Below are 48,409 nucleotides of genomic sequence, written 5' to 3'. Positions count from 1 at the left end.
CAGAAATGGATTCTTTTTTCATTTTTTTCGTGCAAATCCAGGAAGCCGAAAGGGCTTGATAAACAAGATGTTAATCTAAGTTATTGATTTTCTATGAATAATTCAGGTTTAAAATACTAAAGTAGTTAATGCGACAACTATGTTGACAAACACCGTTCTATGCATTGTAATCTATTATTTTCATTTAAACTAGTTTAGCATATATCCCTATAAAAAAATATAATGGGATTAATAATATCTGTCTTAAATAATTGATATTGCTAGATTTATACAAGTGTGCTACTAAAAATACCAATATTCCCCACAGTAGGGCACATAATGAAGAATATAAAGGGAATCGTTCTGCTCCACCTGAAGAACTAATCCCACAATTTGATTTAGCAAAAGATGCAACAGCCGCCTTTGCTATACCAAACATTGGAGTTACAGGTTATGAAGCGGACGATTGTTTAGGTACAATTGCCCATCAAGTAAAAGACGAAGCTGAAGTAATCATCTTAACAGGAGACCGTGATATTCTACAAGTATTAGATGACAATATAACAGTTGCTTTAATGAAAAAAGGGTACGGCAACTACGAAGTACAAACAAAAGAAAGATTTATAGAAGAACGAGGATACCATCCAAGACAATTTGCTGATGTTAAAGGGTTAACAGGGGATACAAGTGATCATTATCCAGGTGTCAAAGGAATTGGGCCGAAAACAGCAGAAAAACTAATTTTACAATTTCAAACAGTGGACAACATCTTGGCTTCGTTAGACGAACTAAAACCTGGCCAGCGTAAAAGGGGTAACAACAGCGTAGCTGTCATTACCCGCAATAAACAGTAAATATATGTAAAATTGAGAAATGGCTTAAAGTTTTAACTTTAAGCCATTTCTGTTTTTCTATAGGGCTTGTTACTTAACTAACGAATATAAGAAATTCTTTCCCTTTCTAATGCATCCTTAAGCCATCTTGGATGCATGTTTAGGAGATTTTCTGGTAAATGATTAAAGTCGAAATAATCCGCATCTAATGTCTCTTCGCTTTTTCTATTTAGAGTTCCACCTATAACTTCACATTCAAAACATGTTGTAATAAAGTGACTTACATTACCGTTTGGATATGAAAAAACCTGAGAAACAGGATCAGAATAAACTCCGATTAACCTATTAACTTTGACTCTCAAACCGGTTTCTTCCCTAATTTCTCTGATGATTGCTTCCTCTACAGTTTCTCCTGGCTCAACATGGCCCGATGGAATTCCCCATAATCCGTTATCTGCACGTTTCACTAGAAGAACTCGCTGTTTTTTATCAAAAATAATGCCTGCAACTCCTGCTTCGATATTATCTGGCCAAGAAAAGGAAGGGGAAATCCACTTTTTTATGTTTATATTACTGTCAAATAAACTCTTTAAATTTGGTATCGTAGCATCTGGATTGCGGAAATCTCTTGCTGACGGGAACTTTTTAACATTTTGCTCTGATACCAAAATGGCCGGTATTCCTGCCTGATGTGCGCCCAAAATATCAGTATATGGATTATCACCCACCATTACTGCTCTGGAGGATGGAATAAAATCTTCAAGTGCCTTTTTAAACATATAAGGGTAAGGTTTTCCGACAATGATAGGTCTTTTCTCTGTTGAAACCCGTATCGCTTCCACCATTGCCCCAACAGCAGGTAAAGGACCTTCAGGGGTTGGAAACGTTCTGTCTGCATTTGTGGCAACAAATTTTGATCCTTTATGAATAAATTTTGCTGCTTTCTGGATATCATGAAAAGACGCATTATCGTCCCACCCAACAACAACGGCTTCTACATTGGTTTGATCTTTTATATTGATACCAACTTGTTGACATTCCCATTTTAAATTTTCATCACTTAAAACAAATGCAGTTCTGACTTTTTCATGGTGTAAATATTGTGCGGTCAACCAACCAGACGTAATTACTTCTTCGCTGCTTGCTTCTATACCTAGCTTACTTAACCGTTTTGCTGTTTTTTCCCGTGTTGTACATGGATCATTAGTTAAAAATCTAATCTCTTTCTTTTCTTTTCGAAGACGCCTAAGTGATTCTACTGCCTCAGGAAGTGGTTCTGATCCTATATAAATTACTCCATCTAAGTCAAATAAAAATACATCAAATTCATCAGCTATCATAATATTCTCTCCTTGGAACAGTTCTGAAACCTTCCATTACTTATTTGACTACTTATTTGACGGATCGATAAAGAACGAAGGGAGGGTAATCCCATTCCTGTGTCCATTGGCTAAATTTATGTTCTTGTTCAATCCTTTTTAATTCCTCATAAGGAATATCCCGTAAAGTTGGTTCTAGTTGTTCGATATCTCGGAAACCTATCTCTTTCAGAACTTCCTGATACATTGATTTTGGCCAGTGAAAGTCATGTAATATAAGATCCTCTTGGTTCTCTATATGTAACCATTCTTGTCGTGCTTCTCCACTTATATATTTTTTTCCTGGTATACCATTTCGAAACGTAGAAAACTCGATACCTGTTGAATCAGGATTTGTATCTAAAATAACAAATGGTGAATCAGGTTTTAGTACTCGATAAATCTCTTTCATAATTCGCCGAATCCTATCTTTATTTTCCGTATTAATAAATACATAACAGGTCATGGCTCCGTCAACTGAATTATTCTCAAGAAAAGACAACTGGTCATTTTCAATCAAATGATAATCTACGTTTGGATGGTTTCTTTTTTCCTGAGCAATGTCGAGCATTTCTTTTGATTCATCTACAGCAATGATGTTTAGGTTCGTACTTTTGGACAATCTATAAGCTACTTTTCCCGGTCCGCATCCATAGTCAAGTATATTTTTTACATTTGGATTTGAAAGGAAAGTTTCAAAGACAAAGCGAAATCCTAAAGTTTGTTCAAGTATATCATTGTAAGCTTCAAATTTATTAGCAATGGTTCCTTCTTTAAAAGAAGTTTTCATAATCTACTTCTCCTCCTCGGCTAGATTTATTTTACAATTGTTGTGAATTTTGAAGGCCATTTATTAATAACAAAATGCTGATAAACTGGGAGTAAGTTTTCATATAAGGAAGTATCAATTGGTCTTTTATAAGCAATGTATTGATACAAACTAAAAAGTAAAAGAACTTGCTTCCAGTATTCAGGTAAATCCAATTTTTTAATGTCTAAACTAGACATTTTAATCTGATCTTTTCTTAATAAAGCCTCATATTCTAGCACAGTTTCAATCGAAGGCCAATTATTTATAGAAGGCATTTTAGGGAATTTAAATTTAGGCTTCATGTTTCGTGGGTCAGATTTAGCTTCCTGAAGCACCTTTTCAGTCCATTCATCATCCGGCTGATAAATGTGGATGGAGCCAACATTATGAAAATACTCTCCTAATTCCAGGTTAAGATCTCTGGCCATTAATTCTTGAATAAATGTAAAGGAAAAAAGATCACTTATGATTCCACGAAAAGCATCATTTGCACGCATATAAGATGCCATATATAGTTTATTTTCTCTTACAAAAAATTGCAGACCTAATGTGCAAGAAATATCAATATTGTTTGGTACCATTAATTCCGTTGCATCAAAGATCTGTATAAATGCTCTTTTGGAATCAGGATCTTCATGTGTTAATAAATCTTTTATTTGTTTCCATTGATTTATTTTGGCATTGCCAAATTCAAAGATTTTTGGTCCATATGCTGTCCCCGTTAATGTTTTTCCATTCATTGAATATTCAGGCATTTTCTTGTTATAGTAACTAATAAAATCAAGGCTATTATCACCTGATAAATACCATAAAACTTCTGCAAAATTAAAAACAATATTCGTTTTTCGGCTTGGTAAATAACAGACACGTTCTACAGGGTTTTTAATACTCAAGTTATAATTAAGCTTCTCACGACTATGGTTACCACGTGGTGCATTGAAAAATTGTGGGTTGTGATAAGTATCATAAAGTGTTTCTATATAAGCTTCGTGGAAATTACTGTATTGCATATGTACCTCCTTCTAAACGAATTGTAAGTACTGTTTTTCGATTTCTCTTAAATAATCATCTTCTTTTTGATAACGGATAGATATTACATTAGCGACAGCATCAAGGCCTTTTATTAAAAAGGCGTAGTCTTTTCCTTCTTCTAGCAGCAGAATAATTGGTTTATTTAAAGCAGAAGCCCATCCAATTTCTATATGGGTTCCCGGGGAAGCTGGTGAACCCGGAAAGGCAACGAAAAGATCGCATGTACTAATTTCTTTGAAATCTATTGCAGTACATTCTTCGGGTGTCATAAAGTCCTTTCCCCACCCTTCACGTTTGTGCGCATTATGGACTGAAAAACCTCTTTCTTCAAAAAAAGATATAAGATTTAACAACTTTTGTTTTTCATGATTGGCCATCATTCCTGTTTTTGGATCAACTAGACTTTTAAATGGTCCTGCAAGAAACACTTTTTTGTTTTGACTCATTTCTTATCACCCCTAATAAAAAATTAAAACCACTTCAATTAGGAAGTGGTTTATTAACGAGAGCATTTAATAAAAATTATTCATTAATGCTTACGCATTTTCCCCACTTTCCTACGCCGGTACAAACCAGATCAGGTTCAAAGAGTTAAAGACTTTTAGTCTTTTCTCAGCTTTTAACACAAAAGCACCCCTAGTGAATTTTTATTTTGTTGTAAAAGTGTTCCATATAAACGTAACACAAATTCGTTGAATAGTCTATAAGTTCCGATTACTATTTTGGGTTAGGAACTTATAGAAAATTTAATAGATTATTGTTTGATATAGTTGATTTATAATATACTTTATTTTAAATAAAGTTCCGGCACTCACCATTATAGGAACTTTTTTGAGGGGAGAATATGTTTTGAAAAGGAACTGGGAGTTAGAAGAATTAATAGAACACTTTACATTGACGCCCGATGAAATGAAGCTTATTCAAACAAAGAGAGGTGATTCAAAACTTGGCTTTGCCGTTTTGTTTAAATTTTTTCAATACGAAGCAAGATTTCCGTATTATAAAAATGAATTACCAAGATCTTTTATAGAGTTTTTAGCAAAGCAATTATTTTTGAACCCAAGTGCTTTTAGTAATTATGATTGGACAGGCAGAACGATTACTTATCATCGTTCAGAAATACGTAATTATTTTGGCTTTCGGGAAATTACACAACAAGACATTGAAGAAATGATTAATTGGCTTTGTCAATTTGTTCTATACCATAATCATGAAATGAATTATGTAGAGGAGCAAGTATATCAAAGATTTCGCGATCTTAGAATCGAACCACCGACTCCTGATCGGATAGAACGCCTTATTCATTCCGCCATTAACACCTATGAAAAACGTTTTTTTGATGCTATATATAAAAGTTTACCAAAACAAACACTAACAAAGCTTGATTCATTGATTGAAAGAATTGAAGATATTGAAGATACTATAGAGGAGACATCAGTATCTAAAAAAAGCATCTCTTTTCATGAATTAAAATCAGATCCAGGACGAGTTGGGTTAGATACCGTATTTAAGGAACTAGAAAAATTGAATACCATCCGTCAACTCAACTTACCTCAAGATTTATTTAAAGATGTTCCTCCAAAAATTATTAAAAAATATCGGCTACGAGCTGCCACAGAGGATATTCGCTCATTAAGACGACACCCCGAACCAATTCGCTACACCTTATTATCCTCATTCTTTTGGCTTCGGAGCTTAGAAATCACGGATAACCTCATTGAACTGCTGATCCAAATCATTCATCGAATTAATGTACGTGCCGAGCGAAAGGTTGAAAAAGAAATACTAAATGATTTACGGAAAGTCAATAACAAATATGGCATTTTATTCAATCTTGCTCAAGCAGCAGTTGATAATCCAGAAGGAATAATTCGCGAAGTTCTTTATCCTATAGTTAATGAGCAAACCTTAAAAGACTTAGTAAAGGAATTCAAACATACTGGACCGGCCTATCGTGAGAAAATTCATACGGTTATTCGGGCTTCCTATGGTAATCATTATCGCAGGATGGTTCCTGAAATTTTAAATATTCTTGATTTTCGTTCTAATAACGAGGTTCACCGTCCAGTGATTGAGGCGCTTGGATTGATTAAAAAGTACGCTGAAACTGGCTTTCATTACTTTCCAATAACAGAAAATGTTCCAATCAACGGAGTTATTCGTTCTGTTAATAAAAAAATTGTAGTTGAAAAAGACGACAAAGGCCAGGAACGAATAAACCGAATAAATTATGAAATCAGTGCTTTACAAGCATTACGGGACAAGCTTCGATGCAAGGAAATTTGGGTAGTGGGTTCTGATCGATATCGAAATCCAGATGAGGATTTGCCACAAGATTTTGAAGAGCGAAGAGAAGAAAATTACAAAGCTTTAAACCAGCCACTTGATGCAGAAGCATTTATTTTGAGTATTAAACAGAAGATGATCAAATCCTTAGAAAAACTAAATGAGAGAATTCCTAAAAATTCTCAAGTCCGAATTACAACAAAAGGAAATGGTTGGATATCAATATCACCATATGAACCACTACCAGAACCAATAAACCTATCACGCTTAAAAGCTGAAATTATGAAGCGTTGGCCAATGACAAACTTACTGGATATTTTGAAAGAAGCTGATCTTAGAATCAATTTTACAGATCATTTTAAAACAGTTGGTAATAGAGAAATTCTCGATAGGGCAACCATTCAAAAAAGATTGATCCTTACATTATATGGTCTAGGAACAAATGCTGGTCTTAAACGGGTTTCAGCAGGAGAACACGGAGAAAAATATAACGATCTATTATATATTCGAAAAAAGTTTATACAAAAGGATAATTTACGTAATGCAATTGCAGAGGTCGTAAATGCTATTTTTCGTTGTAAAATCAAAGAAATATGGGGAGAAGGAACAACTGCCTGTGCATCAGATTCTAAGAAGTTTGGAGCGTGGGATCAAAATTTGATGACCGAATGGCATATACGATACCGTGGCCGTGGTGTTATGATTTATTGGCATGTTGCAAAAAATTCAACCTGTATTTACTCCCAGTTGAAGTCCTGTTCATCATCCGAGGTTGCATCGATGATTGAAGGATTACTTCGTCATTGTACTGATATGAATCTTCAAAAAAACTATGTCGATACCCATGGTCAAAGTGAAGTTGCTTTTGCATTTTGCCACCTTCTTGGATTTCAATTAATGCCAAGATTAAAGTCTATCCATAGTCAAAAATTGTACCGACCGGATGTAGGTATGACAGATACCTATCCCAATTTACAACCGGTAATGACTAGGCCAATTAACTGGGAATTAATCCGGCAGCAATATGATCAAATGGTCAAATATGCTACTGCATTACGCTTGGGAACGGCAGAAACTGAGGCGATTTTAAAGCGTTTTACTCGAAATAATTTAAAGCACCCGACATATCAGGCACTTGCAGAACTAGGCAAAGCCATTAAAACCATTTTTCTATGTGAATACCTCGATTCCGAAGAAATTAGAAGGGAAATTCACGAAGGGCTAAATGTTGTTGAAAATTGGAACTCTGCAAACAGTTTTATCTTTTATGGAAAAGGTGGAGAAATAGCAACAAATCGGTTAGAGGATCAAGAAATAGCCGTTTTATCTTTACATTTACTTCAAAACTGTTTAGTGTATATTAATACTTTAATGATACAAAATATTTTATCTGAAAATGCATGGTTTGATAGGATGACACCTGAAGATCTTCGGGCTTTAACTCCATTAATTTACACCCATGTAAATCCTTATGGAATCTTTAAATTGGATATGTCTGAACGATTGAAAATAGAGGTGGATTCTGCATGAATTTAAAAAGAACATCAGCAAAAAAGAAGGCTAAGGAACTTGCTAAATATCTACGAAGTGAGCGTCCAGACTATGATTATTTAAAAAAAGGTATTTCAACATCTACGTGAGGAATTAGAAGTAGAGATACCAAAAAAATCAGAAAAGCTTCCCTATATACCAACTGAAGAAGAACTTAGACGTTATTATGAAGTTGTTTGGAAAGCAAAAAATTTCCAAGACATGATGATTATTAGAACCCTTCTTTATACCGGAGTTAGGGTTAGTGAACTAATAAATATAAAGCTTACAGATATAGACTTTGACCGATGCCAGATTAGAATTAATCAAGGAAAAGGGAAAAAGGATAGAATTGTCCCTTTTCCTGATTCTTTTAAAGAATTATTGCCAATGCACTGCATTAATATGAAAAATAAACATGCTATTTATTTATTTGAGTCTTCATGGAATAAGAAGTACACAGATAGAGGAATCAGAAAAATTTTATCAAAGTACTCAGAGGCAGCTGGATTGACTCAAAATATTTCTCCTCATATGCTAAGACATTTCCTTTTAACCTGGTTAAAAAAACAAGGTATAGATGATGCATTAATTCAACCCTATTCAGGACATAAGAGTAGAAAGTCCTTAGAGGTATACTCGAGATTAGCTATTGAAGAAGCCCAAAATCATTATAATGACGCCATTAAGAATTTCCCAATTTAATACAGTTTATTGCGGGTAATGACAGCTACGCTGTTGCTACCCCTAAAAAGATCGAAGCTGACCGTGAATTGCTAATCTTATCTAGAAAATTAGCTGAAATTAAATTGCACGTGCCTTTAACTTTTAATTTAAATGATGCGAAAATTAGTTTCTTCGAAGATCATTTACATGAAAGACTTAATACAATTAATATTAAAGGTATGACTAGAATTCTTGATATGATTAAAGAATGGGACAATGATTCCATTTCCCATGAATTAGCATAATAGTGTAATAGGACATACATTGTCGTTCAATTAATATCGATATTTTAATAAGAAAAGAGGCTGAAAATTAATCAGCCTCTTTTTCTAGGTGCGCCCGGCATGTACATGAACTATAGGGTGTAAGTCCCGAACCCCGAAGACAGAAGTAGAGGTTAGCCAAGAGCAAGGGTGTCCGTGGTGACGCGGAATCTGAAGGAAGCTGGAGGCAAAACACCGGTCCGAGGAACACGAACCTCATATAAGGCTAGGTATGATTGAGTGAGTTTGCATAACAAAACAAAGCTCTTTCTGTCGAAGGTCATATCGAGTAAATGAGGCGGATAGATGGTGTGAAAGTGCATGTACTTACCCGGGGAGGTCTGGCGGATATGTGAAGTACTCTTCATAACCTACTTAGTGATAAGTAGCTGAACCGTCAGAAGTCAGCAGAGGTCATAGTATTAGTTGGTCTAGAACAACTAAGAAGGACCGAACAATTAAGAGAGAATAGCCCTTGGCATTCAGTGGGTCATGATGAACACAGAAAACGTAGTACCTCACTTGAGGGAGGAAGCGGTGAATCCCGTGGGAGACCTCTTGGAGGGTGGAGTGACCACTGGCATAAAGAGAACAGCTATTCACGGAAGTTATAAAGACTTGCGTCAATGATCTTAATTGAACCGCCGTATACGGAACCGTACGTACGGTGGTGTGAGAGGACGGGAGTTAATCGCTCCCTCCTACTCGATTTTCCTTCTATTATTCAGAAAGTTTTACAAAACCTTCGCCAAATACATCTCTCACATCTTGAACCGTAATAAATGCTTCTTTATCAATCTCTTTAATAATCTTTCGCAATTGGGTAATCTCTTGTTTACTAATTATTATGTATAAAATATCTTTCTCTTTTTTCGTATAATAACCGTAGCCTGTTAATACAGTTACGCCACGATCCATTTCATGATTAACTTTTTCGGCTATTTCATCATATTTATTTGAAATAATGGTGACTGCACGTTTAGAGCTAATCCCTTCAATAATATAATTCATCACCTTAGTTGCTACATACAGCATTAAAATTGTTAATATTAATCCTTCTGTACCAATAATAAACCACGATGCGAAAACTACAATTGCATCGAAAAATAATAAGCTGTAACTTACATTCCAATTTAAATATTTATGCGTTAATTTAGCTAAGATCGCAGAACCCGCACTCGTACCTCCAGCACGAAAGATAATGCCAATACCAATTCCTGTTAATACTCCACCGGCTAAACTGTTTAATATTAACTCATTAGAATCGATAGTGAAGTCTTTTGTAAGTTCTAAAAAGATGGAAATAAAAATGGTTGCTACAATCGTATAAATTGTAGTTGTTTTATCCAAAAACTTATAACCAACAACAATTAAAATACCATTAAGAATAAAGCTCGTGATAGCTGGCGACCATTCAAACAAATAATATAGAATAACTGTTGTTCCCGTTACTCCGCCTTCACCAAAATTACTAGGTAAAACGAATAGATTGATAGATAATGCGAAAAGAAAAGAGCCGACAATGATATAGAGTATTTCTACAAATGTTTTTTTCATGTTTGATGTACCTTTCTTTTATTAAAAATTTCTTCCCACTACTAACAATAACTATCATAAAGGATTTTTAAAAAAACTCAAATGTTTTCGTGATATAAAAAAGACGTGTACGAAACATGTCAAATAATTGCAAATAAGGTGTAATTAATCCAGATGGGATAAAGATTATTTCCGGTTTAACTTTTTTGCTGCATTTTCTAATTTGCTTTTTGGATTTTCAGTCACTTCATCAGGTCCATAACCTTGTGGATTAACAGAGGGCGCATTTTTTCCACGATTACGACTTTTAGGCAATTCTTCCACCTCCAATAATATTATTTACAAACAAGTAAAAAATATTTGTAATGATTAGTTTGGAAGAATTACCAATCGACGAGAACCAAGTAACAATAACAATTAATTTTTATGGATGGCAGCACGGGCGAGACGATCTGCCTGTTGATTATTTTTTTCTGGAATCCATTTAATAAAGAACAAATCAAAGCTTTGTATAAGTGTCAATGCTTTTTGTAAGAATGGTTTAAATTCACTTCGTTTAACAAATTCTTTTTCGATAGAATCACAAACAATTTTAGAATCCGTACGGAAGGAGACGACAGTATAATTCTTTTCTATACAAATTTCTAGAGCATGAATTAACGCATGAATTTCAGCTAAATGATTATTCATAACACCTAATGGTATAGAATAACCTTCTACTACATTATTCCCTTTTATAAAAATTCCAGCTCCACTTAATCCCGGATTTCCGGCACTTGCCCCATCTATATATACTTCGTACATAGGTAACCTCCGATACGATTGTTAAAATAATAGTAAACTGTAATAATTGTTATTAACAATGTTAATTATAACGCGTAAACGAATAAACAGTAATTACTTTTTTAAAAAAATCTTATTGATTCCTAAAATACATTTTAATAAAGATGGGATGAACTATGGAATTTAAAATAATAATGCAATATGAAACAAAAACTAAAATATTAACATCTTTTGAGTCCGAATGGATTGATGGAAAAGACATTATACATCTTATTGATGATTTAGAAAAAACAGGCCGTGTAAAATCGATGGAAATTCAAGATGAAACAGGACTATCGTGGACAAAGAAAGAATTAAATAAATTGCTAACGAAGATTGAAGCAGAGCCTGACAATTTAACACTTTACTTTGATGGAAGTTATAACAAAAGTACTGGTGAAGCGGGAGTTGGAGCAGCTTTATATTATCGCTTAGGAGATGAAAAAATCCGTCATCGTTGGAATGAAAAAATTGATTACTTGCAGTCCAATAACGAAGCAGAATATATCGCTTTACATTTTGCATTAGAACGTTTATTTGATTTACATATCAAGGGAAAAAAGATTGTAATAAAAGGGGATAGCCAAGGCTTACTTATGCAATTAAAAGGGGAATGGCCGTGCTTCGAAGAAAATTTAAATGACTGGTTAGATAAAATTGAGCTGAATATTAAAAATTTAAAACTCACTCCAGATTATCAACCGATTCCAAGAGGAGAAAATAAAGAAGCTGATCAATTAGCACGTCAAGCACTACAAGGTGTAAAAGTTGAAAGTAAACATATTTTAAAAAAGGATAGTATATAAAAGAGATATTAACTTTATTAAAGGAGCATTTCAATGAAGATCGATAAACAATTACTCGATGATTTGGATTCATGATTAATCAATTATTGTGATGGTTGTTTCGTTGCTCGACACTTTAGAAAGGAAAAGGGGAAACGTTACGCACATAATTTTTGTATAAATGAATGCACGGTCGGATTGGAAATACAAAAAATTGGTCAACGGTTAAGTGGAGAAAATTCAAACTCATGTGATTCGGAAATTTAAAAAGGCTGGTAAAAACCAGCCTTGATTGATTACGTAATTCAATATATAGTCAATTTTATCAGATTACAATTTTACTACATTAGCTGCTTGTGGTCCACGGTTTCCTTCAACAATTTCAAATGAAACTTCTTGACCTTCTTCTAAAGTTTTGTAACCTTCACCTTGGATTGCAGTGTAATGAACGAATACGTCATTACCACCTTCAACTTCGATAAATCCATAACCTTTTTCATTGTTAAACCACTTTACTTTACCGTTTTGCATTTTCTTTCCTCCTAAACTTTCAAGACACAAATGTGTCCATAAATCTCATCAAAAAACCGGAAACCATACAAGCAACCAGTTTAATGATTAAACTTACTATACAATAAAGCGTTATCATAGTCAAGGAGAATTTATAATTGTTTGATAAATTCACAAAAGAGTAACAAGTTAATGGAATAGTAGCTTTTTAGATAAAAATATTGATATGATAAGTGTAACAGATAGCAGTAAACTTGTATGGTCGTTTAAACTATTGTAAAATTAAGTTTACGTAACTTGATTTGGGGGAAAGAAAATGCCAACACCTAGTATGGAAGATTATATTGAACAAATTTATTTATTAATCGAAAATAAAGGTTATGCACGGGTTTCTGATATTGCCGAAGCGTTATCTGTTCATCCTTCATCAGTTACTAAGATGGTGCAAAAATTAGATAAAAGTGAATATTTAATTTATGAAAAATATCGGGGACTTGTTTTAACTTCAAAAGGTAAAAAAATCGGGAAACGTCTTGTCTATCGGCATGAGTTGCTAGAACAATTTTTAGAGATGATTGGCGTTGAACATGAAAATATTTATAATGATGTTGAAGGAATTGAACATCATTTAAGTTGGAATGCGATCGACCGAATCGGTGATCTTGTGCAATATTTTGAAGAAAACCCGGAACGGTTAGAAGAATTAAAAGCGATAACCGAAAGAAATGATGAAGAGTGACTTTATGTCACTTTTTTTAATAAATAGGAGGAAAGTTTTCGAAACTTGAATCATCTGAATTTATATTCTGCACTACGGGTAATTCATCATGTTGCTTCTCCGCCAAAATGACACCAGATATATATCCCACTTCGATTTCTTGTATCGCTTTCCGATAAGAAATAATTCTTCCAGTATTTGTTTTAAAACTTATAATTTCTCCCCAATTATTTCGATCAACAGCAACAATTTCTTCCAATTAAATGCCTCCCTCTACATGGATTTTTTAACGTCGGTAATTTGTTCTTTTTATCATTTTGTCCAATAAAAACATTAATTTCTCATAAATAACAAAAAAATGAAAATTATTGTTTTTGTCGAAAGATGTCGTGGTAAAATAAAAAGGTCTTTTTGTGAAAAAATGTAGAAATGAGGGGTTATGATGTCGCAGTATTTGTCAGATATTGAAATTGCAAGAAATGCATCATTAAAACCAATTCAGGAAGTTGCTCATGCTATTGGTTTATCAGAGGAATCGTTAGAGGTTTATGGTAAATATAAAGCTAAACTTTCTCATGAAACGATAGATGAATTAGCTTCAAAAGAAGACGGCAAACTTATTTTAGTTACTTCCATTAACCCAACGCCAGCTGGTGAAGGTAAATCAACGGTTACTGTAGGACTTGGTGATGCGTTTAAACAGTTAGGGAAAAATGTTGTAATTGCTTTAAGAGAACCTTCTTTAGGACCAGTTATGGGAATTAAAGGAGGAGCATGCGGTGGTGGCTATGCCCAAGTCGTACCTATGGAAGATATCAATTTACATTTCACAGGCGATTTACATGCGATCTCTGCAGCAAACAATACTTTAGCTTCGCTTATTGATAACCATATTCAACAAGGAAATACTCTTGAAATTGATCCGAGAAAGATTCTTTGGAAGCGTGCAGTAGATATCAATGACCGCGCATTACGCAATGTCATTATCGGATTAGGTGGTAAAGCAAATGGTGTCCCTCGGGAAGAACATTTCGAAATTACTGCTGCATCAGAGATGATGGCGATTTTCTGTTTATCTAAAGATTTAGAAGATTTAAAACAACGCATTTCAAAAATTGTCGTTGCGTATAACATACATGACGAACCGGTAACGGTGAAAGATTTAGGTGTAGAAGGCGCCCTAACAGTTTTATTAAAAGATGCCATTAAACCGAATTTAGTTCAAACATTAGAACATACACCTGCTATTGTTCATGGAGGTCCGTTTGCGAATATTGCCCATGGTTGTAATAGTATTATCGCAACAAGAACTGCATTAAAACTCGCAGATTATGTGGTAACGGAAGCGGGATTTGGCGCTGACTTAGGGGCTGAAAAATTCCTCGATATTAAATGTCAAGTAGGTGGCATCGAGCCAAGTGCTGTTGTTATTGTAGCTACAATTCGTGCGTTAAAAATGCATGGAGGCGTAGCTAAAAAAGAATTAAGTTTAAACAATCCTGAAGCACTACGTAAAGGGTTTGCTAACTTACGTAAACATGTAGAAACAATTAAACAGTATCAATTACCATTTGTTATCTCTCTTAATCATTTTGTTGGAGATCATGAAGAAGAAATTAATGAATTTATCCGTCTTTGTGAATCAGAAAACATGCCATTTGCGATGACAAAAGTATGGGAAAAAGGTGGACAAGGAGGCGTTGAGTTAGCGCATCAATTATTATCTGTTATTCATCAAGCAGAAGAAGAAGAAAAAGTGAATTTCCAACCAATTTATTCTTTAAGTGATTCAATTGAAGAAAAATTAACGAAAATTTGTGAAAATGTTTACGGTGCAAATGGTGTCGAACTGTCTACTCAAGCTAAAAAACAATTAAAAAAAATAGAGGAAGCGGGATGGAGCAATTTCCCAGTATGTATTGCAAAAACTCAATATTCCTTATCCGATGATCCATCAAAATTAGGTAGACCTGAAGACTTTACCATTTCGATTCGAGAACTAAAACCATTAGTCGGTGCAGGTTTTGTTGTTGCCTATGCAGGACAAATGTTAACAATGCCTGGACTTCCGAAAAAGCCAGCAGCATTAAATATAGATATCGATGAGAACGGTTATGTAAAAGGGCTGTTTTAACTTAAAATTCATCATTATTAAATTATGAAAGGTGTTTGTTTTTTAACAACGCCTTTCTAAACTTAATATTTTATATATATCCACAAAATTCTTAATAAAATATATTCCCCAATCTCTACCTTTATCAACTCCTTGTAATCCCTAATACAAGACTTCACACCCATAAATTGTTATAATTTATTATTATGATAAAAAAGGATGAGTATATTGTTCGATCCAACGGCTTATGAAAATATTAAAGTTGTTTTTGAAGGAATTGTTTATGATTATGATTTAAACGGAGATATCGCAATTATTGAAAGAAATGATCTTATAAATTTGGCTGATATGTCACGAATATATAATCTTACCTTTATTAATAAAAATGACCGTCAGAAATTAATAACGATGAGAATTGAACTCCAAGCAAATTTCCAACAACTCGTTGCAGAGTTGTATCCAATGAAAGTAGATCCAGGTGCAAATATTACAATCCATTTTTTCGTAAATACGAAGATCGACGAAGTTTTAGAAAAACGAATTAGTAAATTTTTAAAGAAACAGTATGAAAAACAATATGAATTTGAACAAATTACGAATCTTTATCAAGACCAGCGGATTACATACAATTTCATACTAAAAAAACATGAAGATATTACTGAAAACAATATTGAGGATCTCCATGTAATAGTTACTGAAACAATTAATTATGGTGAACAAATTCTTACTATGCTGTAATAGAGTTTTATTTTTGTAAGAAATGAGGATATTTTATGAAGCAAATAATCAAGTCAACAGAAAACTTGTTAAAAGAACAGTTTAAAAATGAAAGTACTGGTCATGATTGGTATCATTTAAACCGTGTTCGATATTTAGCATTGGAAATTCACAAAAATGAGAACGAAGGCAATCCTTTCATTATTGAAATGGCGGCATTATTACATGATTATTATGATGATAAATTATGGGATTCGCCTCTTGATAAGAAAAAAGAATTGGAACTTTTTTTACTAAATCATTTAAAAGATGTTGATAATGTCAAGCAAATATTACATACAATTGATTTAATTTCTTATAGGTGGAATCGAGGAAAACCGGTTCCAACAATTGAAGCGAAAATTGTTCGTGATGCAGATCGATTAGACGCAATAGGTGCGATTGGAATAGCTCGTACCTTTGCCTATGGTGGAAAAAAAGGACAACCGATTTATGATCCCGAAATCAAAGTGCGAACGGAAATGACTTATGAGGAATATCGTCATGGAAAATCAACAACAATAAATCATTTTTATGAAAAGTTATTAAAATTAAAAGATACAATGCAAACAAAGACCGGAAAACAAATGGCCGAAGAACGCCATCAATTTATGGAAGAATTTTTAAGACGATTTTTAAAAGAGTGGAATGGTGAAGCATGAAAATTTTTACTGCAAATGACTTAACGAAAACGATAGGCGATAAGCAATTATTTAAAGAAATCTCCTTTGCGATTGCCGAAAAGGAACGAATCGGATTAATTGGTGTCAATGGGACAGGGAAATCAACTTTATTAAAAATTATTGCTGGTATTGACGATATGGATGGTGGTAGTTTTACGAAACCGAATGATTATAAAATTTCGATTTTACTTCAAGAACCAGATTTAAATCCTGAATTAACAGTATTAGAGCAAATTTTATCTACTGATAATCCAATTAATAATACTGTTCGTGACTATGAAAAAATTGTCGTAGCATTAAGTAATGAACCTGAGAACGAAAAACTTTTAGATAAATATTTCCGATTGCAAAAGACGATGGATGACGTGAACGGTTGGGATGTAAGTTCCCAAGCAAAAACGATGTTAACGAAATTAGGGATTTCTGACTATAATCAACCGGTAAGTCAACTTTCTGGTGGACAGAAGAAACGGGTAGCCCTTGCAGAAGTTTTATTAAATAAAGCTGACTTATTATTACTTGATGAACCGACAAATCATTTAGATTCTGAAATGATTAAGTGGCTTCAAGAAGAATTAGTTAAATATCCATCATCGGTATTGTTCGTTACCCATGACCGTTACTTTTTAGATGCTGTATCGAACCGTATCTTTGAATTGTTCGAAGGCCAATTGTATTCGTATAAAGGGAATTATGCAGATTATCTAGAAGCAAAATCTATTAGGGAAGAAGAAACAATAAGGCAAAGGGAAAAAGCAGAAAACCTTTATCGACGTGAACTAGCTTGGATTAGAAGAGGAGCTCAGGCTCGCTCTACAAAACAAAAAGCAAGAATTGATCGATTTAATGAGTTAGATAAGGTGGTAAGCCAAAAAACGCAAAACAACCAAGTTGACCTATCCTTTTCAGGTTCAAGACTCGGTAAAGATGTTATTGAAATTAAAGATGCATATAAATCTTTTGATAATAAACAGATTCTACATAACTTTAATTTATTAGTAAAACAGGGGGAACGTATTGGTATTGTTGGAAAAAACGGAAGTGGGAAATCTACATTACTAAATATCATTGCAGGAAAAGAGACTTTAGATGAAGGTGACCTTCGATTAGGACAAACTGTTAAACTAGCGTACTATACACAAGAATCCGTCGATATGGATGTAAATAAAAGGATGATTGAATATATCCGTGAAGCAGGGGATGTAATTCATACTAAAGACGGAAAAACAATTTCAGCTGCTCAAATGTTGGAGCGATTTTTATTCCCGATGCATACACACGGAACGATTATCCGTAAATTATCCGGTGGCGAACGAAGACGATTATATTTATTAAAGCTTCTAATGGAAGAGCCAAATGTCCTTTTACTCGATGAACCGACAAATGATTTGGATACAGAAACATTAACGGTTTTGGAACAATTTTTAGAAGAATTCTCCGGAGTTGTTATTACCGTATCCCATGATCGTTACTTTTTAGATAAGGTTTGTGATCAATTATTAATATTCCAAGGTAATGGTAAAATTGAAAATTACTTTGGTGAATATTCGGATTACTTAGCTGAATCACAGAAAAAATCTGTCAAAACCGAAGTGGATAAAGAACCGAAAGTTACAGAAAAACAAAAGGATTCTATCGAGAAAAAAGTTAAAAAGAAACTGACTTATAAAGAGCAAAAAGAATGGGAAACAATTGAAACGAAAATTTCCGAAGTTGAAGAGAAAATAGCCGGTATAAAAGCAGAAATGGAAACTTGTGGTAGTGACTTTACGAAACTTCAACAATTGATGGAGGAAGAAAAGAAATACGAAGCAGAACTAGAATTCTTAATGGAACGATGGGAATACTTAGCCGAATTTGCAGAATAAATGGTAATCGTACTAAATCATTTGTTTTGCCAACTAAGAAAATTAAACGTTAAGATAAGAATGGTACTAAAAATTGTCCGTTGTACCCTAAATCAAATGTATTTTAACTTGCAATTAATGTAAAAAGGTGGGGATAACTTTGAAAATAAAAGCAATTGAACCGACACCAAGTCCAAATACGATGAAGGTTATTTTGGATGAAGAATTACCTAGCGGAACTAGAAATAATTATCGAAAAGAAAATATGGTTGATGCACCTGAAGAAATTAAGAAAATCCTATCCATTGAAGGTGTGACAGGTGTCTATCATGTTGCTGATTTTATGGCAGTGGAACGTCACGGTAAAACGGAGTGGGAGAAAATATTACCGGAAGTTCGTCGTGCTTTGGGCGAAGAACAAGAAGCGAGTTCCGTACAAAACAATAAGTTTGATGAACATTATGGCGAAGTACAAGTGCAAGTCCAAGTGTTTAAGGGTATACCTTTACAAATAAAATTAATGGCTGGAACAAGTGAAAAACGCTACGGTCTACCACAAAACTTTATGGAAGCATTTAATGAAGCCCAATTACCTGGTGATAATTTTGTTTTACAACGGAAATGGACTGATTGGGGTATTCGTTACGGCGATATGGATGAAATCGGTGAAACAGTACTTGAAGAAGTTCAAGCTGCATATCCACAATCCCGACTAGATGAATTAGTAAAATTTGCAAAAAATCCGGATGCAGCACCAGAAACGAAGCGATTCCGTAAAGTAACTTTAGAGGATTTAGACAATCCTGATTGGCGGAAACGTTTCCAAATTTTAGAGCAAATGGAAGAACCAACGTTAGATGATCTACCTGTTTTAGTAAAAGCATTAAATGATGAAAAACCTTCAATTAGAAGACTTGCCGTCGTTTATTTAGGAATGATTGAAGACAAACGAGTACTACCATATATTTATAAAGGGCTTCAAGATAAAACTGTAACAGTAAGAAGAACAGCGGGCGATTGCTTAAGTGATTTAGGATTCCCAGAAGCACAAGATGAAATGATTAAAGCATTGAAAGATAAAAGTAAAATTGTTCGTTGGCGTGCTGCAATGTTTTTATATGAGGTAGGCGATGAAAGAGCATTACCTGCGTTAAAAGCAGCGGAAAATGATCCTGAATTTGAAGTAGCATTGCAAATTAAAATGGCAATTGAACGAATAGAAGGTGGCGAAGAAGCAAAAGGTTCTGTTTGGAAACAAATGACTGAAGCACGGAAACAAAATTCTTAGAACGGAATTTTTGCTTTTAATAATAAATATAGATACAATGAACTTACCACAAATTACTAGAAAAAAAGTGGATTTCATTCAATTTTAAATAGGAGGTACACATCAACATGTCAATGGCTTATGAAGAATATATGCGTCAATTAATTGTTCCAATGCGTGAGGAATTAACGAATAACGGTTTTAAAGAATTGAAAACAGAAGAAGAAGTTGTCGAATTTATGGAAAATGTAGAAGGAACAACTTTAGTAATGGTGAACTCTGTTTGTGGTTGTGCCGGCGGTCTTGCTCGTCCAGCTGTAAATTATGCAATTGATAACTCAGAGAAAAAACCAGATAACTTAGTAACTGTATTTGCTGGTCAAGATAAAGAAGCAACAGCTAAAATGCGTGAATACTTTGGTGATATTCCACCATCTTCACCTTCAATGGCTTTGTTAGATGGTAAAGAAGTTGTTCAATTTATTCCACGTGAACAAATTGAAGGACGTTCTTTAGAAGAAATCATAAATGATCTTTTAACTCACTTTGATAACTATTGTTAAACAATTACTAAAGCCAATTAAACATAAAATTAAAAGACGCATTCTATTCACAATTGGAATAGAATGCGTCTTTTTTTTCATACACAAAAACTTTAATGTTGTTCATTAAATATGTCATGTTATACATCAATGGGTTGTAAAAATTGGGAATTTTGGAATAATAAACATAAATCGAGAGGCAGGTGTAAGTGTTGATATTAATAAACAATGTAAGTAAAAGTTACAAAAAACATAAAGCATTACTTAATGTATCTGTACAAATACCTAAAGGTGTTTGTTTTGGATTAGTCGGACCGTATGGAGCGGGAAAGTCAACGTTAATGAAGATTATCGCCTCAGTAATACATGATTTCGATGTCTGAATCTTTCTTAAAGGATAAAAAATTGGGAATGATATCTAGAGTAGCAAGTACCCCACTATCACCCTATCAGTTTTGCTAAGGTGTAGAAAAAACTTTATCAATAGTCAATTAATAAGTATAATAGAATTATATTGTTAAATGAAATGAGTGTTGGATATGCGAAAATGGTTACGGAAATCCTTTGTTACGCTTGTCACAGTATTAACCTTTGGAATGGTATCTCCGTTCCCAGCGGTTCAAGCAAATGATGAACCCGTTGATAAACCGAATAAAAATAATGCCTTTGAATCAAAACAGGCAGTACAAAAAGACAACATAGAAATTTCTTATCATGAAGCGCAACTCAATTTACCACCAAAACAACAATTTTTAAAAACAGCAATGGAAATTGGTGAACAACAATCATGGCAGAAATTCGGTGAACGGATTGGTCCGGTTATTGAAAATGAGTTTGAAACAATTATTTTACCTAAAATTGAAAAGGCTATTTTAGAAGTAACGAATCAATTTTCCGATGAGGATATACAATATTTATCCATTTCACAAAAACCTGGTACGGGTAAGAGTGAAAAAATCTTCCATATTTACAATGAAAAAACGGGTAAAGATATTATCCGTTTCCATGTAAGAAGAGATTTAAGGCCATTGGAAGGATATTGGTTTAACTTCCATTACCACACATACCATGATCAATATCAAGCCCATCACGAATTAGGAGAAATTTTTTGGGATAAAAATACTCCGCCTCATTGGTCAAATTAAAAAATATAAAGAGGTTGTAATAAAGGGAATGTTTCAAACCTTTTTTACAACCCTTTTATATTTTAAAGATTAAAAAAATAAGAGGATTATAGTTTACATGTTATAATGGTAGTTATAAAAATATAGGATTGAAAGTAAACTTTCAACAGGTGAAAACAGCATGAAACGATATCCAATCCTAATATACCTAATGCTTATTATTGTTTATTTTCCTCAATCTGAGGCTAAATTTAATTACACTTTTTTAAAAGATTTGATTCACTCTAATTTCTATAAAAAAATGGAATTAGAATCTAGTAAATTTCTAGACTATATCATTATGGTACCAACTGAAGAATTTGATGAACATGCTGTGAAACAAATGGTTCAACGAATTGATCAACTACCCCGGGAACTCCTCGAAAAAATTGCAAAAAAACGTATTGTCATCATATTTTTTCAAGGGAAATTAACAGATCTTCCTACAACAAATAATTTAGCGGGACTTATACCTAGAGGTTATGCAAAGACTGGTCCAACATGGGATGATGTTCCTGGGGCGGGTGGCAACAGAACTGTACATGTGAAAATCGGTGCGAGTGATTATGGAAATGGTCATTCATCGGTTAATTTAGAGTTACATGAACTTGCCCATTCTATAGATAAGATCGTATTCAATAAAATAAGAGAAAATTCATATTTCTTATCCGTTTGGCGACTAGAGGCAAGGATTTTATTTGAGGAACGAGACTACTTTTTTCAGTATCCAGAAGAGTACTTGCTGAAAGTTTTGCTTACTTTTACCTGAATGAGAATACTAGGGATACATTATATGAAAAAGCTCCTAAAACGTATCATTTTATAAAAAATTTACGATAATAGAAGGTGATTTTAAAATGAAGCAATATTTACAACTATGTGAACATGTTTTACAAAATGGCATTAAAAAAGATGATCGTACTGGTACTGGAACAATTAGTACATTCGGTTATCAAATGCGCTTTAATTTACAAGAAGGATTTCCACTACTTACGACTAAAAAAGTATTCTTAAAAGGTATTATTCATGAACTTCTTTGGTTTATCCAAGGAGATACGAATATTAAATATTTAAAAGATAATAATGTGAAAATTTGGGATGAATGGGCAAATGAAAATGGAGATTTAGGTCCGGTATACGGACATCAATGGCGCTCATGGACAGGTGCTGATGGAAGAAAACATGATCAGCTTACAAATTTAATCGAACAAATAAAAACGAACCCAAACTCTAGACGATTAATTTTAAGTGCTTGGAATGTTGGTGATTTAGATAAAATGGCATTGCCACCTTGTCACACGTTATTCCAGTTTTACGTTGCTGATGGTAAATTATCTTGTCAATTATACCAACGTTCTGGAGACCTGTTTTTAGGTGTACCTTTTAATATTGCATCCTATGCGTTACTAACGATGATGATTGCTCAAGTATGTGACTTAGAACCAGGTGAATTTGTTCATACTTTTGGTGATGTACATATTTATTTAAATCATTTAGAGCAAGTAAAATTACAATTAACTCGTGAACCTCGTGAGTTGCCAACAATGAAAATAAATCCAGAAGTTAAAAGTATTTTCGACTTCAAATACGAAGATTTTACTCTTGAAAACTATAATCCACATCCAGCGATTAAAGGAGAAGTAAGTGTATGATTTCATTTATAGTAGCAACGAGTGAAAATGGCATAATCGGAAAAGATAATCAAATTCCATGGCATTTGCCAGATGATTTAAAACGTTTTAAAAAAATTACGATGGGACATCCCATTGTAATGGGGAGAAAAACATTTGAATCGATCGGTAGACCGTTACCAGGACGGGAAAATATTGTTTTAACAAAAAATAAAAATATTGAACTTGAAGGCTGTACAGTTTTCCATTCCGAAAAGGAATTAATTGATTATTGTACAAGGAAAAAAGATGAAGAAGTTTTTATTATCGGTGGGGCATATTTATTTAAGATGTTCTTACCGTATGTAGACCGTCTATATTTAACAAAAATATATGAACAATTTGAAGGCGATGTATTTTTACCGAAAATTGACTTTTCTCAATTTGAAATTACGTCCAAGGAACAAGGATTAAAGGATGAAAAAAATCCGTATACTTATGAGTACATCGTGTACAACAAAATAAAGTAAGTGTATGTTTTAGTTGGAGGTGGCATTATGTGTGGTAGATTTACGTTAACGGTTGAAAAGATTATTTAATTGATGCTTTTCAATTGGAGTTTTTCCCTGAAGAGTATGAACCTAGTTACAACATTGCCCCTTCACAACAAGTGTTAGCCGCAGTCCATTCCGACTCTGGTAGAAGAGCTGGTTTTCTAAAATGGGGACTCGTTCCTTTTTGGGTAAAGGATTCGAAGAAATGGAAGCTATTAATCAATGCTCGATCGGAAGCATTAACTGATAAACCTAGTTTTAAACATTTAGTAAGGATTATTTTTAAGGAAGTGCATAAATGACTATTAAAATTGTAACCGATTCAACGGCAGATTTAACAAAAGAAGAAATTGAAAAATATGATATCCATGTTGTCCCATTACGAATTGAATTAGATGGAAAAACTTACATTGATCGTGTTGATATTACACCGTCTGAGTTTATAGAGAAAATGAAGGCTTCTGATGTTTTGCCGAAAACATCGCAACCACCAATTGGGGATTTTACGAATAAATTTAACGAATTAACGGCTGATGGGAGTGAAGTGTTATCGATTCATTTATCCTCAGCGTTAAGTGGTACCGTACAAACGGCCCATACTGCAGCAGAACAATGTTCAGGTAATGTAACGGTAATAGATTCTGAATTTATTTCTAAAGCCCTAGCCTTTCAAGTTGTAGAAGCTGCAAAAATGGCGAAGGCTGGTCACTCAATGGATGAAATTATCGACCGTATTGAACATATCCGTTTAAGAACAAAGTTGTATATTATTGTAGATACATTAGAAAACCTTGTAAAAGGTGGCAGAATTGGTAAAGGAAAAGCGATGATTGGATCTCTTCTTAATATTAAACCAATTGCTGCACTTCAAAATGGTGCATATCATCCAATCAAAAAATCAAGAAGTTATCCTTTAGCAATCAAACAATTACTAAAATATGTGAAACAAGACATTGAAGGTAAAAAACTTAAGGCAATTGATATTGCTCATGCTGATGGGAAATATTCAGCCGAAACTATTAAATCAAAATTACAAGAATTTGTAGGTACGATTGAAATTAAAATTGGTGAAACGACACCAATTATTAGTACCCATACAGGCACCGGCGCAATTGCTTTAATGTTTTATACAGATTAAAAACATTCTCTATCAAACTAGGGTTTACTCAAAGGTAACCCTAGTTTTTTTGTTTTGATATTTCAGAAATAAAGCAAAGGGCTTTTTAATCCTACTAGTCAAAAAATTTTGTTAAAATAAAATATATCAAAGGGAGGGTTATTGGATGAAGGGACTTAAGAAAATTATATTTCCAATTGTATTTGTAGTGCTCTTATCTTCATGTGGCGGACAAGAAGTGATTCAAAAAAAGCACGACTGGCCTCTAGAAGATTTTGAATATACGAATCAATTTGGTGAGCCACTAGGAAAACAAGATTTACAAGGGAAAGTATGGATAGCAAATTTTATTTTTACGAATTGTAATACTGTATGTCCACCAATTACAGCAAACATGGCAAGAATTCAAAGACAAATCGAGAAAAATGAGATGAATGATGTTGTATTAGTTTCCTTTAGTGTTGACCCTGAAGTTGATACACCAGAAATATTAAGAGAATTTGCTTCCCGGTTTACCGAAAATCAAGATAATTGGCATTTTCTTACAGGATATGTTCAAGAACATATTGAACAATTTGCTAGGGATAACTTTAAATTTTTCATTCAAAAAATAGAAGGTCAGGATCAAGTTTCTCACGGTACCGATATGTTTTTAATTGATCAAAGCGGAACGATTGTTAAGTCATATGATGCTATCGATGTGCCTTATGATGAAATATTGAGCGATATAAAAATATTATTAAAAAATAATAAGTAATTGAAAAAACTGTCATAAAAGTTAGCGAGTTGGACATATCATAATAAGAGAAAAAAATGAGTTTAGATAGATGCGAGCGGGTGGCGACTATTGATAAAACAAATATTATTAATCATTTTTATGGGGATAACTCTATTTCTCCTAATCTTTTATAATAATAATTTTGCTCAACCAACTTCTACTACTGCAATCGTTAACAATAAAGAAAGACCGGATATTTACTTTTTTAAAGAAGAACCACCAATTGATTTCGTACCGTTGGATTTTAAAATTACGGCCATCGGAGACTCGCTAACGGTTGGAGTTGGTGCTGAAGAGAATAATGGTGGCTACTTAAACTTTATTAAAAAGCATCTAATTGAAGAAAAAGGAATTAAAAGTATTGAAATCTCAAACTTAGGTAAAGCTGGAATTCGATCCGATGAATTGATAAAATTACTAAAAACAAAAGATGTACAATCCGAATTTCAAGATGCAAATCTCATACTTATTACAATTGGTGGAAATGATTTAATGAAAGTTGTTACGGATCATATAATTAAACTTGAATTAACAGTTTTTGAACGAGAATTAACTTTATTTAAACAAAGACTGCGTGACATTCTTGCTACAATAGAACAGTATAACAATGAGGCATCAGTAGTGTTAATCGGGTTTTATAATCCATTTAACGATTGGATTGGACAAATTAGTGAAGTTCAATTAATAATGGAACAATGGACTAATGCAGGGGAAGAAATTGTAACGGAGTTCGCTAATGCTTATTATGTAAATGTAGCTGATGTTTTTGCTACCCACGGTCAAGATGCCTTATACGAGGACTATTTTCATCCAAATGATTTTGGATATGAATTAATTGGGAAAGAAACATTGGATGTTCTTTTGGCAAATATTGATGCGATACTTTCGGCGAGAAAGGTAACTTTTCATGATGAGAAAAATTAAATTTACTTGGAAAACTGCTTTTTTTCTTCTACTTCTCTTTAATATATTTGTTATTTTATATATTGTCTGGCCAGTGAGAGAGTCGCCTATTTTACGAGAGGATATTACAATAGAAGATGCCCCAACGATTTATTTGGAAACTAATAAATCAGATTTAACCAAGTTAATCAATCATTTTATTAAAAAAGAATATGGGAATCAAACATTTAAGTATTATGTAAATATAACAAATGAGCTTATTTTATTCGGAAATTTAGAGGTTTTTGGTCAAAATGTACAAGTTCAATTACATTTTCAGCCAGAACCACTTGAAAATGGGGATTTACGTTTAAAACAAAAAAAGATGAGTATTGGTAATTTAGATCTTCCTGTTTCGTTAATAATGAATTTAATTGCCCGTGCTTATCAGTTTCCTGAATGGGTTGAGATTAAGAAGGATGAAGAGGCGATATATTTATATTTAACACAAATTCAATTGGAAAATGACTTTCGAATCCGGGTCGATGAAATTGATTTAGAGAACGACAATATTACATTTCAACTTTTTATTCCTGAAGAAAATGATTTTTAAAATTTCCCAATACAAATGAATGAAAAATTTGTATTGGGCTTTTTCTTTTTAAAACATAATTCGTAAACCTTTTGGATAGGAGTTTTTTATCGTACCGTTGGATTCCTTTCCCCAACCTAGAGGGAAACCATCTACAGTAATTAATACCCAGCCTTTATACTTACCAGAACCTTTTAATGTTTCACCTTTTAAGTACCGTAGGCAATCAGAATCCTTTGAATCTAGTGTAACTACTTGTTTGAATTGACTTGCCTGAAGTGCAAGGGCTAATGCGTGATCTGGTTCAAATCGATTTTTCTTCATTTCTCCGAGATGTAAGCCAGCACGCAATACTTTTAATCCTTTTAATTCAGGACAATTTTCCGGCAACGAATGTAACACATTGCCAAATAATTGAAGATTATCGAAAGTGATGTTTTCAAAGTATGTCCTAGCAAATTCAATATAGTCTTTTAAGTTTTGTCGTTTACTATATTTATATTCACGAACTCGAGCCTTTTGTGTACTTCCTTTTTTTCGCAATCTGGCTGCGAAATGTCCTTCTCCCTGTAATTTATGTGGCCAAAGCCGTGCTGTTTTCGTAATTTCTTGTAAATTGTTTTTTGTCCACTCAGGCTTACCATTATCAATACCGAATTGTTGATCAATAGGAAGTAATTCTATATCGTCATGTCTTTCTAAGAAAGTTTCAATCACTTGTTCATTTTCTTCCGGTGAAAACGTACAAGTTGAATATACTAAAATTCCATCTTCTTTTAACATTGAATAGGCATACTCTAAAATATTTAGTTGCATATGTCGACATTCTAAAACATGTTCATTGCTCCAATGACTAATTGCATCAGGTTCTTTACGAAACATCCCTTCACCTGAACATGGGGCATCAACTAAAATTTTATCAAAGTAATTTGGGAAATGTTCACTTAATCGTTCAGGACTCTCATTTGTTACAATCGTATTTTTTAACCCAAAACGTTCAACATTTTCTGCCAATGCTTTTGCGCGCTTAGGAAAAATCTCATTAGAAATTAAAATTCCTTCATTTTGCATACAAACTGCAATTTGTGTAGACTTTCCACCAGGAGCTGCACATAAATCAAGCACTCTTTCTCCCGGTTCAGCATCGAGTAAGTTTGCAACGAACATAGCACTCGGTTCTTGTATATAATAGAGACCTGCTGCATGATAAGGATGTTTTCCAGGTTCATCCAAATTTACATCATAGTAATAACCGTTGGAAACAAATGGAATTGATTCCGTTTGAAATGGGTTTAGCTTTTCCCATTCATTCTGATTGATTTTTAATGTGTTAATTCGTAACCCGGCAGTTCGTTGTTCCTTGTATGTATTAAAAAAAGCGGATGCTTCATCTTCTAATAGTTCACTCATTTTCGTTTTAAATTCAGTTGGTAAAATTATCAATGTTCTTTCCTCCTTACTAACAGTATTATCATAACAAAACAAAACAAAACAATGAAGAAAATATGTGATACATACTTACTTATATTTAAGCGAATATTTTTACATATGGACTCGTTATCTGATAAAATCATGTCAAAACTGAAAAATGAATAAACCGGTGGGAGATGAGTATATGTCAAACAAGCAATACGAACAAGCAATATTTGCCGGTGGCTGTTTTTGGTGCATGGTAAAACCATTTGATCAGTGGCCAGGGGTGAAGGAAGTAGTTTCGGGCTATACAGGTGGTCATAAACCGAATCCGACCTACGAAGAAGTTTGTTCAGAAACGACCGGCCATTATGAAGCAGTACGAATTACGTTTGATCCTGAAGTGATAAGCTATGAAGAAATTTTAAAAATATATTGGCAACAGATTGACCCGACGGATCCAGGTGGTCAATTTTTTGACAGGGGTCAATCATATCAAACGGCTATATTTTATTTAAATGAAGAGCAAAAAGAAAAGGCTGAACAATCTAAACGTGAATTAGAGGAAAGTGGAAAATTTTCCAAACCGATTGTAACGAAAATTTTACCAGCTTCCGAATTTTATGAAGCTGAAGAATATCATCAACATTATTATCGTAAAAACCCATTACACTATAATCGTTATTTTATTGGATCAGGAAGAGCTGATTTTATTAAAAGACATTGGGGGGAACAGCATGAAAAATAAAGAAGAATTAAAGAGAAAATTATCTCCACTAAGCTTTGAAGTCACGCAAAATAACGGTACTGAACCACCTTTCCATAATGAGTATTGGGATCATTTTGAGGAAGGAATATACGTAGATATTATTACCGGAAAACCGTTATTTAGTTCAAAGGATAAATATGATGCAGGTTGTGGTTGGCCGAGTTTTACAAAGCCGATCGATGAAGTTGAAATTGAAGAAAAACTAGATACAAGCCACAATATGATTCGGACAGAAGTACGTGCAAAAACAAGTGATTCCCATTTAGGTCATGTTTTTCCTGATGGTCCAGGACCAACAGGTTTGCGTTATTGTATAAATTCGGCTGCTTTACGCTTTATTCCGAAAGAGGATTTGGAAAAAGAAGGGTACGGCGAGTATAAAAAGTTATTTGAAAAAGATTAAGATTAAATAGGCAGAAGCACATGCATGACAATCACCCAAAGCATACAATACTTGTGAATCAAATAAGTGGAGGGTGAGATTCATGCATTACGGAGGATGTTCACAATGTCATTATCCAGCTTACACAGATTATGGATGTGGATGGGGCTATAGCTACCCAGTATCAGGTGGATTCTCATTTGCTTTAATTGTCGTATTGTTTATTTTACTCATTATCATTGGTGCATCATGTTTTGGTGGAAGATAAAATAAATAAACAAAAATATAATAGCTAGACACGATAAATCCCCGCTTCATGGTAAAATAATCATTGAAGTGGGGATTTGTTCCACATTATTGTTTTGAAAAATATACTTATTAAACATAAAAGAAAGGATTTATTATGGGTAAGACATTTTATCATTTTTTAATGAGGTATCGTAGTGGTTCAGATGATTTATCAAAGTTTGCTGAAGGGGCTTTTCGTGACCATAGTTTTCCTAAGGATGCGACAGATTATGATGAAATCAGTCGATATTTAGAATTAAATGGTGAGTATTTACCAACGATGTCTATTTTTGATAAAGCATGGGAGTACTACGAACAATATGAAAATAAATATTAAGAGACATAAATATTTGTTAAAATAAAAAATTTATAAAACGGGAACATTCCGCCAATGATTACTTTTTTGGAATTAATAAATTTTCTCCTTTTAAAATCCCTTTGCATATAATAGATAAACCGGCTGAAAGCGAGGGTTGGAGAATGACGAAGAATGATCAGCCAAAATATAGTATAGGTGATCAAATTGTAATTGTGGAAAATGGAATATTCTCAGAAATAGTTAAGATTTATCAGCTAGGTGGTGACTGGTATTACCAGTTAAAGGATAGGAAAGATTTATATTACGAAAAAAATTTGATGTTAAAAAGCGATTATGACAGACTGTATAACAGAAAAGAGAACGTCCAAATAAATTATAAATATCGATTCGGAGACATTGTACGAGTTTGGGGTTATGGTCAAGATCTATTCGTCATAATAGGATTTCGAGCGGAAATTTGGCGTTACAAAGATTCAGCATGGGAAGATGTTATTTATGAATTAGCGCGTGTTAGTGATGGTGCTTGGTTAGAAGCTACAGAAGAAGAATTGACATATATAACCAATGAAGAAAATGCGAAAAGAATAATTGATAGTAAAAAATCTTCAATTAAAAAAGCTCCGTTATTAAATCCTCCTACAAAGCAAAAAAAGGTAAATAAAGATGTTGTTGATGTAGATATGTTACTTGATATGTATAATGATTTTCAATATTTATATTTAAATTTTGGTGATTCAACGTATCGCAGGAAAATGAGGGAAATAATTAAGAAACTAGAAGCATTATCAAACAATCCCTTTCAGAAAAAAGATTAAAAAATCTGAAACCATTTAATAATTTCATACGTAATATTGATACATTGAATTGATCTAAGGAGGACACCAAATGTCATTTTTTAACAAGATATTTGCTAGTATTGGAATCGGAAGTGCAAAAATTGATACTAAACTGGAGCAATTAACATATCGTCAAGGAGATATCGTAAAAGGAATTGTGGAAATAAAAGGTGGGAATGTGGAGCAACAAATAAATGGACTTTATTTAAATCTATACACATCATATATTAAAGAAATGGATGATAAAAAAGTACCAGCTGTTGCTAATATTGGTCATTTTCCTATATTTCAATCGCTTTTAATTAAAGCAAATGAAGTCCATGAAGTTCCATTTTCCTTTCAATTACCCTTTGATACACCTGTAACATTTGGTAGATCAAAAGTTTGGGTGAAAACTGAAGCTGATATTTCAAATGCGTTAGATCCGACAGATAAAGATTATATTCGCATTGCACCAAGTCCAATTATGAATGCTGTAATAGATGCAATAAATGAATTAGGGTTTACATTAAGGGAAGTTGAAAATGAAAGAGCACCTCGTTATATTAGAAGTCGCTTGCCCCTAATACAAGAATTTGAGTTTGTACCTTACCAAGGTCCATTTCGTAGTCGTTTAGATGAATTAGAACTTGTATTTTTCAATCAATCTGAACATCGAGTAGAATTATTAATGGAAATTGACCGTCGTGTCCGTGGGTTTAAAACTTTGTTAGCAGAAGCGTTAGACATGGATGAATCAAAGGTCCGTATGACCGTCACCACTGAAGACATTCCGTCCATTAAAGAAAAAATATATCAAATTATTCATCGATATTCTTTATAAAAAGAATTCCAAAAAATGAAGCGAAAGGCGGCGACTCCGACGGGATAAGCGTGATTCTTGAGACCCCGCAGGCGAGCTTGCGAGACGAGGAGGCTCAAGAAACGACCGCGGAAAGCGTCCGCCTGAAGCTGGAATGATAAAGGCTTATGTTTTATTTTTCCTTCCCTGTGCAGAAAATTCCTTTCCATGTGCCTCCTTTTCAGCAATTAAATCCTCTGTAGGAATATTATTTTTCTTTTTCGGTTGATTCACTCGATTTCGATGTTTTTTACCCAATGAATTGTCACTCCTTACAAAATAAAATCACCTTTATAGTTGTATTGTTTCGGAATTTCCTTCTATTTATCAAGAAAAATTTTTCATATAATTCATTAATATGGTATATTGAATAGGGAATATTATTATGTGAAATGATTTTAAGGAGGATAACTATGAGTGTACATATAGGTGCAAAAGAAAATGAAATAGCGGAAACAATACTGTTACCAGGAGATCCGTTACGTGCTAAATATATCGCAGAAACATTTTTAGAAGATGTGATTTGTTATAACGAAGTAAGAAATATGCTTGGATTTACAGGAACATACAAAGGAAAACGTGTTTCTGTACAAGGTACAGGTATGGGGATACCATCTATTTCAATCTATATTAACGAATTAATGCAAAGTTATAATGTTCAAAATTTAATCCGTGTTGGTACTTGTGGAGCAATCCCAAAAGATGTAAAAGTCCGAGATGTTATTATTGCAATGAGTGCTTCTACTGATTCCCAAGTAAACCGAAAAATTTTCGGTGGACATATGGATTATGCACCAACAGCGAATTTTGAATTACTAAAAAATGCATATGATGTTGGTGTAGCTAAAGGATTGAACTTAAAGGTAGGAAATGTATTTAGTGCTGATATGTTCTATGATGATTATGCAGAACATGAAAAATGGGCAAAATACGGTATTTTAGCCGTTGAAATGGAAACATCTGCATTATACACATTAGCAGCAAAATACGGCAGAAAAGCACTTTCTATTCTAACTGTAAGTGATCATATCCTAACAGGTGAAGAAACATCTGCAGAAGAAAGACAAACAACATTCAATGATATGATTGAAGTTGCTTTAGATTCTGTAGTAAAATAATCCCCTAGTTGTCTCCATGGAACTAACCATTCCTTTGGAGACAACTTTATTTTTACATTCATTTTTACCTGTTCAAGAAAAGTATAGAGTGGTAAAATTATTTAGGCACTATACATTAACAGAAGTAAGGTGAAATGAATGAAATTAAAAAAGTTAGCAATTCCAATGTTGTTAGGAACGATTTTAATAGGATGTTCAGCAGAAGGCACTGAACCGGATAAAGAACAAAAAGAAGTTCAACATGATATAATTGAAAAAGATAATCAGGAACAGAATGTTGGTGGAGACAAAAGTCAACAAGATAAAAAAGAAAACAGTAAAGAAGTTCTATTAGAGAAGAAGTATTTTAATGAAGTGATTGAAGTAGCTGGAAAAGAAATTATTAAAAATGTAGATAATATATTAGTTTTTGTAAATAAAGAATCTGCTTTATTGCCAGAGGATTATGAGCCGTCTGATCTAGTTATTCCAGATGTCCGTTTTTCTTTTACAGTAACACCAGATATTGAGAAAGCTTATATGAGAAAAGAAGCGGCTGAAGCTTTAGAAGAAATGTTTACCCAAGCGGAGTTAGAAGGAATTTATTTATTTGCAGTTTCTGGTTATCGTTCTTATGATAGACAAAAACAAATTTTCCAGAACAAAGTAAATCAAGTTGGGGATGAAGAGCAAGCCGCACAAGTTGTTGCCGTACCTGGCACAAGTGAACATCAAACGGGTCTGACGATGGATATATCATCACAAAGTGTTGGTTGCGAATTGGTAGAACAATTTGCGGATACTCCTGAAGGTCAATGGTTAGCTGATAACGCTCACAAATTTGGATTTATTTTACGTTACCCAAAAGGGAAAGAACATATTACAGGTTACACATTTGAACCATGGCATTTCCGTTATGTTGGGAAAGATGCAGCTGAAATTATTTATGAAAATGATTGGACTTTAGAAGAATTTTTTGAAGCTGCAACAGAAGTTTAGCGGTGGGGAGTCTGCTAAAAACAGACATTACTAGTCAGTTTTAGCAAAACATGGTATTTTATAAATAATCCCTCAACTGTTGCGAAAGAGGTGAAGTTGTGAAAAATTTTAATGATAATGATTCAAAAAATTCTATGAATCAAGAAAAACAAGGGACAGAAACAGATAAAAAATATATGAAATTGAAAAAGTTTCAATTCATCATGATTTTGTTCTTATCTGTTTTTATTACCGCTGGGATTACAGTTTTTGTTTTATCATTTGGCGACGATAAAGTTGTAGATCCAAATAATAAAATTAACGTTCATAATATAAATAATGGACTATTAGCGGACGGTATAATAAGAGACTATGAAGAATTTGAGAAACTGTTTGAAACATATCAAACGATAAAAGAAAATTATGTAGATGATATTGAAGAAGACCTGCTCATTGAAGGTGCTATTAATGGAATGGTAGATGCCATCGGTGATCCATATAGTGACTATATGACAGCTGAAGAGACGGAAAGTTTTAACGAACAAATTTCTTCGTCCTTTGAAGGAATTGGCGCAACAATAGAAGAACGTGATGGGAATATTGTTATTGTAGCACCAATTAAAGGTTCTCCAGCAGAAAAAGTAGGGCTACGGGCAAACGATGCTATAATTGAGGTCGATGGACAAAATATTCAAGGTATGAGCTCCTCTGAAGCAGTACTACTAATTCGTGGAGAAAAAGGAACAGAAGTTGTTCTTACAATTTCGCGACCGGGAGTAAAAGAACCGATTGAAGTAAAAATTGTTCGCGATGTAATCCCGATTGAAACGGTTTATTATGAAATGTTAGATAATTCAATCGGAAAAATTCAGATTACATCTTTCTCAGATCGTACATACGATGAACTCGTAAAAGCCATTGATGAGTTAAAATCAGAAGGAATGAAAGGTCTAATCATAGATGTAAGACAAAATCCTGGTGGGTTACTTAATCAGGCAATTGATATAACGAGTTTATTTGTACCAAAAGGGAAAATTATTTATCAAATGGAATATAAAGATGGCACGAAACAACGTCAGCTGTCTAATCAAAAGGAGCCTTTTGACATCCCATTAGTTGCTGTAGTTGATGATGGAAGTGCAAGTGCATCTGAGATTTTGGCAGGTGCATTAAAAGAATCTGCAAATGTACCCATTGTCGGTGTCAAAACATATGGAAAAGGTACAGCACAAACAGCTGCAAGCTTTTCCGACGGTTCAAGTTTAAAAATTACAACAGCTCGTTGGTTAACACCGAATGGCAATTGGATTCATGAAAAGGGAATAACACCAGATTACGTAGTCGAACTACCGGAATATGCGAAGTTACCTTATGTAAGTCCTGAATTAGAGTTAAAAGAGCCAATGATGTCGGATGAAGTATCGATTATTGAAGAAATGCTAAATGTTCTTGAATATAATCCAGGTGAAGTTGATGGTCTATTTGATGTAGAAACAACAAATGCCGTTCAAAGGTTCCAACAAGACCATGATTTAGAACAAACTGGAATCGTAACTGGAGAAACGACAACAAAAATTATGGAATCCTTAAGTAATAAATTAGAAGAGGAAGACCCACAAATTCAAAAAGCGGTTGAAATCCTACTTGAACAAATAAAATAAATACTCGTTGTCTTTTAGTTGACGCTATATTGGACATTTTGTTTGAATTTCTAAAGCAAATTGTCCAATATAGTGCACCTAATGGACATTTTGCACACTTAATTCACCAGAAATGTCTAATATAATGCCTTAAATAGACAATTCACGTATTTCCATCGTTATAAACGTGCAATCTGGCCTTAACAATAAAAAATAAGACTTTCCAGCTAATACAATATTCTGGAAAGCCATATAATTACAATTCTATACAGATGATTCACCGAACTTTGCAAACATTTTTTCGTCCTCTACAAGTCCACATACAGCACATTGAATTTTTATTTCAGGTCCTCTATATGGTAAATGAAACGGATCTAACTGCGCATTATCATATGTTTCTAAAACTTCTCCTGTTACTGAATCTACTTTTACTGATTCTGGAACTTGTCTAATAAAATTGAACCTCGTTTTATTTGTTCTACAGTTTGGACAACGATATGGAGTTGGCATATATTTTTCACCTTCCTGAAATGAATATCATTTACCTTATTTTTTTCCGAAGATTAAAAATATATACCAAGACAAAAATTTAATTCAGTTTTGCTCTTCTGTGTCCACATCAATTTCACTAAATTGCCAATCACTATATTTTGGTATTTTTATTTCTAACACTAGATCTCGATAAATGGCTTGAGCACCTTTCTTTTTTACTGTTGATGGCAAAATGATTGTATAAGGTTGGTCATTATCTTGAACACCCTTTATCATACATTTATTTAAACTATAGTATATTTTAATGTTGCTAATTATTTCTTTATCTTGAACAGGTATACGGATATAAATATATTCATGGGTTTCAAAAACAGTTTCATTCAATGCCTTACTAGTAGTTTCTTTTTCTTTTTTTTGATTCTGTTCCTCGAGAATACTAGGAAATGCTTGTTTCATCCATTTTTCTAACATATCTTGAAAACTGTCTTCGTCCATTCTGTCAAAAAAATCCTTGCTTTTACGATTCATATTAAAAAAATTCCAAGGAAACATGGAATCACCTTCTTACTGGAGGACTGGGTAAAAGGGGGAGAGAATATAAGTACAATAAAATGTTTTGTCTATCCATCATATGCCTAACTTTTCTTGTCGTGATAAATAATCGTTCTGTTTATGTTGAAGTTTTGAAGAAAAAACGAAATTATTTATAGAAAATAAAAAACGCCCGCTAACGGACGTTTAAAGTTATGCTTCTAATTGTTGGATAGTTTCTTCATTTTGAATATGCGTTTTATAATACATTGTAAAGGAATCCTTTGAGATTTCATACAAGTTATATAAATAATTTTTCGGATTTGTGTTAATTTGCTCTAAAATATGCGGTCTTGTCTCGTTAGCAAATAAGACATACGGAATTTTTTCTAGTGCCTTTTGAGATCGGATGTTTTCAAGTCGCACTCGTAAAAAAATACTTTCAACGCCTTTTTCAAAAAATAATTCTTGAAAAAAAGCTTCCTTCGCAATCCGATTATATCCTTTACCATGGTATGGTTTGCCTAACCAAGTACCTAGGAATCCAGTGCCATTATTCATATCATAAAGCGTTATGACGCCAATTGGTGTTTCCCACTCATCTAAAATGGTTCTTGAAATTAATAGACCATTTTCTTCATCTTCCATCACTTTTTTTGTTAAAAACAAATACTCCTCATAGGAATTTGGTTTTTCCCGAACGAAAGGGAAGACGTCTGGATGTATAATTAGTGGATATAGTTGATTACAGTCACTTAGGTTACGCTTTTTTAAATACATTTCCATCCCTCCGAACGAGGGTGGGAGTTTAGCGTACTTCTGTCGTTCCCACCCTCGAAATTTTTTATATGAAGCTAAAAAATTTCGGGGTGGGAATCGAACCCACTAGAACCAGCTAATGCTGGTGGCGCACCATTTGCCTTCCCTGTTTTGTATAGTTTTATAATGACTTTACTTACGTATCATACAAAAAAATAACATAAAAATAAAGTCTTTTTTTGTAAATTTATCATACATTTTTTGACAAAATTCACCAATGAGTAAACGTGCATTTTACCATCCTTTTCATAAGCTTTTATGTTAGAAATATATTAAACTTATTTCTTTCTATCATGATTATGAAAGAATTGAATATCTATTAATATACAGGTTTATAATAGAGTTTCTATGAAAAAGGGGAAAGCAAATGTCGATTAAACAATTTTACTACTTATTGGGAAAGCAAAGTTTAACTATTGGTATTTATTTTACGATTTTAGCTTATATTTTTTTATATATTTTTTTAACGAAACAAAAACTAGAACTTGCAATCTATTTATTAATGTTTTTAAGTATTTTTTATTATTTTCTCCATTTATATTATTTACGAAAATCGAATCGAATGATTATTCAAATCGCACAGTTGAAATATGACGTAAAAGATTTGCCGGAAGTTTATTTGATAGAACAAGACCAAAGTAATGTTTATTTTTTTCAACCGAATGGTTACGCTCAAAATATAGGTAAAATCCATTTAACATGGAAAGGGTGGTATTTAACGTATTACTTTAGGGGACAACAGCAGTTGAAAATTAAATTAAAAATAAAGAAGAATACGGTATATTTTAAAATTGATGAATTTAATATTTTTGCTTACCTTATAAAAGAAAAAAATAAAATCCGTGGAAAAATCCTCTTTGAAAACAAAACAATTACATTTTCAAAAGAGTTATTTCATGAAATTAATATTTTTCTAGGGTCAAATTGTATTGCTACTGTAAAAAAGGGATGGCTTCCAGTTCAACTAACGAATAGATTTCGCTTAAACACGCCTATAATATGTTTTCTAGAGCGGGTAAATGAGTTGGAAAAAGATGTCATACTGATGGTTTTATTGATGATTTACTGGAAATAATATAATATGGTGCATTCGTAAAAGGTTTTCTATTTAGAATATTCACGTATTTTATGTATAATTACAGTATGGCATATATTTGAGGGTGAAAATTGTATATGATGAAAAAGGTTGTTGCTGGAATAGTTGCAATATTAATTACACTAGTAGTTGTTGACTTTCTATTTATTCAAGATCTTGTAGCTGGTATTAAGGAAAAAGAAGACCAATTAACATTAGAAAACAGTGGAGAATATCAAGAAGCAGTGGCAATGGCCGATGATGTCGGCTTACAAATTGGAAAAATGGCACCAGATTTTACATTAAATACGCATAATGGGAACACCATTACACTTAGTGAACTAAAGGGGAAAAAGGTATTATTAAACTTTTGGGCATCTTGGTGTGGACCTTGTGAAGAGGAAATGCCAGCAATGCAAAAAGTATATAATGAATTAATGGGACAAGATGTGGAAATAGTTGCAGTAAATATGACGATTGGCAAGGAAACGATAGAATCGGCAACACAGTTTGTAAAACAATATGGACTTACATTCCCCGTTCCATTAGATACAAAAGGGGAAGTTATGAAACTATACGAAATTTATGGATTGCCTACAAGTTATTTTCTAGATTCGGAGGGAATAATTCGAGCAAAATTTTTCGGACCGATGGATGAAAAATTTATGAAAGAAGAACTGAACAAATTACAATAAATTAAGGGACTGTAAAAAAACGGTCCCTTGTTTGAATTTATAATTTATGTTTGTTTTTTAAAAACTGGATAATACTTTGTAATGGTTCATCATTAACAGTTTGAAAAAAATTGGCAAAGGGATTGCCTTTATTTTTTATTCTCTCCATCATTTTATAAATGGAAATACTATCTGCAGTTTTTATTTTTGAAAGTTCTTCCCAAAATAGTGGGGCAGCTACCCCGGCATTTGCATTCCCACGGACAGAGAAGGGGGCGATAATTGTTTTTCCTCTTCCATGTTGAATATAATCGACATATAGTCGGTTTCCTCGTTTTTTCTTCATTCGTTCAATTGTAAAGTGATTTTCGTTTTTAGCGATAAGAAATTTCGCTACAAACTCAGTAAAAAGATGGGCATCTTCCCATGTGATGAGGTTACCTGATACTGGAAAATAAATTTGTAAACCACGGTTACCGGAAACTTTTACAAAACTTGTTAATCCTAACTTTTCTACAAATTCCTCTTTAATATAAGTGGCTGCTTCAATCGCCCAAGAAAATTCTTTATTACTTGGTGGATCTAAATCAATGACAATTTCTGTAGGATGTTTTTTGTCTATTGTTTGAAAAGGTATATGAAATTCAATAGCCAATTGATTACCTAACCAAAGAAAAGTCTCAATATTATTACACACGATATAATTAATACTATCATGTTTATACGTTTCGACATATTCAGGTGCATAATCTGGGCAGTTTTTTTGAAAAAACGGTTCACCAAATATGCCGTGAGGGTAGCGAATAACGGTTAAAAGTCGATTAGCTAAAAAAGGAGACATAAAGGGATAAATTTGTTTCAAATAAGAGATATAATCCTGTTTTGTAATATCTATTTTCTCATATAAAGGTTTATTTGGATGGGTAATTTCAATTTCAATTCTAGGTTGGATTTCAAACATTTTTTCATATGTACAATTTTCAGGTTTTTCACCGATTAAAAATTTTGAGAAGAAAGGTTCTCGTAAAGTATCCTCATAATATTGTAAATAAAACAACTCTACACATATAGCTGGTTTCATCGAAATCATTTGCGCATTTACCTCGCTCGCATTTTGCTCCATAATGCGAACTAATACATTATGTTCCTCTTGGCTTAACCCGTGTTTAAAAAGTCCAATTGGAAAAATCTCCATATTTTTAAATACGGCTACATGAAAATAACCGTTCGCTCGATCGTATTTCGTAATAAAACAACGGACTTTTTTCCAGTTTTTATATTTAATCCAATTATTCGTCCGTTTTCCTTGTTCCCATTTACTTGAAATTTTTTTTGCGATTACACCTTCACCGTCAAATTGTTTAATTTTATTCCACAATTTACCAAAATTAGTGAAATACGGTACATATTGCCAAAAGGTTGGATTTGTTTCATCGGGTAGTAGTGGTAGTTGTATTTCGTCAAAAAATGATTTTAACAATTGTTTTCTTTCAAATAACGGATACTTTTTAAGCTCTTTTCCTTTTAGTTGTAATAAATCAAAAACCAAATATGTGGCAGGAGTTTTCTTCATCGCTTCCTTAATCTTTGTTTCTGACTGTAAACGTCCACGTTTTTGCATGGCAAAAAAGTTACTGTTATACGGATTGGCAAGTATCGTTAATTCCCCGTCGAGTATGAGGGGAAAATATGGTTCGATTTTTTCTTTATTTTGTTCGTAAAAAATTTTGGCCTCAGGGAACTGTTTTAACAAGCTTTTTCCATTCCGACTTATAAAACGGAATTCATTTTTATTCATAATAAGAAAAGCACGAAAACCGTCATATTTCGTCTCATAAACCCATTCATCACCCTTCGGAATTTCAAAGGAAAGGGTTGGTAACATTGTTTTCATTTTTAATCACCTAATATTAGTTTGTCACATATTCATTTCCTTATTGAAAAAGAAATTACCAAATTTCGATACGTATGAGATGTTTTTTATACTTCATAGTAAAAATAAGAAAGGAATGATAATAATGCATACGATGTGGAAAGGGAGTATAAGCTTTGGTCTAGTTAATATACCAATAAAATTACATGCAGCTACAGAAAGTAAAGATGTTAAATTTCGAAGTTTACACAAAAAATGTCACACACCAATTAAATATGAAAAAGTTTGCCCGAATTGTGAAGAAGAAGTTGCCAACGAGGATATTGTTAAAGGATATGAATATACGAAAGATAAATTTGTCATTATAGAAAATGATGAATTGAAAAGTTTAGAAAAACAATTGGATGATAAAGCAGTTGAAATTATTGACTTTGTAAAAATTAACGATATTGATCCCATTTATTTTAATAGGAGCTATTACTTATCACCGAATGATGGTGGGACGAAAGCATATTCATTATTAAGAAAAGCATTGGAGGAGACGGGGAAAGTCGGCATCGCCAAAATCATGATTCGTTCAAAGGAGCAGTTGGCTTGTATTCGAGTTTATAATAACACATTAGTAATGGAAACAATCCACTATCCGGACGAAGTGAGAAATGTAAGTGATGTTCCTAATGTACCAACTAATGAGCAAATTACTGATAAAGAATTGGAGACAGCAATTTTATTAATTGATCAACTAACGTCTGAATTTAATCCGGAAAATTATCATGATGAATATCGAGAAAAGCTTTTACAACTAATTGAGATTAAACGCGCAGGAGAACAAGTCGTTGTCCAAGGAAAACAAGAAAAACGAGAGAGTGTATTAGATTTAATGACAGCTTTACAAGCTTCTATTGACCGTACTAAGCCTGAAAAACAGGCCGATACAGAAAATGCAAAACGTACTATAAAACGGAAAGTAAAGGTAAAAAAACAGGCGTAAAACTGATTGACTTGCCAGTTGTGGTAAGTCTTTTTTATTTATAATAATTCAAAATTAACTATTGACTAGTTGAAAGCGTTTTACTATAATGAACTCAAATACATAATTCTTTAAAAATAGGAACAGAAGTGCAACTGCTTAATGTAGGCGCTCGTCCTACGAAGTGGTTGCGATTTTTTTATTAAGAATTTGTATTTATGTAAATATTTTTTAGGAGGATTTATAAAGATGAATCAAGGTAAAGTAAAATGGTTTAACGCTGAAAAAGGGTATGGATTTATTGAAATTGAGGAAGGAAACGACGTATTCGTTCATTATACAGCTATTAATGGCGAAGGTTTCAAAACATTAGAAGAAGGTCAAGCAGTTTCTTTCGAAATCGTTGAAGGTAACCGTGGACCTCAAGCAGCTAATGTAGAAAAAATATAATAACAAATTAAACTATATAGAGCTAACCTTTATTGAATAGCTTATTTATTTTTGTTATATTTTTGAAAAAAAATAAACAAAATCACAAATAATATATTAAATAACTGATTTTCCTAAATTTGCACGTTTAGATTTTATATTTTTCACTATACTAATAAATGTATGGAACGAAATGTTCCAGATTTTATTTAATCTAGGAGGATTTAAATGGCAACAGGAACAGTAAAATGGTTTAATGCAGAGAAAGGATTTGGATTCATTCAACAAGAGGATGGATCAGATGTATTTGTACATTATTCAGCAATTCAAGGAGAAGGCTTCAAAACACTAGAAGAAGGTCAAAGTGTGAGCTTTGATATAGAAGAAGGTCAGCGCGGACCACAAGCCGTTAATGTACAAAAATTATAATTCTTTAGTTGTATAAATTAACCACTAAAGAATATATTAAGAAGGCTCTATACGAAACAATCTTTCCAAATTATGTTAAGAAGATGTATCGTGTACAGCCTTCTTTTATTTTTCCTAATGGCTGTCAAACATTTGTATATTTAATAATTGCTTTAAGGGAACAATAAAACCGTTGATAAATTTGTTTCATAGTAACCTCAGGAGGATAGTTTATGTCTAAAGATACAAAAAAATTAAAGTGGTGGCAATTATCAATATTAGGTACTGGGTTTATTATAGGAACAGGTTTTTTCCTTGGTTCGAATATCGCAATAAAGCTGCTGGACCAGGTGTAATCATTACATTTTTATTGGCAGCCCTCGGTACATACATTGTTTATGATGTTTTAAGTCGATTGACAGCCCAGGATCCTCAATCTGGTTCTTTTAGCCATTATTCCGAAAAAGCCTTTGGTAAATGGGCAGGATTTTCTAGTGGATGGGTTTATTGGAATTCTGAAATGTTAATTATGGGTAGTCAAATGATTGGTATCTCACTTTTTACAAAATTTTGGTTTCCAAAGGTTCCATTATGGATTTTTGCTTCCATATACACTGTTTTAGGCATTATTATTGTTTTAGTTGGTGTTACTTGGTTCGAACGTCTTGCCCCTAAACCTACAAACCATGAATGGAGAAAGCCATTTTTAATTCCCTTGTCTAATTGTGCGAAATTAATTGGACCAATAGGTGCCGCAAGTGATAATCCTAATAATATGTAACTAACAAAAATATTCAATAAAACTCCCTCCAATAATACTATAGCTTGTACATTATATTACCAAAACCAAGCTTTCATTCTATGAGGTTTATACACTTCCAACTTGGTGAAAATTCCCATTGAAAATGTCTAATTTTGACATTATACTAAGTATGAACATTCAAATTGACCTCATTATTTCGTGCACAACATTAGGATGTCTCGAGGACATCCTTTTTTAATTGCTTCATAAAATACATATAAAAAATCAAATAATCCCTATGTTTTTTGTTACAATTCTGTTACAATTATTGTAGATACATAATTTAGTAACATGATATATATTTTTATTGTAAAATAAGTAACTTTTAATAATAATTATTAGGCTATTATTATAAAAGAATGTGGGGGGTATCATGAGACAGTCGAGAAATAAAAAAAATGAAAGAAGAAAAAAATATATTAAAGAGCTTGGAGTATTTCTTTGTGTCATTCTCTTGACGGTTGGGATTTGTTCCATCTTTGTTTTTGATGGTTTTAAAGATCTGGCAAAGGAAGAAAGTGATGAACTACCGGAACAATCTGTATTAACTTCTAACACATCAACATCCGATGAACTGGAAGAAAGCAGTTCCGAATCCATACCTGAAAATGATGAGCAAGAAGAGAATGATAATATTAAACAGACAGAAGACAAACAAGGTAATAAAAAAGAAGTAGAACAAGAGCAGGATAAACCCGTTCAGAATGAACAAAATAAGAATGGTAAAAAAGTAGTTTATTTAACATTTGATGATGGACCTCAAAATATAACAATGGATATTTTAAATTTACTAGATCAATATAATGCTAAGGCAACATTCTTTATGTTAGAGCCTTATATGTGGAGTTATCCTGATGCCATTGAAGAAATGATTAAACAAGGGCATTCTGTTGGAGTCCACAGTGTAACCCATAATAAAAACAAATTTTATAAATCTAGTAAAACCGTAGTAAATGAAATGACAATGGCGAAAAATTCATTAGAAGAAATAACCGGTGTAGAAAGTAATTTAATGCGTGTCCCTTACGGTTCTGTACCCCACATGAAACCTGAATATGTGCAAGCTGTTGAAAATCACGGATTCATTATGTGGGATTGGAATATTGACAGTATGGATTGGAAATATACAGATGGATATTTCGTAAAACATACAATTAATCAGTTAGAGGCGTTTGACAAAGATGAACCGATGATTATTTTAATGCATGATAAAGAAACTACGGTAAAACATTTAGAAAAATTACTCAAGTATTTGCAAAATAATAATTATGAAATGCTAGCAATCGATGAGTCGCTGGAACCTGTACAGTTTGTCAATTAATAATTCATGTTCTCCCCCTTTGTAAACAAATTTATGATCCATGATGTTTACTGAAGGGGGAATTTTTCAATTAAAGTCCTTTTCTGGACGTATTCCAATCAAACAAATCAAGATACAAATAATCGTTAAAGCCGTTAATATGTAAAAAATCCATTTTACATCGTAATTCATTAAAATTGCTATAACAGGTGGTCCAGACGCTACACCGATAAATCGCATCGAACTATAAAAAGATGAAATTGTTCCACGTGTTTCCTCCTCTATTCCTTCTGTAATTAAGGCATCAAGACACGGAAGTCCAATTCCAATGCCAATTCCAGCAACGACAAACAATCCGATATTTATCCAAAGGCTATTGAAAAAACTTATGGCTAAAATACTACTAGCTATAAGAAATAAACCGATAAAAGTAACTCGTTTCATCACTTTTTTACTATCTTTTAACATTTTTCCTGCTATAAATGATGCTATACATAAAGAGCCGAGAGGAATAGCTAAAATTAACCCTTTTTTTATCCCATCAATTCCATATTCAGACTCTAGTCGAGAGGACAAGAAAAACAATACGCCGAATAAAATAAACATGAGTATGCCACCAATTAAAAAGACAGCATTTAGCCACCTATTATTATATTTATACGCTTTTTTCGTCTTATCTAAAAACACTTTAAAACTCGGCGGCTTTTCTACTTTTGGACTTTTTACTAAAATTATTAACAAGATTATCGAAACAATACAAAACACAGGAATAGAAACAAACGGTAAGTACCAAACAATACTCGCTAAAAAAGCCCCTATGATAGGACTCAAAACTTTACCAAGTGTATTTGCAGTTTCAACTATACCAAGGGAAGTAGTAACATTTTCAGGTTTTCGAAACATGTCACCAACAAGGGGTAACACAATCGGAAAAGCCCCAGCAGCTCCAATTCCTTGAAGGATTCTTCCTACTAGAATTAACCAATAGCTTTGTAAAAACCATGCAGCGATTGCACAAATTGAACCACCAATTGCTGTAATGATAAGGCTAGGAATGATTACTTTTTTTCTACTCCATTTATCCGATAAATAACCTGCAATTGGGATTAAAATTATAGCTACAACTGAATATACCGTAATAATTAAACTGGATTGAAAAGGCGATATGTTAAGTTTTGCTTCGATTGTTGGCAAAACAGGAATTAACATCGAATTACCTAAAGTCATAACAAGTGGGATAGAGGCAATAGAAAAAATCGCCCAACGTTTTTCTTCTATCTCTTTATCCTTCTTCTTTTTTTTCTTATCCTCTTCAGACTCATATTTTTCCCACAAAGTTCCAGTAGCTTCCATTTATTAATTCTCCATTCATTATGTTTATATGTTTATTATTAGGTTATAATCAAAATAAAATTGGTGGAAAAACTTGTAGATAATAACTAGAATAAATAGTAAGTATGGTCAATAATTTAACGTTAAGAATTAAGATAAATCTTTTTCGAAAGTCCATATTTTTGTTAAAGTTTTCGTTAAAATTCTTTTGAAAATCCTTTATAATGTATAAAAGGTGTATAAATTGATGGAGGTTTTTCCAAGTGACAATAGAGGACAAGATTTATGAAGAATTGAAATTTGTATTTGATCCAGAGTTTGGTGTTAGTATAGTGGATTTAGGCTATATTTACCAACTACATGTGGATGAACAATATAACGTTAAAATAACGATGACATGTATTTCAGAAAGTGTACAAATTCAAGATTGGTTAAAGTCTGGTGTTGAATTTGCTGTGGCTTCTGTTGATGGGATAAAATCCGTAACAGTAGAACTAGTTTCAGAACCAAAATGGAACCCTTCGATGATGAAAAAATCTATAAAAAATGAACTTATTGGGATAAAAGAAAAGTAAAAATAATTGCTTTCATACCTTATCATTTTTATAATGATAAAAAGTAGGTGATAAATGTGATTCATAAAGATTGGACAGAACGTGAAACAATAAAAAAAGTTAAATGTGTACATACAAATGCAAAGAAATATATGGTAAACAATGTGTTGACCGAAGGAAAAATTTATGACGTGAAAAACGAAACGGAAGTATTTATTTTTGTAATTGATAATACAGGAAAAATTGGTGGATATTACAAAGAATATTTTCAAGAAGTATAAGCGTCATTATGTAAAATCTCTGATTTAGTCAGGGATTTTTTTTTATAATAAAATTCCGATTCATAATAATAAAACTTTAAACATTTTTTCAATAATAGGTGATATAAATGTACATTTACAAAGAGAAGGAATAATTAACCCAACAGGAAATGCAGGATTAGCAAAAGGTGATTAGGGGACACATTGACAGGTATGATTTTAGCGTTAATTTGTACTGAACAAGATATTAAAGCAGCAGTGGTCAATGCAGTTTACTTACATGGACTTTGTGCAGATGAATTAATAAAAATTGAAAATGAACGAACTATTGTAGCAAGTCAATTATCAGATGTACTTGGAAAGGTGTTAAACGGTTTATACTAACTTTCTCCCTTTGTACAACAATTTCCAAAATATCGCTCACATAATTTAATTACCAAAAAGAGAAAATATGGTAAACATGTAAAGGAGTGAGCAAAGTGAGTCGTTTTGATTCCAAAAAATTGGCAGGACTGCATTATGAACCGAGCATGAAAGCAAATGAAAACAAAGATGAAGTACAACAGGGATTAGATGAAACGTATGAACAATTTTTAAATAATTTTATGGATGGTACCGTTGATAATCTAATTGACAAATCGTAGATATTCTAATATTTTATTGATTAAAAGTTTTTCTGACCCAACTATAAATTTTTCCTAAATTAGCTGGGTCAGTTTTAATTTATTACATATGGCTACTTTACAACGATATAAGCAATCATTGGACCATTATTTTCAATATCTTTATGGGTAATACAAATCAGCCTGTATGTTCCAGGCTTGTCAAATTGTAAAGGGATAACAGTCTCTTTTCCTTTTTGGATTTTCCCTTTAATATCTGTGCCTTCGATAGTGAAAGCATGTTCATCTCCATTCACACCAAAGATTTTTAAATTTACTTTTTCTCCTTTCTGTAAGAAAATCGTTCCAGGATCAAATCGGTACGCTTCAATTTCTTTCCCTTCATCTGTCTCTGTAGAAAATTCTCCAGTTACCATATGAATTTCTCTGACTTGTTCCTCTTCATTAAAAGCAGGTGTAACTTTAGTTTGAAAATTAAACCAAATAAATGCAGAAGCTACAAAGATGCTGATCATGAGTAACCTCCCAAAACTTTTACTATTAATAACAACAAAATGATTCATATAATCCCTCCTTTCAGGCTTGTTTACTATAACCATATGCTTTTCTGA

At 33.0% G+C, this 48,409-nt stretch carries 58 protein-coding genes, 3 pseudogenes and 1 riboswitch; of the genes and pseudogenes, 43 read left to right on the top strand and 18 right to left on the bottom strand.

Features of this window, described 5'->3' with window-relative positions; genetic code table 11:
* Positions 1–257 precede the first annotated feature (257 nt).
* A complete protein-coding gene (locus GW534_RS05720; protein WP_246203954.1) occupies positions 258–833 on the top strand; it encodes a 5'-3' exonuclease in 576 nt (191 codons plus the stop codon).
* Positions 834–910: 77 nt separating this feature from the next.
* Here GW534_RS05720 and GW534_RS05715 read toward each other — a convergent pair whose 3' ends face one another.
* Genes GW534_RS05715 through GW534_RS05700 form a run of 4 tightly spaced genes read right to left on the bottom strand, consistent with a single transcriptional unit; the run spans position 911 to position 4,459 of the window.
* On the bottom strand, positions 911–2,152 hold the full coding sequence (locus tag GW534_RS05715) for an HAD-IIA family hydrolase (protein WP_144463683.1): 1,242 nt from the start codon (positions 2,150–2,152) through the stop codon (positions 911–913).
* A 52-nt stretch (positions 2,153–2,204) separates the two neighbouring features.
* Entirely contained in the window at positions 2,205–2,960 is a 756-nt protein-coding gene (locus GW534_RS05710) for a class I SAM-dependent methyltransferase (RefSeq protein ID WP_144463684.1), read from the bottom strand.
* Positions 2,961–2,986: 26 nt separating this feature from the next.
* The gene (locus GW534_RS05705) at positions 2,987–3,991 is read right to left on the bottom strand and encodes a thymidylate synthase (RefSeq protein WP_144463685.1); all 1,005 of its coding nucleotides are present in this window, start codon (positions 3,989–3,991) and stop codon (positions 2,987–2,989) included.
* Positions 3,992–4,003: 12 nt separating this feature from the next.
* Complete coding sequence (locus tag GW534_RS05700; RefSeq protein WP_144463686.1) at positions 4,004–4,459, bottom strand: nucleoside 2-deoxyribosyltransferase; 456 nt, start codon at positions 4,457–4,459, stop codon at positions 4,004–4,006.
* Positions 4,460–4,550: 91 nt separating this feature from the next.
* A riboswitch (TPP riboswitch) is annotated at positions 4,551–4,661 on the bottom strand.
* A 201-nt stretch (positions 4,662–4,862) separates the two neighbouring features.
* Here GW534_RS05700 and GW534_RS05695 point away from each other — a divergent pair.
* From GW534_RS05695 to GW534_RS05685, 3 genes are all read left to right on the top strand, one after another.
* Positions 4,863–7,829: a Tn3 family transposase gene (locus GW534_RS05695; protein ID WP_161920093.1), complete on the top strand. Its 2,967-nt coding sequence runs from the start codon at positions 4,863–4,865 to the stop codon at positions 7,827–7,829.
* Positions 7,830–8,051: 222 nt separating this feature from the next.
* Entirely contained in the window at positions 8,052–8,534 is a 483-nt protein-coding gene (locus GW534_RS05690) for a tyrosine-type recombinase/integrase (protein WP_246203953.1), read from the top strand.
* Positions 8,535–8,602: 68 nt separating this feature from the next.
* Positions 8,603–8,800 carry a hypothetical protein gene (locus tag GW534_RS05685; RefSeq protein WP_161920092.1) on the top strand — a complete coding sequence of 66 codons (198 nt, stop codon included), beginning with the start codon at positions 8,603–8,605 and terminating at the stop codon, positions 8,798–8,800.
* Between the two features lie 738 nt (positions 8,801–9,538).
* Here GW534_RS05685 and GW534_RS05680 read toward each other — a convergent pair.
* The 3 genes from GW534_RS05680 to GW534_RS05670 form a co-directional block, all read right to left on the bottom strand.
* Positions 9,539–10,375: a YitT family protein gene (locus GW534_RS05680; protein ID WP_161920091.1), complete on the bottom strand. Its 837-nt coding sequence runs from the start codon at positions 10,373–10,375 to the stop codon at positions 9,539–9,541.
* Between the two features lie 165 nt (positions 10,376–10,540).
* Complete coding sequence (gene sspL / locus GW534_RS05675) at positions 10,541–10,669, bottom strand: small, acid-soluble spore protein L (protein ID WP_161920090.1); 129 nt, start codon at positions 10,667–10,669, stop codon at positions 10,541–10,543.
* A 102-nt stretch (positions 10,670–10,771) separates the two neighbouring features.
* Complete coding sequence (locus tag GW534_RS05670; protein WP_161920089.1) at positions 10,772–11,158, bottom strand: reverse transcriptase-like protein; 387 nt, start codon at positions 11,156–11,158, stop codon at positions 10,772–10,774.
* A gap of 155 nt (positions 11,159–11,313) precedes the next feature.
* Between GW534_RS05670 and GW534_RS05665 the strand changes: the two genes are divergently transcribed.
* Positions 11,314–11,982, top strand: a complete 669-nt coding sequence (locus tag GW534_RS05665) for a reverse transcriptase-like protein (RefSeq protein ID WP_161920088.1) — start codon at positions 11,314–11,316, stop codon at positions 11,980–11,982.
* A gap of 78 nt (positions 11,983–12,060) precedes the next feature.
* Positions 12,061–12,228: a zinc-finger domain-containing protein gene (locus tag GW534_RS05660; RefSeq protein WP_161920099.1), complete on the top strand. Its 168-nt coding sequence runs from the start codon at positions 12,061–12,063 to the stop codon at positions 12,226–12,228.
* A gap of 63 nt (positions 12,229–12,291) precedes the next feature.
* Here GW534_RS05660 and cspD read toward each other — a convergent pair whose 3' ends face one another.
* A complete protein-coding gene (gene cspD / locus GW534_RS05655) occupies positions 12,292–12,492 on the bottom strand; it encodes a cold-shock protein CspD (protein WP_161920087.1) in 201 nt (66 codons plus the stop codon).
* Positions 12,493–12,787: 295 nt separating this feature from the next.
* Between cspD and mntR the strand changes: the two genes are divergently transcribed.
* Complete coding sequence (gene mntR, locus GW534_RS05650) at positions 12,788–13,210, top strand: transcriptional regulator MntR (RefSeq protein ID WP_161920086.1); 423 nt, start codon at positions 12,788–12,790, stop codon at positions 13,208–13,210.
* A gap of 16 nt (positions 13,211–13,226) precedes the next feature.
* Here the strand turns inward: mntR and GW534_RS05645 are convergent, their stop codons facing one another.
* Complete coding sequence (locus GW534_RS05645) at positions 13,227–13,448, bottom strand: DUF3892 domain-containing protein (protein ID WP_161920085.1); 222 nt, start codon at positions 13,446–13,448, stop codon at positions 13,227–13,229.
* Positions 13,449–13,628: 180 nt separating this feature from the next.
* On the opposite strand from GW534_RS05645, the gene GW534_RS05640 reads away from it, so the two are divergent.
* The 16 genes and pseudogenes from GW534_RS05640 to GW534_RS05565 all read left to right on the top strand — a co-directional run bounded on the left by GW534_RS05640 (position 13,629) and on the right by GW534_RS05565 (position 27,114).
* Positions 13,629–15,323: a formate--tetrahydrofolate ligase gene (locus GW534_RS05640; RefSeq protein ID WP_161920084.1), complete on the top strand. Its 1,695-nt coding sequence runs from the start codon at positions 13,629–13,631 to the stop codon at positions 15,321–15,323.
* Between the two features lie 207 nt (positions 15,324–15,530).
* Positions 15,531–16,040, top strand: coding sequence for a hypothetical protein (locus GW534_RS05635; protein WP_161920083.1), 510 nt, complete (start codon positions 15,531–15,533; stop codon positions 16,038–16,040).
* Between the two features lie 35 nt (positions 16,041–16,075).
* Positions 16,076–16,720 carry an HD domain-containing protein gene (locus tag GW534_RS05630; protein ID WP_161920082.1) on the top strand — a complete coding sequence of 215 codons (645 nt, stop codon included), beginning with the start codon at positions 16,076–16,078 and terminating at the stop codon, positions 16,718–16,720.
* Positions 16,717–18,609, top strand: coding sequence for an ABC-F family ATP-binding cassette domain-containing protein (locus GW534_RS05625; RefSeq protein WP_161920081.1), 1,893 nt, complete (start codon positions 16,717–16,719; stop codon positions 18,607–18,609). Before GW534_RS05630 ends, GW534_RS05625 begins: the two co-directional genes overlap by 4 nt.
* Before the next feature lie 139 nt (positions 18,610–18,748).
* Positions 18,749–19,876 carry a conserved virulence factor C family protein gene (locus GW534_RS05620; protein WP_161920080.1) on the top strand — a complete coding sequence of 376 codons (1,128 nt, stop codon included), beginning with the start codon at positions 18,749–18,751 and terminating at the stop codon, positions 19,874–19,876.
* Positions 19,877–19,983: 107 nt separating this feature from the next.
* A complete protein-coding gene (locus tag GW534_RS05615) occupies positions 19,984–20,418 on the top strand; it encodes a BrxA/BrxB family bacilliredoxin (RefSeq protein WP_161920079.1) in 435 nt (144 codons plus the stop codon).
* Between the two features lie 191 nt (positions 20,419–20,609).
* Complete coding sequence (locus GW534_RS05610) at positions 20,610–20,780, top strand: ATP-binding cassette domain-containing protein (RefSeq protein WP_161920078.1); 171 nt, start codon at positions 20,610–20,612, stop codon at positions 20,778–20,780.
* Positions 20,781–20,936: 156 nt separating this feature from the next.
* Positions 20,937–21,542: a YpjP family protein gene (locus GW534_RS05605; RefSeq protein ID WP_161920077.1), complete on the top strand. Its 606-nt coding sequence runs from the start codon at positions 20,937–20,939 to the stop codon at positions 21,540–21,542.
* A 160-nt stretch (positions 21,543–21,702) separates the two neighbouring features.
* Positions 21,703–22,400: pseudogene (locus GW534_RS05600) on the top strand (anthrax toxin lethal factor-related metalloendopeptidase).
* Positions 22,401–22,417: 17 nt separating this feature from the next.
* Positions 22,418–23,212 (top strand): thymidylate synthase, encoded by a 795-nt coding sequence (locus tag GW534_RS05595; RefSeq protein ID WP_161920075.1) that lies wholly within the window; start codon positions 22,418–22,420, stop codon positions 23,210–23,212.
* Entirely contained in the window at positions 23,209–23,700 is a 492-nt protein-coding gene (locus GW534_RS05590) for a dihydrofolate reductase (RefSeq protein WP_161920074.1), read from the top strand. Before GW534_RS05595 ends, GW534_RS05590 begins: the two co-directional genes overlap by 4 nt.
* An 83-nt stretch (positions 23,701–23,783) precedes the next feature.
* Complete coding sequence (locus GW534_RS05585; protein ID WP_161920073.1) at positions 23,784–24,026, top strand: SOS response-associated peptidase family protein; 243 nt, start codon at positions 23,784–23,786, stop codon at positions 24,024–24,026.
* Positions 24,023–24,862 carry a DegV family protein gene (locus GW534_RS05580; protein ID WP_161920072.1) on the top strand — a complete coding sequence of 280 codons (840 nt, stop codon included), beginning with the start codon at positions 24,023–24,025 and terminating at the stop codon, positions 24,860–24,862. The genes GW534_RS05585 and GW534_RS05580 overlap by 4 nt, the downstream gene beginning before the upstream one ends.
* Positions 24,863–25,007: 145 nt before the next feature.
* The gene (locus GW534_RS05575) at positions 25,008–25,598 is read left to right on the top strand and encodes an SCO family protein (RefSeq protein ID WP_161920071.1); all 591 of its coding nucleotides are present in this window, start codon (positions 25,008–25,010) and stop codon (positions 25,596–25,598) included.
* Positions 25,599–25,688: 90 nt separating this feature from the next.
* Positions 25,689–26,543 carry a GDSL-type esterase/lipase family protein gene (locus tag GW534_RS05570; RefSeq protein WP_161920070.1) on the top strand — a complete coding sequence of 285 codons (855 nt, stop codon included), beginning with the start codon at positions 25,689–25,691 and terminating at the stop codon, positions 26,541–26,543.
* Entirely contained in the window at positions 26,530–27,114 is a 585-nt protein-coding gene (locus GW534_RS05565) for a YpmS family protein (protein WP_161920069.1), read from the top strand. The genes GW534_RS05570 and GW534_RS05565 overlap by 14 nt, the downstream gene beginning before the upstream one ends.
* A 48-nt stretch (positions 27,115–27,162) precedes the next feature.
* Here GW534_RS05565 and GW534_RS05560 read toward each other — a convergent pair whose 3' ends face one another.
* Positions 27,163–28,533, bottom strand: coding sequence for an RsmF rRNA methyltransferase first C-terminal domain-containing protein (locus GW534_RS05560; protein WP_161920098.1), 1,371 nt, complete (start codon positions 28,531–28,533; stop codon positions 27,163–27,165).
* Positions 28,534–28,708: 175 nt separating this feature from the next.
* Between GW534_RS05560 and msrA the strand changes: the two genes are divergently transcribed.
* The 6 genes from msrA (at position 28,709) to GW534_RS05530 (ending at position 31,923) form a co-directional block, all read left to right on the top strand.
* Positions 28,709–29,254 (top strand): peptide-methionine (S)-S-oxide reductase MsrA, encoded by a 546-nt coding sequence (msrA, locus tag GW534_RS05555; RefSeq protein ID WP_161920068.1) that lies wholly within the window; start codon positions 28,709–28,711, stop codon positions 29,252–29,254.
* Complete coding sequence (msrB, locus tag GW534_RS05550) at positions 29,244–29,678, top strand: peptide-methionine (R)-S-oxide reductase MsrB (protein ID WP_161920067.1); 435 nt, start codon at positions 29,244–29,246, stop codon at positions 29,676–29,678. Before msrA ends, msrB begins: the two co-directional genes overlap by 11 nt.
* Positions 29,679–29,760: 82 nt before the next feature.
* Positions 29,761–29,925 (top strand): YjcZ family sporulation protein, encoded by a 165-nt coding sequence (locus GW534_RS05545; RefSeq protein ID WP_161920066.1) that lies wholly within the window; start codon positions 29,761–29,763, stop codon positions 29,923–29,925.
* Positions 29,926–30,060: 135 nt separating this feature from the next.
* Entirely contained in the window at positions 30,061–30,282 is a 222-nt protein-coding gene (locus GW534_RS05540) for a YozE family protein (RefSeq protein ID WP_161920065.1), read from the top strand.
* Between the two features lie 143 nt (positions 30,283–30,425).
* On the top strand, positions 30,426–31,079 hold the full coding sequence (locus tag GW534_RS05535; RefSeq protein ID WP_161920064.1) for a hypothetical protein: 654 nt from the start codon (positions 30,426–30,428) through the stop codon (positions 31,077–31,079).
* A gap of 70 nt (positions 31,080–31,149) precedes the next feature.
* The gene (locus tag GW534_RS05530) at positions 31,150–31,923 is read left to right on the top strand and encodes a sporulation protein (RefSeq protein WP_161920063.1); all 774 of its coding nucleotides are present in this window, start codon (positions 31,150–31,152) and stop codon (positions 31,921–31,923) included.
* Positions 31,924–32,067: 144 nt separating this feature from the next.
* Here GW534_RS05530 and GW534_RS16655 read toward each other — a convergent pair whose 3' ends face one another.
* Positions 32,068–32,199 (bottom strand): hypothetical protein, encoded by a 132-nt coding sequence (locus GW534_RS16655; protein ID WP_281351975.1) that lies wholly within the window; start codon positions 32,197–32,199, stop codon positions 32,068–32,070.
* A 155-nt stretch (positions 32,200–32,354) separates the two neighbouring features.
* Here GW534_RS16655 and deoD point away from each other — a divergent pair, with 155 nt between their 5' ends.
* From deoD to GW534_RS05515, 3 genes are all read left to right on the top strand, one after another.
* A complete protein-coding gene (deoD, locus tag GW534_RS05525) occupies positions 32,355–33,059 on the top strand; it encodes a purine-nucleoside phosphorylase (RefSeq protein WP_161920062.1) in 705 nt (234 codons plus the stop codon).
* A gap of 138 nt (positions 33,060–33,197) precedes the next feature.
* The gene (locus GW534_RS05520; RefSeq protein WP_246203951.1) at positions 33,198–34,037 is read left to right on the top strand and encodes a M15 family metallopeptidase; all 840 of its coding nucleotides are present in this window, start codon (positions 33,198–33,200) and stop codon (positions 34,035–34,037) included.
* A gap of 98 nt (positions 34,038–34,135) precedes the next feature.
* On the top strand, positions 34,136–35,677 hold the full coding sequence (locus GW534_RS05515; protein WP_312854632.1) for a S41 family peptidase: 1,542 nt from the start codon (positions 34,136–34,138) through the stop codon (positions 35,675–35,677).
* 243 nt (positions 35,678–35,920) lie between these two features.
* On the opposite strand, the gene GW534_RS05510 is transcribed toward GW534_RS05515, so the two are convergent.
* The 3 genes from GW534_RS05510 to GW534_RS05500 form a co-directional block, all read right to left on the bottom strand.
* Positions 35,921–36,166: a DNA alkylation repair protein gene (locus GW534_RS05510; protein ID WP_161920060.1), complete on the bottom strand. Its 246-nt coding sequence runs from the start codon at positions 36,164–36,166 to the stop codon at positions 35,921–35,923.
* An 84-nt stretch (positions 36,167–36,250) separates the two neighbouring features.
* Complete coding sequence (locus GW534_RS05505) at positions 36,251–36,700, bottom strand: Hsp20/alpha crystallin family protein (protein WP_161920059.1); 450 nt, start codon at positions 36,698–36,700, stop codon at positions 36,251–36,253.
* A gap of 192 nt (positions 36,701–36,892) precedes the next feature.
* On the bottom strand, positions 36,893–37,459 hold the full coding sequence (locus tag GW534_RS05500) for a GNAT family N-acetyltransferase (RefSeq protein ID WP_407670443.1): 567 nt from the start codon (positions 37,457–37,459) through the stop codon (positions 36,893–36,895).
* Between the two features lie 406 nt (positions 37,460–37,865).
* On the opposite strand from GW534_RS05500, the gene GW534_RS05495 reads away from it, so the two are divergent.
* Both GW534_RS05495 and GW534_RS05490 read left to right on the top strand, forming a co-directional pair.
* The gene (locus GW534_RS05495) at positions 37,866–38,573 is read left to right on the top strand and encodes a hypothetical protein (RefSeq protein ID WP_161920057.1); all 708 of its coding nucleotides are present in this window, start codon (positions 37,866–37,868) and stop codon (positions 38,571–38,573) included.
* Positions 38,574–38,671: 98 nt separating this feature from the next.
* On the top strand, positions 38,672–39,268 hold the full coding sequence (locus tag GW534_RS05490) for a peroxiredoxin family protein (protein ID WP_246203949.1): 597 nt from the start codon (positions 38,672–38,674) through the stop codon (positions 39,266–39,268).
* Positions 39,269–39,305: 37 nt separating this feature from the next.
* On the opposite strand, the gene GW534_RS05485 is transcribed toward GW534_RS05490, so the two are convergent.
* Positions 39,306–41,141, bottom strand: coding sequence for a DNA ligase D (locus tag GW534_RS05485; RefSeq protein ID WP_161920056.1), 1,836 nt, complete (start codon positions 41,139–41,141; stop codon positions 39,306–39,308).
* Between the two features lie 124 nt (positions 41,142–41,265).
* On the opposite strand from GW534_RS05485, the gene ku reads away from it, so the two are divergent.
* The 4 genes and pseudogenes from ku to GW534_RS05465 form a co-directional block, all read left to right on the top strand.
* Positions 41,266–42,111, top strand: coding sequence for a non-homologous end joining protein Ku (ku, locus tag GW534_RS05480; RefSeq protein WP_161920055.1), 846 nt, complete (start codon positions 41,266–41,268; stop codon positions 42,109–42,111).
* 228 nt (positions 42,112–42,339) lie between these two features.
* The gene (locus tag GW534_RS05475) at positions 42,340–42,540 is read left to right on the top strand and encodes a cold-shock protein (RefSeq protein ID WP_161920054.1); all 201 of its coding nucleotides are present in this window, start codon (positions 42,340–42,342) and stop codon (positions 42,538–42,540) included.
* Between the two features lie 207 nt (positions 42,541–42,747).
* Entirely contained in the window at positions 42,748–42,948 is a 201-nt protein-coding gene (locus GW534_RS05470) for a cold-shock protein (RefSeq protein ID WP_161920053.1), read from the top strand.
* Positions 42,949–43,160: 212 nt separating this feature from the next.
* Positions 43,161–43,594 (top strand): annotated as a pseudogene (locus GW534_RS05465) (amino acid permease); the annotation flags it as partial.
* Here GW534_RS05465 and GW534_RS16345 read toward each other — a convergent pair.
* Positions 43,594–43,725 (bottom strand): annotated as a pseudogene (locus tag GW534_RS16345) (amino acid transporter); the annotation flags it as partial. The pseudogenes GW534_RS05465 and GW534_RS16345 sit on opposite strands and share 1 nt — an antisense overlap.
* A 377-nt stretch (positions 43,726–44,102) precedes the next feature.
* On the opposite strand from GW534_RS16345, the gene GW534_RS05460 reads away from it, so the two are divergent.
* Positions 44,103–45,050, top strand: coding sequence for a polysaccharide deacetylase family protein (locus GW534_RS05460; protein ID WP_161920052.1), 948 nt, complete (start codon positions 44,103–44,105; stop codon positions 45,048–45,050).
* A 66-nt stretch (positions 45,051–45,116) separates the two neighbouring features.
* On the opposite strand, the gene GW534_RS05455 is transcribed toward GW534_RS05460, so the two are convergent.
* Entirely contained in the window at positions 45,117–46,382 is a 1,266-nt protein-coding gene (locus GW534_RS05455) for an MFS transporter (RefSeq protein WP_161920051.1), read from the bottom strand.
* Positions 46,383–46,624: 242 nt separating this feature from the next.
* Here GW534_RS05455 and GW534_RS05450 point away from each other — a divergent pair, with 242 nt between their 5' ends.
* The 4 genes from GW534_RS05450 to GW534_RS05435 all read left to right on the top strand — a co-directional run bounded on the left by GW534_RS05450 (position 46,625) and on the right by GW534_RS05435 (position 47,819).
* Positions 46,625–46,936, top strand: coding sequence for a metal-sulfur cluster assembly factor (locus GW534_RS05450; RefSeq protein ID WP_161920050.1), 312 nt, complete (start codon positions 46,625–46,627; stop codon positions 46,934–46,936).
* 56 nt (positions 46,937–46,992) lie between these two features.
* Positions 46,993–47,196, top strand: a complete 204-nt coding sequence (locus GW534_RS05445) for a DUF6501 family protein (RefSeq protein ID WP_161920049.1) — start codon at positions 46,993–46,995, stop codon at positions 47,194–47,196.
* Between the two features lie 192 nt (positions 47,197–47,388).
* A complete protein-coding gene (locus tag GW534_RS05440; protein WP_246203959.1) occupies positions 47,389–47,559 on the top strand; it encodes a hypothetical protein in 171 nt (56 codons plus the stop codon).
* A 95-nt stretch (positions 47,560–47,654) separates the two neighbouring features.
* Positions 47,655–47,819, top strand: a complete 165-nt coding sequence (locus GW534_RS05435) for a YozQ family protein (RefSeq protein ID WP_161920047.1) — start codon at positions 47,655–47,657, stop codon at positions 47,817–47,819.
* A 92-nt stretch (positions 47,820–47,911) separates the two neighbouring features.
* On the opposite strand, the gene GW534_RS05430 is transcribed toward GW534_RS05435, so the two are convergent.
* A complete protein-coding gene (locus GW534_RS05430) occupies positions 47,912–48,361 on the bottom strand; it encodes a cupredoxin domain-containing protein (protein ID WP_246203947.1) in 450 nt (149 codons plus the stop codon).
* Positions 48,362–48,409 lie beyond the last annotated feature (48 nt).

The sequence above is a fragment of the Pallidibacillus pasinlerensis genome (assembly GCF_009996845.1).
In the GTDB taxonomy this organism is placed as follows: Bacteria; Bacillota; Bacilli; order Bacillales; family Caldibacillaceae; genus Pallidibacillus; species Pallidibacillus pasinlerensis.
The sequence above is the reverse complement of the archived record's forward strand: the minus strand, read 5'-3'. Positions and strand labels throughout refer to the sequence as shown.

Bases quoted from the DNA above. Each gene is read 5' to 3' on its own strand.
- GW534_RS05715 (WP_144463683.1), bottom strand. From the start codon at position 2,152: ATGATAGCTGATGAATTTGATGTATTTTTATTTGACTTAGATGGAGTA.
- GW534_RS05710 (WP_144463684.1), bottom strand. From the start codon at position 2,960: ATGAAAACTTCTTTTAAAGAAGGAACCATTGCTAATAAATTTGAAGCT.
- GW534_RS05705 (WP_144463685.1), bottom strand. From the start codon at position 3,991: ATGCAATACAGTAATTTCCACGAAGCTTATATAGAAACACTTTATGAT.
- GW534_RS05700 (WP_144463686.1), bottom strand. From the start codon at position 4,459: ATGAGTCAAAACAAAAAAGTGTTTCTTGCAGGACCATTTAAAAGTCTA.
- GW534_RS05690 (WP_246203953.1), top strand. From the start codon at position 8,052: ATGATGATTATTAGAACCCTTCTTTATACCGGAGTTAGGGTTAGTGAA.
- GW534_RS05680 (WP_161920091.1), bottom strand. From the start codon at position 10,375: ATGAAAAAAACATTTGTAGAAATACTCTATATCATTGTCGGCTCTTTT.
- GW534_RS05670 (WP_161920089.1), bottom strand. From the start codon at position 11,158: ATGTACGAAGTATATATAGATGGGGCAAGTGCCGGAAATCCGGGATTA.
- GW534_RS05665 (WP_161920088.1), top strand. From the start codon at position 11,314: ATGGAATTTAAAATAATAATGCAATATGAAACAAAAACTAAAATATTA.
- cspD (WP_161920087.1), bottom strand. From the start codon at position 12,492: ATGCAAAACGGTAAAGTAAAGTGGTTTAACAATGAAAAAGGTTATGGA.
- mntR (WP_161920086.1), top strand. From the start codon at position 12,788: ATGCCAACACCTAGTATGGAAGATTATATTGAACAAATTTATTTATTA.
- GW534_RS05640 (WP_161920084.1), top strand. From the start codon at position 13,629: ATGATGTCGCAGTATTTGTCAGATATTGAAATTGCAAGAAATGCATCA.
- GW534_RS05630 (WP_161920082.1), top strand. From the start codon at position 16,076: ATGAAGCAAATAATCAAGTCAACAGAAAACTTGTTAAAAGAACAGTTT.
- GW534_RS05625 (WP_161920081.1), top strand. From the start codon at position 16,717: ATGAAAATTTTTACTGCAAATGACTTAACGAAAACGATAGGCGATAAG.
- GW534_RS05615 (WP_161920079.1), top strand. From the start codon at position 19,984: ATGTCAATGGCTTATGAAGAATATATGCGTCAATTAATTGTTCCAATG.
- GW534_RS05605 (WP_161920077.1), top strand. From the start codon at position 20,937: ATGCGAAAATGGTTACGGAAATCCTTTGTTACGCTTGTCACAGTATTA.
- GW534_RS05595 (WP_161920075.1), top strand. From the start codon at position 22,418: ATGAAGCAATATTTACAACTATGTGAACATGTTTTACAAAATGGCATT.
- GW534_RS05590 (WP_161920074.1), top strand. From the start codon at position 23,209: ATGATTTCATTTATAGTAGCAACGAGTGAAAATGGCATAATCGGAAAA.
- GW534_RS05580 (WP_161920072.1), top strand. From the start codon at position 24,023: ATGACTATTAAAATTGTAACCGATTCAACGGCAGATTTAACAAAAGAA.
- GW534_RS05575 (WP_161920071.1), top strand. From the start codon at position 25,008: ATGAAGGGACTTAAGAAAATTATATTTCCAATTGTATTTGTAGTGCTC.
- GW534_RS05565 (WP_161920069.1), top strand. From the start codon at position 26,530: ATGAGAAAAATTAAATTTACTTGGAAAACTGCTTTTTTTCTTCTACTT.
- msrA (WP_161920068.1), top strand. From the start codon at position 28,709: ATGTCAAACAAGCAATACGAACAAGCAATATTTGCCGGTGGCTGTTTT.
- msrB (WP_161920067.1), top strand. From the start codon at position 29,244: ATGAAAAATAAAGAAGAATTAAAGAGAAAATTATCTCCACTAAGCTTT.
- GW534_RS05545 (WP_161920066.1), top strand. From the start codon at position 29,761: ATGCATTACGGAGGATGTTCACAATGTCATTATCCAGCTTACACAGAT.
- GW534_RS05540 (WP_161920065.1), top strand. From the start codon at position 30,061: ATGGGTAAGACATTTTATCATTTTTTAATGAGGTATCGTAGTGGTTCA.
- GW534_RS05535 (WP_161920064.1), top strand. From the start codon at position 30,426: ATGACGAAGAATGATCAGCCAAAATATAGTATAGGTGATCAAATTGTA.
- GW534_RS05530 (WP_161920063.1), top strand. From the start codon at position 31,150: ATGTCATTTTTTAACAAGATATTTGCTAGTATTGGAATCGGAAGTGCA.
- deoD (WP_161920062.1), top strand. From the start codon at position 32,355: ATGAGTGTACATATAGGTGCAAAAGAAAATGAAATAGCGGAAACAATA.
- GW534_RS05520 (WP_246203951.1), top strand. From the start codon at position 33,198: ATGAAATTAAAAAAGTTAGCAATTCCAATGTTGTTAGGAACGATTTTA.
- GW534_RS05510 (WP_161920060.1), bottom strand. From the start codon at position 36,166: ATGCCAACTCCATATCGTTGTCCAAACTGTAGAACAAATAAAACGAGG.
- GW534_RS05505 (WP_161920059.1), bottom strand. From the start codon at position 36,700: ATGTTTCCTTGGAATTTTTTTAATATGAATCGTAAAAGCAAGGATTTT.
- GW534_RS05500 (WP_407670443.1), bottom strand. From the start codon at position 37,459: ATGTATTTAAAAAAGCGTAACCTAAGTGACTGTAATCAACTATATCCA.
- GW534_RS05495 (WP_161920057.1), top strand. From the start codon at position 37,866: ATGTCGATTAAACAATTTTACTACTTATTGGGAAAGCAAAGTTTAACT.
- GW534_RS05490 (WP_246203949.1), top strand. From the start codon at position 38,672: ATGATGAAAAAGGTTGTTGCTGGAATAGTTGCAATATTAATTACACTA.
- GW534_RS05485 (WP_161920056.1), bottom strand. From the start codon at position 41,141: ATGAAAACAATGTTACCAACCCTTTCCTTTGAAATTCCGAAGGGTGAT.
- ku (WP_161920055.1), top strand. From the start codon at position 41,266: ATGCATACGATGTGGAAAGGGAGTATAAGCTTTGGTCTAGTTAATATA.
- GW534_RS05475 (WP_161920054.1), top strand. From the start codon at position 42,340: ATGAATCAAGGTAAAGTAAAATGGTTTAACGCTGAAAAAGGGTATGGA.
- GW534_RS05470 (WP_161920053.1), top strand. From the start codon at position 42,748: ATGGCAACAGGAACAGTAAAATGGTTTAATGCAGAGAAAGGATTTGGA.
- GW534_RS05460 (WP_161920052.1), top strand. From the start codon at position 44,103: ATGAGACAGTCGAGAAATAAAAAAAATGAAAGAAGAAAAAAATATATT.
- GW534_RS05455 (WP_161920051.1), bottom strand. From the start codon at position 46,382: ATGGAAGCTACTGGAACTTTGTGGGAAAAATATGAGTCTGAAGAGGAT.
- GW534_RS05440 (WP_246203959.1), top strand. From the start codon at position 47,389: ATGATTTTAGCGTTAATTTGTACTGAACAAGATATTAAAGCAGCAGTG.
- GW534_RS05430 (WP_246203947.1), bottom strand. From the start codon at position 48,361: ATGAATCATTTTGTTGTTATTAATAGTAAAAGTTTTGGGAGGTTACTC.